Origin of the sequence: Luteibacter sp. OK325 (genome assembly GCF_003050935.1) — a bacterium.
Taxonomy (GTDB): domain Bacteria; phylum Pseudomonadota; class Gammaproteobacteria; order Xanthomonadales; family Rhodanobacteraceae; genus Luteibacter.
In genome coordinates, this window is sequence record NZ_QAOX01000001.1 from 1 (window position 1) to 56959 (window position 56959).

Annotated in this window: 54 protein-coding genes and 1 tRNA gene; 22 read left to right on the forward strand and 33 right to left on the reverse strand. The window is 64.6% G+C overall.

All coding sequences use genetic code 11. The features are described from left to right. Positions 1–355: 355 nt before the first annotated feature. Positions 356–1111, reverse strand: a complete 756-nt coding sequence (locus C8J98_RS00005) for a SapC family protein (protein WP_107909729.1) — start codon at positions 1109–1111, stop codon at positions 356–358. Between the two features lie 262 nt (positions 1112–1373). Here C8J98_RS00005 and C8J98_RS00010 point away from each other — a divergent pair, with 262 nt between their 5' ends. Together C8J98_RS00010 and dxs are read left to right on the forward strand one after the other, a co-directional pair. After that, on the forward strand, positions 1374–1982 hold the full coding sequence (locus C8J98_RS00010; RefSeq protein WP_233260055.1) for an HNH endonuclease: 609 nt from the start codon (positions 1374–1376) through the stop codon (positions 1980–1982). 76 nt (positions 1983–2058) lie between these two features. Then, positions 2059–3954 carry a 1-deoxy-D-xylulose-5-phosphate synthase gene (gene dxs, locus C8J98_RS00015; protein ID WP_107909731.1) on the forward strand — a complete coding sequence of 632 codons (1896 nt, stop codon included), beginning with the start codon at positions 2059–2061 and terminating at the stop codon, positions 3952–3954. Positions 3955–3959: 5 nt separating this feature from the next. Here dxs and prmC read toward each other — a convergent pair whose 3' ends face one another. Then, a complete protein-coding gene (prmC, locus tag C8J98_RS00020) occupies positions 3960–4781 on the reverse strand; it encodes a peptide chain release factor N(5)-glutamine methyltransferase (protein ID WP_107909733.1) in 822 nt (273 codons plus the stop codon). A 65-nt stretch (positions 4782–4846) separates the two neighbouring features. Here prmC and C8J98_RS00025 point away from each other — a divergent pair, with 65 nt between their 5' ends. Next, entirely contained in the window at positions 4847–5728 is an 882-nt protein-coding gene (locus tag C8J98_RS00025) for an alpha/beta hydrolase (protein WP_107909735.1), read from the forward strand. An 11-nt stretch (positions 5729–5739) separates the two neighbouring features. Here C8J98_RS00025 and C8J98_RS00030 read toward each other — a convergent pair whose 3' ends face one another. Beyond that, complete coding sequence (locus C8J98_RS00030) at positions 5740–6642, reverse strand: phytanoyl-CoA dioxygenase family protein (RefSeq protein WP_107909737.1); 903 nt, start codon at positions 6640–6642, stop codon at positions 5740–5742. Positions 6643–6787: 145 nt separating this feature from the next. On the opposite strand from C8J98_RS00030, the gene C8J98_RS00035 reads away from it, so the two are divergent. Then, the gene (locus tag C8J98_RS00035; RefSeq protein WP_107909739.1) at positions 6788–7906 is read left to right on the forward strand and encodes a Gfo/Idh/MocA family oxidoreductase; all 1119 of its coding nucleotides are present in this window, start codon (positions 6788–6790) and stop codon (positions 7904–7906) included. A 56-nt stretch (positions 7907–7962) separates the two neighbouring features. Here C8J98_RS00035 and C8J98_RS00040 read toward each other — a convergent pair whose 3' ends face one another. Beyond that, the gene (locus tag C8J98_RS00040; RefSeq protein WP_233260056.1) at positions 7963–8787 is read right to left on the reverse strand and encodes a substrate-binding domain-containing protein; all 825 of its coding nucleotides are present in this window, start codon (positions 8785–8787) and stop codon (positions 7963–7965) included. A 377-nt stretch (positions 8788–9164) separates the two neighbouring features. On the opposite strand from C8J98_RS00040, the gene C8J98_RS00045 reads away from it, so the two are divergent. Then, positions 9165–9503, forward strand: a complete 339-nt coding sequence (locus C8J98_RS00045; RefSeq protein WP_158272547.1) for a hypothetical protein — start codon at positions 9165–9167, stop codon at positions 9501–9503. Positions 9504–9792: 289 nt separating this feature from the next. On the opposite strand, the gene C8J98_RS00050 is transcribed toward C8J98_RS00045, so the two are convergent. Continuing rightward, positions 9793–10209: a hypothetical protein gene (locus C8J98_RS00050; RefSeq protein ID WP_107909745.1), complete on the reverse strand. Its 417-nt coding sequence runs from the start codon at positions 10207–10209 to the stop codon at positions 9793–9795. Between the two features lie 246 nt (positions 10210–10455). Here C8J98_RS00050 and C8J98_RS00055 point away from each other — a divergent pair, with 246 nt between their 5' ends. Then, a complete protein-coding gene (locus C8J98_RS00055) occupies positions 10456–10887 on the forward strand; it encodes a DUF4879 domain-containing protein (protein ID WP_158272548.1) in 432 nt (143 codons plus the stop codon). A 739-nt stretch (positions 10888–11626) separates the two neighbouring features. On the opposite strand, the gene C8J98_RS00060 is transcribed toward C8J98_RS00055, so the two are convergent. The 4 genes from C8J98_RS00060 to C8J98_RS00075 form a co-directional block, all read right to left on the reverse strand. Beyond that, positions 11627–14314 carry a M1 family metallopeptidase gene (locus tag C8J98_RS00060; RefSeq protein WP_107909749.1) on the reverse strand — a complete coding sequence of 896 codons (2688 nt, stop codon included), beginning with the start codon at positions 14312–14314 and terminating at the stop codon, positions 11627–11629. A gap of 117 nt (positions 14315–14431) precedes the next feature. Next, positions 14432–14791, reverse strand: a complete 360-nt coding sequence (locus C8J98_RS00065; protein ID WP_107909750.1) for a DUF1428 domain-containing protein — start codon at positions 14789–14791, stop codon at positions 14432–14434. 198 nt (positions 14792–14989) lie between these two features. Then, positions 14990–15532, reverse strand: a complete 543-nt coding sequence (locus tag C8J98_RS00070; RefSeq protein WP_107909752.1) for a carboxymuconolactone decarboxylase family protein — start codon at positions 15530–15532, stop codon at positions 14990–14992. Between the two features lie 208 nt (positions 15533–15740). After that, positions 15741–16289, reverse strand: coding sequence for a peroxiredoxin (locus tag C8J98_RS00075; RefSeq protein WP_107909754.1), 549 nt, complete (start codon positions 16287–16289; stop codon positions 15741–15743). A gap of 155 nt (positions 16290–16444) precedes the next feature. Between C8J98_RS00075 and oxyR the strand changes: the two genes are divergently transcribed. Both oxyR and C8J98_RS00085 read left to right on the forward strand, forming a co-directional pair. After that, entirely contained in the window at positions 16445–17404 is a 960-nt protein-coding gene (gene oxyR / locus C8J98_RS00080) for a DNA-binding transcriptional regulator OxyR (RefSeq protein ID WP_107909756.1), read from the forward strand. A gap of 14 nt (positions 17405–17418) precedes the next feature. Further along, a complete protein-coding gene (locus C8J98_RS00085) occupies positions 17419–18015 on the forward strand; it encodes a hypothetical protein (protein WP_107909758.1) in 597 nt (198 codons plus the stop codon). A gap of 17 nt (positions 18016–18032) precedes the next feature. Here C8J98_RS00085 and C8J98_RS00090 read toward each other — a convergent pair whose 3' ends face one another. Beyond that, complete coding sequence (locus tag C8J98_RS00090; RefSeq protein WP_199229762.1) at positions 18033–18566, reverse strand: adenine phosphoribosyltransferase; 534 nt, start codon at positions 18564–18566, stop codon at positions 18033–18035. A 29-nt stretch (positions 18567–18595) separates the two neighbouring features. Beyond that, positions 18596–18868, reverse strand: coding sequence for a DUF2007 domain-containing protein (locus C8J98_RS00095; protein WP_107909760.1), 273 nt, complete (start codon positions 18866–18868; stop codon positions 18596–18598). Between the two features lie 96 nt (positions 18869–18964). On the opposite strand from C8J98_RS00095, the gene C8J98_RS00100 reads away from it, so the two are divergent. The 10 genes from C8J98_RS00100 (at position 18965) to C8J98_RS00145 (ending at position 29166) form a co-directional block, all read left to right on the forward strand. Next, positions 18965–20692 carry a glutamine--tRNA ligase/YqeY domain fusion protein gene (locus C8J98_RS00100; protein WP_107909762.1) on the forward strand — a complete coding sequence of 576 codons (1728 nt, stop codon included), beginning with the start codon at positions 18965–18967 and terminating at the stop codon, positions 20690–20692. Beyond that, positions 20692–21249 (forward strand): nucleoside deaminase, encoded by a 558-nt coding sequence (locus C8J98_RS00105; RefSeq protein WP_107909764.1) that lies wholly within the window; start codon positions 20692–20694, stop codon positions 21247–21249. Before C8J98_RS00100 ends, C8J98_RS00105 begins: the two co-directional genes overlap by 1 nt. A gap of 16 nt (positions 21250–21265) precedes the next feature. Then, positions 21266–21970 (forward strand): VTT domain-containing protein, encoded by a 705-nt coding sequence (locus C8J98_RS00110; protein WP_107909766.1) that lies wholly within the window; start codon positions 21266–21268, stop codon positions 21968–21970. A gap of 71 nt (positions 21971–22041) precedes the next feature. After that, on the forward strand, positions 22042–23949 hold the full coding sequence (locus tag C8J98_RS00115; RefSeq protein WP_107909768.1) for a hybrid sensor histidine kinase/response regulator: 1908 nt from the start codon (positions 22042–22044) through the stop codon (positions 23947–23949). Positions 23950–24036: 87 nt separating this feature from the next. Beyond that, positions 24037–24798: a response regulator transcription factor gene (locus C8J98_RS00120; RefSeq protein ID WP_107909770.1), complete on the forward strand. Its 762-nt coding sequence runs from the start codon at positions 24037–24039 to the stop codon at positions 24796–24798. A 30-nt stretch (positions 24799–24828) separates the two neighbouring features. Beyond that, positions 24829–25866, forward strand: coding sequence for a phosphate/phosphite/phosphonate ABC transporter substrate-binding protein (gene phnD / locus C8J98_RS00125; protein ID WP_107909772.1), 1038 nt, complete (start codon positions 24829–24831; stop codon positions 25864–25866). Between the two features lie 130 nt (positions 25867–25996). Continuing rightward, entirely contained in the window at positions 25997–27385 is a 1389-nt protein-coding gene (locus C8J98_RS00130; protein WP_107909774.1) for a HAMP domain-containing sensor histidine kinase, read from the forward strand. 78 nt (positions 27386–27463) lie between these two features. Beyond that, positions 27464–28408 carry a VTT domain-containing protein gene (locus C8J98_RS00135; protein ID WP_107909776.1) on the forward strand — a complete coding sequence of 315 codons (945 nt, stop codon included), beginning with the start codon at positions 27464–27466 and terminating at the stop codon, positions 28406–28408. Positions 28409–28474: 66 nt separating this feature from the next. Next, positions 28475–28550: transfer RNA gene (locus C8J98_RS00140), tRNA-Lys, on the forward strand. A gap of 286 nt (positions 28551–28836) precedes the next feature. Further along, positions 28837–29166, forward strand: a complete 330-nt coding sequence (locus C8J98_RS00145; RefSeq protein WP_107909778.1) for a hypothetical protein — start codon at positions 28837–28839, stop codon at positions 29164–29166. Positions 29167–29202: 36 nt separating this feature from the next. Here C8J98_RS00145 and queC read toward each other — a convergent pair whose 3' ends face one another. From queC to C8J98_RS00240, 19 genes are all read right to left on the reverse strand, one after another. Then, on the reverse strand, positions 29203–29886 hold the full coding sequence (queC, locus tag C8J98_RS00150; RefSeq protein ID WP_107909781.1) for a 7-cyano-7-deazaguanine synthase QueC: 684 nt from the start codon (positions 29884–29886) through the stop codon (positions 29203–29205). Positions 29887–29903: 17 nt separating this feature from the next. Further along, positions 29904–30596, reverse strand: coding sequence for a 7-carboxy-7-deazaguanine synthase QueE (queE, locus tag C8J98_RS00155; protein WP_107909783.1), 693 nt, complete (start codon positions 30594–30596; stop codon positions 29904–29906). Positions 30597–30600: 4 nt separating this feature from the next. Continuing rightward, positions 30601–31440, reverse strand: a complete 840-nt coding sequence (gene ybgF / locus C8J98_RS00160; protein WP_199229763.1) for a tol-pal system protein YbgF — start codon at positions 31438–31440, stop codon at positions 30601–30603. 3 nt (positions 31441–31443) lie between these two features. Continuing rightward, positions 31444–31953 carry a peptidoglycan-associated lipoprotein Pal gene (gene pal, locus C8J98_RS00165; protein ID WP_107909785.1) on the reverse strand — a complete coding sequence of 170 codons (510 nt, stop codon included), beginning with the start codon at positions 31951–31953 and terminating at the stop codon, positions 31444–31446. Between the two features lie 247 nt (positions 31954–32200). Beyond that, positions 32201–33517 (reverse strand): Tol-Pal system beta propeller repeat protein TolB, encoded by a 1317-nt coding sequence (gene tolB / locus C8J98_RS00170; RefSeq protein WP_107909787.1) that lies wholly within the window; start codon positions 33515–33517, stop codon positions 32201–32203. Positions 33518–33645: 128 nt separating this feature from the next. Further along, entirely contained in the window at positions 33646–34578 is a 933-nt protein-coding gene (locus C8J98_RS00175; RefSeq protein ID WP_107909789.1) for a cell envelope integrity protein TolA, read from the reverse strand. Further along, entirely contained in the window at positions 34565–35011 is a 447-nt protein-coding gene (gene tolR, locus C8J98_RS00180; protein WP_107909791.1) for a protein TolR, read from the reverse strand. Before tolR ends, C8J98_RS00175 begins: the two co-directional genes overlap by 14 nt. Before the next feature lie 9 nt (positions 35012–35020). Further along, on the reverse strand, positions 35021–35704 hold the full coding sequence (gene tolQ, locus C8J98_RS00185) for a protein TolQ (RefSeq protein WP_063571209.1): 684 nt from the start codon (positions 35702–35704) through the stop codon (positions 35021–35023). Positions 35705–35735: 31 nt separating this feature from the next. Next, positions 35736–36140, reverse strand: a complete 405-nt coding sequence (gene ybgC / locus C8J98_RS00190) for a tol-pal system-associated acyl-CoA thioesterase (RefSeq protein WP_107909793.1) — start codon at positions 36138–36140, stop codon at positions 35736–35738. Beyond that, on the reverse strand, positions 36137–37177 hold the full coding sequence (gene ruvB, locus C8J98_RS00195; RefSeq protein WP_107909795.1) for a Holliday junction branch migration DNA helicase RuvB: 1041 nt from the start codon (positions 37175–37177) through the stop codon (positions 36137–36139). Before ruvB ends, ybgC begins: the two co-directional genes overlap by 4 nt. Before the next feature lie 81 nt (positions 37178–37258). Beyond that, positions 37259–37600 carry a hypothetical protein gene (locus tag C8J98_RS21870; protein ID WP_146171481.1) on the reverse strand — a complete coding sequence of 114 codons (342 nt, stop codon included), beginning with the start codon at positions 37598–37600 and terminating at the stop codon, positions 37259–37261. Positions 37601–38336: 736 nt separating this feature from the next. Then, complete coding sequence (locus C8J98_RS00205) at positions 38337–40238, reverse strand: potassium transporter Kup (RefSeq protein ID WP_107909798.1); 1902 nt, start codon at positions 40236–40238, stop codon at positions 38337–38339. Positions 40239–40241: 3 nt separating this feature from the next. Beyond that, the gene (ruvA, locus tag C8J98_RS00210; RefSeq protein WP_107909800.1) at positions 40242–40838 is read right to left on the reverse strand and encodes a Holliday junction branch migration protein RuvA; all 597 of its coding nucleotides are present in this window, start codon (positions 40836–40838) and stop codon (positions 40242–40244) included. Then, positions 40835–41353, reverse strand: a complete 519-nt coding sequence (gene ruvC, locus C8J98_RS00215; protein ID WP_107909802.1) for a crossover junction endodeoxyribonuclease RuvC — start codon at positions 41351–41353, stop codon at positions 40835–40837. The genes ruvA and ruvC overlap by 4 nt, the downstream gene beginning before the upstream one ends. 21 nt (positions 41354–41374) lie before the next feature. Further along, positions 41375–42124 carry a YebC/PmpR family DNA-binding transcriptional regulator gene (locus C8J98_RS00220; protein WP_107909804.1) on the reverse strand — a complete coding sequence of 250 codons (750 nt, stop codon included), beginning with the start codon at positions 42122–42124 and terminating at the stop codon, positions 41375–41377. A gap of 55 nt (positions 42125–42179) precedes the next feature. Next, positions 42180–42818 (reverse strand): alpha/beta hydrolase, encoded by a 639-nt coding sequence (locus tag C8J98_RS00225; RefSeq protein ID WP_107909806.1) that lies wholly within the window; start codon positions 42816–42818, stop codon positions 42180–42182. A gap of 16 nt (positions 42819–42834) precedes the next feature. Next, positions 42835–44601, reverse strand: coding sequence for an aspartate--tRNA ligase (gene aspS, locus C8J98_RS00230; protein WP_107909808.1), 1767 nt, complete (start codon positions 44599–44601; stop codon positions 42835–42837). 70 nt (positions 44602–44671) lie between these two features. Next, positions 44672–45244, reverse strand: a complete 573-nt coding sequence (locus tag C8J98_RS00235; protein WP_107909810.1) for a DUF3011 domain-containing protein — start codon at positions 45242–45244, stop codon at positions 44672–44674. Positions 45245–45352: 108 nt separating this feature from the next. Beyond that, entirely contained in the window at positions 45353–45691 is a 339-nt protein-coding gene (locus tag C8J98_RS00240) for a zinc ribbon domain-containing protein (protein ID WP_107909812.1), read from the reverse strand. Positions 45692–46033: 342 nt separating this feature from the next. Here C8J98_RS00240 and C8J98_RS00245 point away from each other — a divergent pair, with 342 nt between their 5' ends. Further along, the gene (locus tag C8J98_RS00245) at positions 46034–48460 is read left to right on the forward strand and encodes a TonB-dependent receptor (RefSeq protein WP_107911058.1); all 2427 of its coding nucleotides are present in this window, start codon (positions 46034–46036) and stop codon (positions 48458–48460) included. A 213-nt stretch (positions 48461–48673) separates the two neighbouring features. On the opposite strand, the gene clpB is transcribed toward C8J98_RS00245, so the two are convergent. Continuing rightward, a complete protein-coding gene (gene clpB, locus C8J98_RS00250) occupies positions 48674–51256 on the reverse strand; it encodes an ATP-dependent chaperone ClpB (protein WP_107909814.1) in 2583 nt (860 codons plus the stop codon). Between the two features lie 179 nt (positions 51257–51435). Between clpB and otsB the strand changes: the two genes are divergently transcribed. After that, a complete protein-coding gene (gene otsB / locus C8J98_RS00255) occupies positions 51436–52221 on the forward strand; it encodes a trehalose-phosphatase (protein ID WP_233260057.1) in 786 nt (261 codons plus the stop codon). After that, positions 52218–53633, forward strand: a complete 1416-nt coding sequence (otsA, locus tag C8J98_RS00260) for an alpha,alpha-trehalose-phosphate synthase (UDP-forming) (protein WP_107909816.1) — start codon at positions 52218–52220, stop codon at positions 53631–53633. Before otsB ends, otsA begins: the two co-directional genes overlap by 4 nt. On the opposite strand, the gene pgeF is transcribed toward otsA, so the two are convergent. Both pgeF and rluD read right to left on the reverse strand, forming a co-directional pair. Then, on the reverse strand, positions 53630–54367 hold the full coding sequence (gene pgeF / locus C8J98_RS00265; RefSeq protein ID WP_107909818.1) for a peptidoglycan editing factor PgeF: 738 nt from the start codon (positions 54365–54367) through the stop codon (positions 53630–53632). The two genes, otsA and pgeF, sit on opposite strands and share 4 nt — an antisense overlap. A 2-nt stretch (positions 54368–54369) precedes the next feature. Continuing rightward, complete coding sequence (gene rluD, locus C8J98_RS00270; RefSeq protein WP_107909820.1) at positions 54370–55344, reverse strand: 23S rRNA pseudouridine(1911/1915/1917) synthase RluD; 975 nt, start codon at positions 55342–55344, stop codon at positions 54370–54372. A gap of 69 nt (positions 55345–55413) precedes the next feature. Between rluD and C8J98_RS00275 the strand changes: the two genes are divergently transcribed. Next, positions 55414–56241 (forward strand): outer membrane protein assembly factor BamD, encoded by an 828-nt coding sequence (locus C8J98_RS00275; RefSeq protein WP_107909822.1) that lies wholly within the window; start codon positions 55414–55416, stop codon positions 56239–56241. Positions 56242–56959 lie beyond the last annotated feature (718 nt).

Here is a 56959-nt window from a genome sequence, read left to right on the forward strand (position 1 = left end):
TCCACCGTATCGTCGTGAGAGACCTTGGTGTCCACCCTCGAGGCGAGTTCCGCACAAGTGGAGCGGCCGTAGGCCAGATAGATACATGGGCCGCGTGAGCGGCCTTCCGATCCGAACGCGGAGGACTGTCTGAGCAGCGAGGGTGGGCACCAAGGTCTCCCCCGCGAGACGCCCAAGTGTAGAGAGCGATGGCAAAGCCGAGCCGCCCCCGAGGCCGTAGGCGAGCCATGGGCGAGGTGCGAGGTGCGAAAGATTGCCCGGCTTGAAAGCCGAGCGCCCGGGCCGCGGCAATCCGCGAAGAACCAAAAAAAGGCCACCGCGAGGGTGGCCTTTTCATTCGGAACAACCAGGACGATCAGACCTTGGCCGGTTCGTCCTTGGCTTCGCGCGAATCCAGACGCATGGCCATGCGGTCGATGTTGGCCAGCGAGACCAGGTGCGAGTAGATCCAGCCGAACGCGCCTTCCCGGAGGAACTCGTGGGCAACCTTCTCGTCGAGCGTGCGCAGCTTCTCTTCGTTGATCACGAACAGGCCGTTGAGGTTGATGCCCTTGCCTTCCTTCTGCAGGGTGATGGTGCGCTCCTCAAGCAGGTTGTGCTCGCGCAGCTTGCCCATGAACCACTGCGTGCGGGCGACGTGGTCCTGGAACTCGCCGAGGAACTTCACGGCATTGGTCAGGGCCGGCGCGTCGGTGCCGTCTTCATTGAAGAGGCGCTCGCCTTCGCTGTCGTTGAAGCCTTCGTAGGCCTCGTCGAGGAACACGGTGAAGTCGTCACCCTCGGTGCCGACCGGCTTTTCGGCCAGCACGAACGGGTAGCGGCGGATGAAGGCCGGAATGTACAGGCCCGTTTCCCAGAAGCCGTTCTCGCCAACCAGCAGGTTCTCGCCCTGGCGCAGACCGAGGAGGGCCATCGGGCCTGCTTCCTCGATGGTGTTGCCGGCGAACAGGATCGGGTAGTCACGCGCGGCGGGCGCGAATTCGACGCCCGTCAGCGGCACGGAGTGCGCGCCGGCGGCGAAACGGATGTTGTTGACCGCCTTGATGCGGAGGTCGCGGTGCGCGGTGCGGTTCAGCGGAACCGGACGCTCGTAGAAAAGCACTTCTGCCACAGTGGAACCCTCTATACCCGTCGGACCTGGGAAGCCACCCCGGCCCCCCTTCCAAACCCGCCGGGACTCTATCGAACGCCCACTATATCAGCGCTTCGCGGCCCGAACAGCCCCGCAAGAAGCGGGCCGAGGCGGTGCTTTTCTGTAGCAATAATGGGCTATGCTCGGGTCAACGCCCCTTGTGGGGTCGGATCAAACCATCGATCCGCACGGAGTTCGACTGGCTGGAACGCTCTTTCGCTTACGTGAAGGACGAGACACGATGACGATGGAAGTGCTTCAGGATGACCTGCCCAGGGTGACCGCGCTGAACGCCACGCGCGTGCTCTCCCTTGACGCGGCAGGCCGCATCCTGGACTGGATCAGCTGGCAGGACGCCGTCTGCCTGTACGTTCGTGGCGTGGTCGCCTGGACGCTCGGCGACCCCTGTCTGACCGTCCACGGCGGCCTCAGCCGCGCCAGTGGACTTCAGAGCAGTCTCCAGCTCCACCCGATCGTCGCAAGCACCGGCCACTGCCGTGAACACGCCATCGATCCGGCCCCGGCCCTCACCAACACCGCCCTGTTCGCCCGCGACCGGCACATCTGCCTGTACTGCGGTCACCATTACACACGCCATGAGCTCACCCGCGACCATGTCCTGCCGCTGTCCAAGAAGGGCGCAGACGAGTGGGAAAACGTGGTCAGCGCTTGCCTGGCCTGCAACCTGCGCAAGAGCAACCGCACACCGCAGCAGGCCAATATGCCGCTCCTGGCCGTGCCATACCGACCCAGCTGGGTCGAACACCTGATCCTTTCCAACCGCAATATCCTGGCCGACCAGATGGAATTCCTGGTCGGTCACCTGCCGCGCGACCGCCGCCCGGCCTGAATCCCGCCCTCACCTGCCCGCAAAGATTCACGCCTCGTCCCTTGCCCCGGCCCGTCCGTAGGCGAACAATAGGCGAATGAACGACCTCTCCCGCTACCCTTATCTGGCGCAGATCGAATCGCCGGAGGACCTCCGACGCTTTCCGGATGACGAACTGCCGGCGATCGCCGACGAACTGCGCCGCTATCTGATCGAGGCCGTGGCCTCGTCGGGCGGGCATTTCGGCGCGGGCCTGGGCGTGGTCGAACTGACCGTCGCCCTGCACCATGTCTTCGACACCCCGCGCGACAGGCTCGTCTGGGACGTCGGCCACCAGTGCTATCCGCACAAGATCCTTACGGGTCGTCGTGACCGGATCACCACGATCAAGAAGAAGGATGGCCTGGCCCCGTTTCCTCGTCGCGAAGAGAGCGAGTACGACACCTTCGGTGTCGGCCATTCATCGACCTCGATCTCGGCCGCGCTCGGCATGGCCATCGCCCTGCAGCGTCGGGGTGACAACCGCAAGGTCGTCGCCGTCATCGGCGATGGCGCGATCACCGCCGGCATGGCCTTCGAGGCACTGAACCACGGTGGCGATGTCGAGCCGAACATGCTCGTGATCCTCAACGACAACGGCATGTCGATCAGCGAAAACGTCGGCGCGATGACCAAGATGATGGCTCGCGCCATGTCCAGCCGCACCCTTAACGCCTGGCGCGAGCGGGCAAAGAAGGCCATGCCGCGCGAGTCCTTCTTCGGCCGCTTCTTCAAGCGCTGGGAGGAACACGCCAAGGGCATGTTCGTGCCGTCCACCCTGTTCGAAGAACTCGGCTTCCATTACACCGGCCCGATCGACGGCCACAACATGGCCCAGCTGGTCACCGCCCTGGAAACGGTCAAGGCCCTCCCCGGGCCGCAGCTGATCCACGTGATGACAACCAAGGGCAAGGGCTACGAGCCGGCCGAAAAAGGTCCGATCGAATACCACGCCGTCGGTCCGTTCGACCCGGTTGCCGGCGTCGTGAAGAAGGGTGCGCCGGCCAAGCCGACGTATACCGACATCTTCAGCGACTGGCTTTGCGACATGGCGGCAACCGACGAGCGCCTGCTCGGCATCACGCCGGCGATGCGCGAAGGCTCAGGTCTGGTCCGCTTCTCCAGGGAATATCCGCAGCGTTACTTCGACGTGGCGATCGCCGAACAGCACGCGGTCACGCTGGCTGCCGGCATGGCGGTGGAAGGCGCCAAGCCGGTGGTGGCGATCTACTCCACCTTCCTCCAGCGCGCATACGACCAGGCCATCCACGACGTGGCCCTGCAGAACCTCGACGTCACCTTCGCCATCGACCGTGCCGGTGTGGTCGGCCCCGACGGGGCGACCCATTCGGGCAGTTTCGATCTGTCGTTCATGCGTTGCCTGCCGAACGTGGTGATCATGGCGCCGGCCGACGAGCACGAATGCCGGACCATGCTCAGCACGGGCTTCCACTACAAGGGGCCCGCGGCCATCCGGTACCCGCGTGGCACCGGTCCGGGTGCGAAGATGGCCGAGTCTCTGGAAACCTTTCCGATCGGCAAAGCCGAAGTGCGTCGCCGCGGCCATCACGGCCTGGCCATCCTCTCCTTCGGCACCATGCTCGCGCCCGCCGCGGTGATCGCCGCCGAGGTGGACGCCACGCTGGTCAACATGCGCTTCGTCAAACCGCTGGACGAGGAACTGATCCTCGAGATGGCACGCACGCACAAGGCGTTCGTCACCATCGAGGACAACGCCATCGCCGGCGGTGCCGGTGCGGGCGTTGCGGAGCTGCTAGCGGCGAACGGTGTCACCCTGCCGATCTTCCACCTCGGCCTTCCGGACGCCTATCTGGAACACGGCAGTCGTGAGGAAGTGCTGACGATGGCCGGCCTCGACCTGCCGCAGATCCGCCGTGCGATCGTGACGCGATTCCCGCAATTCGTGGCGACGGAAGTGGCCAGCGCGGGCTGATCCGATCAGGGACTGTGACGCGCTCCGGAAACCCGGTCGCGTCCTTCCAGGTCCTGCGCCGTGAACGGCTCGGCGAGTCCCGCGCGCTCTAGCACCTCGCGAACCGAGGGGCCCTGGTTCCAGCCATGCTCCAGCAGCAGCCAGCCACCAGGCGTCAGGTGCCGGGGCGCCGCCCGGGCAATACGCCGGATATCGTCGAGGCCGTCGCTACCCGAGGCCAACGCACTGATGGGCTCGAATCGCAGATCGCCCTGGCCGAGATGTTCGTCGCCTTCCTCGATATACGGAGGATTACTGACGACGATGTCGAACCCCCCGTCCGCCAGCGCCGCGAACCAGTCACCTTCCGCGAAACGGACGCGCTGAAGTCCGAGCCTTTCCGCGTTACGTCGGGCCACCTCGAGCGCGGCCCCGCTGGCGTCGACCGCACTGACCGATGCATCGGGACGCTCCTTCGCGATCGCCAGGGCGATCGCACCGCTGCCGGTGCCGAGGTCGACGACGCGGCCACGCCGCGGCAGGCGCTCGAGAGCCAGCTCCACTAGCAGTTCCGTTTCCGGACGGGGAATCAGCGTGGCGGCGGTCACCTCGAGGGTCATCGACCAGAAGTCCCGCGTCCCGGTGATGTAGGCCACAGGTTCGCCACGCGCCCTGCGGTGCACCAGCGCATCGAAACGCACACCGGCCGCCGCGTCGAGCGCATCGTCCGAATGGGCGAAGAACCAGGCGCGATTCACCCCGAGCACGTGCGCGAGGAGCAACTCCGCTTCGAGGCGATCACCAAGGGCGTCGGCGGACTGGCGCAGGATCGTACGGACATCGGTCATGCGCGAAGTCTAGCGGGTGGACGGCGGCAAGGCTCAGGCAAGGCGCCGGCCGCTACAATCACGCCATGCCCCTCCGCGTCCTTCTCCTGTCGATTGCCCTGCTCCTGGGGGGCTGCCAATCCGCCTTTTTCGGCGCCATGAATGCGAGGCAATCCAGCGAGGGTGTCGTCGCCCATGGCAACCTCGTCTACGACGAAACCAACCAAATCGCGCTGGATGTCTATGCGCCCGTCCATGCCGATCACGCACCGGTGGTCGTGTACTTCTACGGCGGCAGCTGGATGAGCGGCAAGCGGCAGTGGTTCCGCTGGATGGGTGAAGCGCTGGCCGCGCAAGGCGTGGTGACCATCGTGGCCGACGTTCGCCTGTGGCCGCGGACGCGACTGGACGGCTTCCTTCACGACGGTGCCGAGGCCGTACGCTGGGCTCGCGACCATGGGGGCGAGTTCGGGGGCGATCCCAGCCACCTCTTCGTCATGGGCCATTCCTCCGGCGGGCAGATCGCCGCCATGTTGGCCATGGACAAGCAGTGGCTCGCCGCCGTCGGCATGAAACCGCGGGACCTGGCCGGCTTCATCGGCGTCGCCGGCACCTACGACTTCATTCCCTTTGATGAGCCCGAGTTCTACGACATGTTCGGTCACACACCCGATGAACAGGCTCGCTCACAACCGATCAACTTCGTCGACGGTGACGAGCCACCCGCGCTACTGCTGCAGGGCGAGAAGGACACCATCGTCTATCCCTCCGAGGCGGTTGCGCTGGAGGGTCGCTACCTGCAGCAGGGTGAGCCCGTGGACCTGAAGCTTTACCCAGGAGTGGGGCACGAAAGGCTCCTCCTCGCGTTCGGTCCGCTGAAGAACAAGGCATCTGTGCTCGCCGACACCATGGCCTTCATCCATCGCTACTCGCGCGGCCCTTTGTGGGAGCCGATTCATCGGCGATAACCAGATCGCGGCTACCTCGCTTTCATCGCATCGCGCCCTTCGGCATTCCCACCGCGTGCCGCGTCGAGCACTTCCGGGTACGGATAGTTGAGCCCCAGTAACTGACGGATATCCGCGCTCGCGTTCTTCACGAACTCGGCCGGGAGCGCCGCGGGCATATCTTCCATCGGCTTGACGAACTTCGGCAGGTACTGGGTGATGATCGCGGAGCGGTCGATCGTGCTGCGATTGGGCATGGCGCAATGCCATACGGCGCCGAAGAAAATCACAGTGTCACCCGGCTCACCGAGCATGCGCTCACAGCGCTCGAAGAACCGGTCGCTCTCGTCGGGGTAGTGCAACTCACGCTGCGTGCCCGGCACGAAGGCCGTCGCACCCGTTTCTTCGGTAAACGGATCGAGCATGATCGTCGCCTGCGCGTTCAGCGGAAATGTCGCATTGATACGCGCAGGATGTGTTTCCGGCGAATGGAAATCCCAGTACGGATAGTCGATGTGCGGCTCCTGCCCCGGGCCGCCGGGAAGGATACGGTTCGCCGCGATCGACCCCATGATGAATTCGCTGCCGATGAAGGCGCGCATCACTTTCATGATCGCCGGATGCGCGGCCATTCGCGAAAAGATCTCACCCTTGGCCAGCAGGTTCCACACGCGGCGTTGCAGGTTGATGCGTCCGGCCTTCACCGCATCGCCCTGGAAATGGGTGACTTTGCGACCGCGCTCGTCCGCGTCGGATTCGCGCATGACGATTTCACGGGCTTCGGCAATTTCCGCCGGAGTGAACAGCCCCCGAAGCGTCACCGCACCGATACCGTCGAGCAACTCGCTCACGATGGCATCGGTGTCGAGCCTGTCTTCGGTAAAGACCCGAATGCGGAAGGGCGAGCGGGGAACGGAATGCGCGGAGGCATGCATGGCTGGCTCCTGCCGCGACAGCGGCTCGGTTAGGGCGGGCGAAGCGCCGGTTCAGGAACTACGCTATGCCGTTTTGCAAGCGCTTGCAAACCGCACTGCAACATCCCTAGAGTCGGTTGTACCAAATGCCAGGAAGAGCCAAGCGATGAGCGAACTACGGATCGGCCTGATCGGCGCCGGCTACATGGGCAAGGCGCATACGGTGGGCTTCCAGGCCGTCGGGGCGGTGTTCGAGACGGCCCTCCGCCCCGTCTGCGAGATGATCGCGACATCGACCGCGGAAGGTGCCGCGGAGCACGCCCGCCGTTGGGGCTGGCAGCGGTCGACAGGCGACTGGCGCGAACTGGTCGCCGATCCCCGAGTCGACGCCGTGGTGATCGCCACGCCGCCTCGCACCCATCTGGACATGGTGATGGCCTGCATCGCGGCCGGGAAACCGGTGTTCTGCGAGAAACCCCTGGGTGCCAGCGCGGATGAATCCCGGCGCATGACCGAAGCAGTCGAGCGCGCTGGCCTGGCCAACATGATCGGCTTCAACTACATCCGCACCCCGGCAAGCCAACTGGCGCGGCAGATCATCGCCTCGGGCGAGATCGGCGATGTGATCCAGGTCACCGCCGAGCATGTGGAAGACTACCTGCACGATCCCGCCCTACCCGCCTCGTGGCGCACACGCATCGCCACCGGCACGGAAGCCGGCGCCCTTGGGGATGTCGCACCGCACATCGTGAACGCCTGCCTGCGCCTGGTCGGCCCGATTGCGAGCCTTGTTGCCGACACGAACATCGTTCACGCGCGCCGCGACGGCCCGAACGGATGGGAGGCGGTCGAGAACGACGATCAGGGCCAGATGCTCCTGCGATTTGCCAACGGGGCCACGGGCAGCATCAGCTTCAGCCGCATGGCCGCGGGACGGAAGATGGGCTACACCTACCGCATCACAGGCACGCGCGGCGCCGTCGCGTTCGATCAGGAAGACCAGAACGCCCTGTGGCTTTACGACGCTGCTCGTGATCCGGCGCGGAGAGGTTTCCAGAAGCTGTTGATGGGCCCGGCTCACCCGGACTACCTCGCCTTCAACCAGGGCGTCGGCCACGGCACCGGTTACAACGACCAGATCGTCATCGAAGCCCGTGATTTCCTGCAGGCCGTGGCAACCGGCGAAGCAGTGTGGCCCACGTTCCGCGACGGCTACGAAGTCGACCGCGTGATCGAAGCCGCCCTCCTTTCAAACCGCGAACGCCGCTGGGTCAACGTGGAGTAGCGCCCCCACCCTCCTGTAGGAGCCGATTCATCGGCGATCCGATAGGCCTCACCGACTCACCCCCGCCGCAGACTCCCCCGAACCACCAATTCACAAGCAAACAACTTACTTCGGGGCACCGAATCAGGCTCCTCCATCCAGGCAACGATTCGCTCGATCGCATGCAACACCATCTCGCGAATGGGCTGCTTCACCGTCGTAAGCGAATAGGACGCCCATGCCGCCAGGGGCATATCGTCGAAGCCAACGATGCTGACCTCACCCGGTACATCGACGCCACGCTCACGGCAGGCGTCCATCGCACCGAGCGCCAGCACGTCATCGCCACAGAAGACGCCATCCAGTCGGTCGTTGCGGTCCAGTAGCGTATGCATCGCCAAACGGCCGTGTTCGTGCGTGTAGTTACCCGCATGCAGGGTCTGTCGCAGTGAGGGCCCGGCCACTTCGGCGAACCCCTTGCACCGATCGATCGTCGAAGCATCGTGTGCCGAGCCGCCGAGGAAGGCGAGACGACGCAGGCCTCGTGAGCGCATGGCCTCGGCCACCAGACGGCCACCCTCGACGTTGTCGACCGTCGCCACAGGCACGGGCGAGGACCGCCCCGCGCGACCGAACACGTGCAACACCGGGAGGCCCGCCGCACGACATGACGCGGCGAAGCCCACCGGCGGCGCAGAGGTAGCGATCAGCACCGCATCGACGTTGTACTGCTGCAGCATGTCGAGCGCGGCTTTGCCGTCTTCGTCTTCGCCCAGGTTCGCGAGCAAGGGCCGCAACCCACGTGCCTGCAGCTCGCGGGTAAAGAGGTCGAAGACCTCCATGAAGGTTGGATTGGCGAAATGATTGGAGACGAGCCCGATGAGTTCCGTCCGCCCTGTCATGAGGCTGCGCGCGAGCCGGTTCGGCTTATACCCAAGCCGCTCCGCCGTCTCAATGACGAGCTCACGCGTCTTCGCAGAAACGCTGGCTCCCGGTGTGAACGTCCGTGAAACGGCTGAAATGGAAACGCCCGTCGCCTCCGCCACATCGCGTGCGGTAGCGGGAGAGGCGCGAGCAGGCGAGCGGGTACGTGACGGCATACATCAAGGTTAGCGCATCAGGCGACCGGCCAAACAATCGATCCGCTGAAATGGCACCGTAGGCTCAAGCTACGGGTTTGTCTCGAAAAACACCGAGGTGTATTGCAGCTGACCCATGTTCTCCTCTCACCCCCAACGAGCTATCGTTTGCTTGTCGTTGTCCAACACAGGAGCGTGAAATGAGAATGACGAAGATCCGCGGTTACTCGCTCGCCATGATGGCGATGCTGGCCCTATGTGGGGAAGCCACCGCTGCAGGCATCACATGTCCCGCCGCCAGTGCCATCAAGCAGTCAGGCACGTCGAATGCCGGGACGCAGCAGGAAGAAACGGACTACACGGCGACGGAAGGCGGAAAGACGTGGAAGGGGTCGGTTTCCGCATACGACGAACACACCGTCGACCTGAAGACCCTTAGCGCTGGGAAAGCAGCGACAGCCAACGCCAAAGGCCTCGTTGCATGCGATTACTTCAACGGCGAAACGGCCGCGCTTCGCCTGACGACGGACACCAAGTAGCCGAAGCATGAAAAGCTGGGCGATCACTCGCCCGGCCTTCGGTACTACCAGGTTGCATCAGGCGACGACCGAGATGGGGAGGCGCAGTGCCTCCATCAGTCTCATGCGGTCGGCGAGGCCGACGTAGAAAACCGTCAGGGCTTCAACCCATGGACGCGAGCGGACGCCACGTCGAATGCTTTCGAAAACGGTGGCCCTGCCACGTGGACTGACGGACGTGCGGTGATCGGCGTTCGCAAGGTTGTCCTTGTTACGGCATAGGCACCCGGCCCCAGTACCGGCCCGAGAATCACGCGATCACCGAAATGCGGGCGGGCTGAGTCTCCATCATCTTCATCCAGTCCATTAGTCCGTCGTACAAACTCACCAGCTTCGAGAATCCATTGTCACGAGCAAAGCCGGCCATGCTGCTGATGGTTGCGGTAAAGTCCATGGGCACGTCTGGACGCTCGGCGTACCACTCTCCGGGAATTGCGCCGAAGAGTGTCGTGCAATACAGCCCGTCGGGACCGTCGATCTGTCCGCTCATGAGGCGATCGTCGAGGTAGGCCTGTAGTTGTCGTGGCGTGATATTCGAAAAGTCGACAGCCCTCGGGGTGCTGTAACCAAGTATTTTTGTCTCGGATGGTGGCTCAATGGGCTTCTGCATGGTCGTCGCTGGTAATGCGAACATGCCCACCGTTATGGTCGAACTCGTGACTTCCATGAAGCTGCTTCCTGATCGGGATGAGCCAAGAGACCAGAGAACAGCTCGCCTCGATAGACGTCCTACTGACACCGCGACGACGGCTGTCACCATGTATAGCCTCTCGCCTACACCCTACGACCGCCGGAAATCGATCACGCATGATTGAGGCGTAAGCCGCCATGGTTTTCATCCGCGCGCCATCGAATTACCAGGAAAGGTACTCGGATGATGCCTCGGCCTATTCAGGCTGAGGAGAATGAATTCATGAAGCGATTCGTCGTTACCGCGTGCGTGTTAAGTCTGATGCTTGGCATCGGCGCGGCCCACGCCAGCAATAGTCTTACGCGGGTGTACGTGCACCACGTGAACTCGTCGAAAGGAGGCACTGAGGTCATCCCGCAGGGTGGCTCGTGGACCGCCCGAGACCACGGCGGCGCCACGTTCCAGATCGTTACCGACGAAATCGGCTACGGGCACGGCGCGCAGGCACGACTGCTCGGAACGCCTCTTCGCGAGGTCAAGTACGAATCCCTCTGCAACGTTGGCGGTCGCCTGGGATCCTGCCCACGCGGCGCAACGATCATCGGCCATCGCAGCACATGGGACGCCAGCGGTCGCGACGGTGGAAACTTCGAGGTCGTCGTGTTTCCAAACGGCTTCGGCAGTTCGAAGCGAGCCACCTTGCAAATCCGCTGATAGAAAAAAAGGTTCTTCACGGGTTACCGGGGTCCAGGCGCTCGCCTTCGGCCTCGTGGGCTCGGCTTCGCCGTTGCTCTCTACACTTGAGCGTCTCGCGGAGGAGACCTGGGTGCCCACCCTCGCTGCTCAGACAGTCCTCCGCGTTTCGTACCGGAAGGCCGCTAACGCGGCCCGTGTATCTATCTGGCCTACGGCCACTCCACTTGTGCGGAACTCGCCTCGAGGGCGGGCACCCAGGTCTCTCACGACGATACGGTTAGCTGTAAGGCGAGCCGTTGGCGTGCGTGTGACCGCCGAAGCGGACCGTTACGGTGGCCGTGCCGGCACGTCATTTCCGGTCCGGTGAGCGCCGTCGTAGCTGCTGCGATGCCTCGTGAGGACGATCGCGACCGGCGCGACGCGGTTGACCGTTTGGCGATGGCGACGAGCCAGCAGTCGAAGCGGCTTTGCTTTATCGGCTCGACCCGCACGAACCTCAGGGATGGGAAGAGCCTTCGGTGCCCACCCTCGAGGCGAGTTCCGCACAAGTGGAGCGGCCGTAGGCCAAATGAGTACACGGCCGCGTTAGCGGCCTTTCCGGTACGGAACGCGGAGGACTGTCTGAGCAGCGAGGGTGGGCACCGAAGGCTCTGCGCCGCCACGTCCGTCGCTTGCAGCGTCCCCGGAATTCCGCGATGAACCAAAAAAAGGCCGGGCGATCGCTCGCCCGGCCTTCGGTGTTACACGTCGAAAACGATCAGCGCGTGATCGCCTTCGGGTCCTGCTTCGCCTTCAGCGCCGCACACAGCAGAGTCGACTCGCTGGTCTGGGCCAGGTCGCGCTCCGCACCGCTCACCTGCGCGAGCTTCGGCTTGAAGTACTCGCTCATGCGGTCGGCTTCGGCCTTCGAGCAGCTGCCGCCTGCGGCCATCGTGACGAGCCTGCCGCCGGCGAAGCTGCCGGTACGCGCCACGATCTTGTCGTAGTTGGTCGTGTACCACTTCCACAGCTCATTGCGCGAGGCTTCGGAATCACGGTTGCCACGCATCAGCGATGCCATCTCGCCCACCTTCACGTCCTTGCCCAGCGAGAAGTCGCGCACCTTGTTCGACTGCGTCACGTCCTTGGTGCTCGCAAGGGCCGAGAGCATCGCATTGCGCTTGGCCGGGTCGGAGGTCTTCGGGATCTCGGCGATCAGCGCATCGATGGCCGGTGCGCCGCGTTCCTGCACTGCCACGCCAAGCGCGTCGCCGAGCAGGTCGGGATCGGCGGCATCGAGGTCCAGATGCCCATCCTTGACCTTCAGTGCGGCGTCGCCCTGCTTCAGCAGCTCGGCACGGACTTCCGGCGCGGCGATGTCATCGTCACCCAGGAAGCCGGCGAGTGTCGTGCGGGTAATCGTGTCGTTGTCGGCTTCGCCGGCCTTCTTGCGGTAGCCCAGTTCCTTGAGCTTCGGCAGGTAGGCGTCCACAGCCCACTTGCGCAGGTGATCGCGCTGGGCGTCGGTGGTGGCTTCGTTGTGGAGGATCCAGTTGAACGTGACGATCGGTGCGGTGAAGACTTCGCGGGTCTTCGAGGCCGTGATGGGCTTGAGCGCGGCGAGCACGTTACCGGCGTCGAGGTCGCCATGCAGGAACGCTGCACGTACGGCGTCCACGTAGGCCAGCTGCTCGGCATCGCTCAGCGTGCCGACTACCTTGCTTAACGCGGCGAGGTCGGTCTTGTTCTGCGCGAAGCGGTAGTAACCACGACCGTTCGCGTTCGGCAGCACCCACGTGCCCTTGGCCGCATCGTCGAGCACCATGGTGCCGGTGGCCTGGTCGAACAGCTCGCACTTGACCTTGTTCGCACCGCCGGCCGTGCCGTAGCGCACGCACATCGGCACGCCCCACACGCGGCTGGCATCGCCCGTGCTGCCCAGTGGCAGGTAACGGCTCTGGGTCAGGTGGAGGACGGTCTTGCCACCTTCGACCTTCACCTCAGTGGTGACGTAAGGCACGCCCGACTGGTTGAGGAAGCTGCGGAAGGCGCTCTTGAACGCATCGCCCTGGCCAGCGGCCTCGGCGATCGAGTCGATCAGGTCATCGGCCGTCGCGTTGGCGAACTTGTGCTTCTGGATGTAGGCGCGCATGCCCTTCTGGAACACCGGGTCGGTGACATAGCCCTCGAACATGCCGAGAACGGCAGCACCCTTCTGGTAGGTGATGCCATCGAACGCGGTTTCGATATCACCGTTGCCGGTGATCGGCTGGCGGATCTTGCGCGCGCTGACCAGGCTGTCGTTGTTCATTGCGCCTTGCGCGCCGCGAACACGGTCGAGATCGGCGCGGTATTCCGGGTGCACCTTGGTGGTGACCTTCTGCTGCATCCAGGTGGCGAAGGCTTCATTGAGCCAGAGGTCGTCCCACCAGGCCATGGTCACGGTGTCGCCGGTCCACTGGTGTGCCAGTTCGTGCGCGTTGACGTTGAACGAGCCGCGGACGTACTGCGCCGCCGAATCCGGATCGATCAGCAGGAGCCAGTCACGGAAGGTGACCAGGCCCGCATTCTCCATGGCGCCGGCGCTGAAGTCAGGCGCGGCGAGCAGGTCGAGCTTGTCGTACGGGTAACCGAAACCGTAGTAGTCCTCGAGCGTGTGGATGATCGAGTTGGTCTCGCCCAGCACGTGCTGCATGCGATGGCCCTCGCCCTTGGCGGCGATGCCGCGCAGCGGCGTGGCGGTCGTGCGGAATTCGGTCGGCGAAATGTCCGGCCCCTTCACGACGTCCCAGGGACCCACGGCAAACGCGACCAGGTAGGTCGGCAGCGGCTTGGTCGTGGAGAAAGTGAGCGTCTTCCAGCCCGCACCGGCCTTTTCTTCTTTCACCTGGGCGGTATTGGCCACGCCCTGGTCGTCGGCCGGAATGGTCAGGCTGAGATCGAACGGGACCTTGAACGACGGCTCGTCGAAGCCCGGGAATGCATAACGCGCGGAGACCGGCTCCATCTGCGTCATCGCGTACGGCACGCCTTCGTGCGAGACCTTGTACAGGCCCTGCAGCTGCTTGTTCAGCGGCGCGGTGAATTCGATCGCCAGGGTAATTTCCTGCGGCTCAAGCTTCGCGCCGAGATCGATGCGCGCGACGCCTTCCTTCTCGGCAGCCACGGTGTACTTGCCGACGTGCTTCTTGCCAGCGGCATCAGTCACGGTGACCTTGGAGACCTTGAGGTCCTTACCGTGCAGCCAGATGAAATCCGACGCCTGGCTCAGCTTGATCTTGATCGTGGTCGAGCCGGAATAGTTTTCCTGCTTGGGGTCGACCTTGAAGGCCAGCTTGTAGTTTTCCGGCTGGGCCCAGGTAGGCAGGTGGCCGAGGGGCGCGGCGGCGTCCGTGCCGGCGGCGAAGGCGGCGCCACAGCAGGTGGCGAGCGCGGTGAGAACGAGAGGACGGACGAAACGACGCATGGCGGGTGGGACTCCCCTGTGGGTAATCGCCCATCCTGCGAACAGGGATGACCTTCGACACAGTGCCAGAAGGCACCCCCGTCCTCGCTGCGCCGCGTCATTCCAGACGCTGCGGCATCAAAGTTCGACGATGGGCTTGAACCCGCCAAAGAACATCCGCTTGCCGTCGAAGGGTAACTTCTTGGGGTCCATGAATTCGGCAAGTCGCGGATCTTCCATCACTTTCTTCATGACGCGGTCGCGTGCGCGCTTGTTCTCGTAGACCACCCAGGAGAACACCACGGTCTCGCCGGGCTTCAGCTTCACGGACTGCGGAAACGAGGTGGATTTGCCGGGTTTGACGTCATCGGCGATGCATTCGTTGTAGGCCAGGGCGCCGTGCTCCATCCAGATCTTGCCCGCCTTGCGGGCCATTTTCTTGTAGTCGTCCATGCGATCCAGCGGTACGGGTAGAACGAAACCGTCGACGTAGCTCATGGTGCAGCCCTCCCGGGGTGAATGTCCGCAGAGCGTCTCTCAGAACGAGGAAAGGCCGCGTTAAACGCGGCCTTTGGGGCAGCTCCTTGTGGGAGCCGGCTATGCCGGCGATGGGGTTGAGGCAACCTGACCATCGCCGCTGAAGCGGCTCCCACAATAGGGCCTCCACAGAGGCCCAATGCAGTCCCTGCTTGCCGATCAGCCGGCAGCGTCAGCCTGCTCGAGAACCACGGCAACACCGTGGATCACCGAGGCGATGCGGACGGCGCTCTGGATCGCCTGGACCGAAATGCCACCGTCGCGGAGCACCTTGTCGTGGGAGTCGATGCACATGCCGCAACCGTTGACGGCCGAGACCGCCAGCGAGACGAGTTCGAAGTCGTTCTTGGCGTCGCCCTTGTAGGCACCGATCACGTTCATGCGCAGCTTGGCCGGAATGCTCGCGTACTCCGGGTGGCTGACCAGGTGCTGGAAGCGGTAGTAGATGTTGTTCATGCCCATGATCGCTGCCGAACCCTTGGCGGCGGTCAGCTGTTCGGCCGTAGCGTGCTCGGCGGCGAACGCGGCGATGGCTTCGGTCAGCGGCTTGTAACGGGCCGAGAAGGCGGCGCCGAGCGCGACCATCGAAATCTGGGCGAGGTTGAGGCCAGGAGCTCCCGCTTCGCTCAACACGGAGTCGAGGTTGAGCTTGAGGTCCTTGGCGTATTCGGGAAGCTTGCTGCGGAGATCGGCGACGCTCATGGGATGCACCTTGTCTTTGGCTAGGGAATGGGTCGCGGAATGGCTCGGCGCGCACGGCACCGGTTCACGCGGGACACGCAAGGCGTGTCGGTGAGGTGGTAACGGTCTTAGAAAAGAGGCGGTGAAGCGAACTTCACCGCCTCTGACGGTTGCCCGCGCCACGCGGGGGAGGGAGCGTTGTGGCGCGGGACTTACGACCAGTGGTGCCTTAGGCGACCTTCAGGGTCTCGTCGCCGGACTTCCAGTTGCAGGCGCACAGCTCGTCGGTCTGCAGCGCGTCGAGAACGCGCAGCACTTCGTCCGGGTTACGGCCAACCGAACCGGCGGTCACGTAGGCGAACTGGATCTCGCCGTTCGGATCGACCAGGAAGGTAGCGCGCTGGGCGACGCCTTCGTCGGTCAGGATACCGAGGGCCGAGGTCAGGTCCTTCTTGATATCAGCAACCATCGGGAACAGCAGGTCCTTCAGGTCGGCGTGGTCCATGCGCCAGGCGCGGTGGACGAACTCGGAGTCGGTCGACACGGCCAGCACCTGGCAGTCGCGGTCGGCGAACTTCTCGTTCAGATCGCTGAAACCCTTGATCTCGGTCGGGCAGACGAAGGTGAAGTCCTTCGGGTAGAAGAACACGAGCTTCCACTTGCCCTCGTACGACTTGTCGGAGACGTCCATGAACGCGTCTTCGATCTTGTTCGCGAGCGGGCCGCCGTTGACGGCCTTGAGGTTGAACTGGGGGAACTTATCGCCAATGCTCAGCACGTTTGACTCTCCGTTGAGGGTGGTTTGAACTCTGCGCGCGCTTAGATTGCCGCGACTGAATGCCAAGGTTAACGGGCCGGGACATATATCTCAAATCGATTGTAGACATCAATGTGATAGGCTGGACCTATTGAAACCGAGTCGAGCCCGTCGCCATGAACCTGCGTGACTTGTCCTACCTCGTTGCCCTGGCCGAGCACCGCCATTTCGGTCGAGCCGCTGAAGCCAGCTTTGTCAGCCAGCCCACCCTTTCCACCCAGATCCGCAAGCTCGAAGACGAACTGGGTGTCGCTCTGGTGGAGCGCACCCCGAGAAAGGTGCTGCTCACCGAGACCGGACGCGAAATCGCGCGGCGTGCACGGGGCGTGCTCTCTCAAGTGGACGAGATCAAGTCGATCGCCCAGCGCACCCGCGATCCGGAGTCAGGCACGATCCGCCTGGGCATCTTCCCCACGCTCGGCCCTTACCTCCTGCCGCACGTCATTCCTCACCTGCGCCAGCGTTTTCCACGGCTGGAGCTACTGCTGCGCGAAGAGAAAACCGAGCAGATCCTCGGCATGCTGCGCGAGGGCACGCTGGACGCCGGCATCCTGGCCTTGCCGATGCATGACGATTCGCTGCACGTCGAGTTCCTTTTCGAAGAACCTTTCGTCCTCGCCGTGCCCGACAACCATCCGCTGGCCGGGCGGCAATGCCTGACCATGGACGATCTCTCCGAGCAGAACCTGCTTCTCCTCGAGGACGGCCACTGCCTGCGCGACCAGGCGCTCGAGGTCTGCCATATGGCCGGCGCGGGTGAAAAGACGGGTTTCCGCGCGACCAGCCTGGAAACGCTTCGCCAGATGGTCTCGGCCAACGTCGGCATCACGCTGATGCCGATCCTGGCCGTGAAGCCTCCCGTGGCCCAGTCGGGCAATGTCCGCCTGATCGAGTTCGAAAGTCCCGCGCCGAGCCGTCGCATCGCCATGGTCTGGCGGAAGAGCTCGGCGATGACGCCTTTTTTCAGCGCCCTCGCCGAGGTGATCCGCGACGTCCCGGCCGAGTTGTTCAACGCCCGCGAATGCGTCACACGTCAACCGGAAAGCGCGCCAGCCGTTGCCCTTCCATCTTCCTGACGGTTTCCTGATACATGCGCGTCTGGCTAGTCGTCCTGCTCCTGCTTTGCGGCCTGGGCGCATACACGTGGTGGCACAAGCGGCCGATGCACGCGGCGCCGGGCGTGCTCGCGGGCGACGTACCCACGCAGCAGGATCTCGGCACGGGGCCACAGCTGTCGCGCGGCCACTTTTCGCTGGAGCCGCGCGCGAAATTCGCCATGACCGGCCGCGTACTGTCCCGCGAGGACTACCAGCTCGACGACCTGGCGCCGATCGCGCCGACCGACCTGGCGATGGGCTGGGGGCGGATGTCCGACAGCACGGTGCTGGACAGGATCCGGATCTCCCAGTCCAACCGGTTTTACTTCTGGTACACCGATAGCTTCCCGATCCCGCGACACGAGATCGAGGATTCCAGCGCCAACATGCACATGATCCCGGCCAACGACAACGTGGCCCGCGAGCTTCGCGATGTGCGCCCGGGCGAAGTGATCCACTTCGATGGCTACCTGGTCGACATCAAGCGCGACGACGGCTGGCACTGGAACACATCGCTCACCCGCGAAGACACCGGCGCGGGTGGCTGCGAGATCGTGCTCGTCGAAGATATCCACGAAGCGAGCCATTAAGGCCCGCGCCGAACCCCTCAGCAGCCGATCAGGGCGTGCAAGGGAGCCGGACCGGACCACCTGGCCCGGCCGTGAAGGCCGGTCAGCTCGATGACGACACTGGCACCGACGACTTCGGCGCCCAGGCGCTCGACCAGCCGGCGGCCCGCCTCGAGGGTTCCGCCCGTGGCCAGCACGTCGTCGACCACGATGACCCGCTCACCCGGCGACAAGGCCTCGGTACCGATTTCCAGGCGGTCGTGACCGTATTCCAGGCCGTAATCGACGCCGACGATCGGCGGCGGCAGCTTGCCGGCCTTGCGCAGCGGGACGAAACCGGCTTTGAGCGCACGCGCCATGGCCGCGCCGAAAATGAAGCCGCGCGACTCGATACCGCAGACGGCGCCGATCCCCAGCCCGTGCCACGGCGCGCACAGCGCGTCGATGCAGGCGCCGAACGCGGCGGCGTCGGCGAGCATGGGGGTGATGTCCTTGAACATGATGCCCGGACGCGGAAAATCCGGGACGTCGCGGACAAGATCGAAGATAGCCTTCAAGGCAGGGGCCTGCATGGAATGATCCTGGGGAAGAGTCGCGACGCTCAGGCCGGAAGGGTGGCCGCGCCAAAATCGTCGTCGGAAGCCGCGGAGGCACGCGCCTCGGCTAGCTGCCCCTCGATGACGCGAACGATCGCCCCGGCCGCTTCGGCTGCCGCTTCGGGGACCATCACGGTGAGGAAATCCCGCGCGGGAAGCTGGCCGACCGCACCGGTAAGAAATTCGCCGGCGATGAAGGCAGGAATCTCCGCCTGCTCGAGCGCATTCTTGACCAGATGGGCGTCGATCAGGGATTCGGCGTGGTAGACGATATGCATGATGGGAAGCTACCCGCGCGGCCGCTCTGCGGCAAGCGCTACGCGCCTAAGGTAAACTCGGGGGTTTGCCGTGCCCCATCCTCCGAGTCCTTTGCGATGTCGACCGAAACGCCCGTCCTGCAGCAGCACTTCATCGGCCAGATCGTCCGCGAGGACCTGGCCTCCGGTAAGCACAAGGCGATCCACACCCGCTTCCCGCCGGAGCCCAATGGCTACCTGCACCTGGGTCACGCCAAGTCCATCTGCCTCAACTATGGCCTCGCTGCCGAGTTCGCCGGTACCTGCAACCTGCGCTTCGACGACACCAACCCGTCGAAGGAAGACGTCGAGTACGTCGACGCCATCATGCGGGACGTGAAGTGGCTCGGTTTCGAATGGGCCGAGCTGCGCCATGCCTCGGATTACTTCGAGGTGTTCTACCGCTCGGCGCTAAAGCTGATCCGCCTGGGCGTGGCCTATGTCGATGACCTCTCGGCCGAGGAAGTGCGCGAGTTTCGCGGCACGCTGACCGAGCCGGGTCGCAATTCGCCGTACCGCGGCCGCTCCGTCGAAGAGAACCTCGACCTGTTCCAGCGCATGCGCGCGGGCGAGTTCGCCGACGGCAGCAAGACCCTTCGCGCGAAGATCGACATGACCGCAGGCAACATCAACCTGCGCGATCCGGCGCTCTATCGCGTTCGCAAGGTACACCACCAGAACACCGGTGACGCGTGGCCCATCTATCCGATGTACGACTTCGCGCATTCACTCTCCGACGCGCTCGAGGGCATCACGCACTCGCTATGCACGCTGGAATTCGAAGACCACCGCCCGCTGTACGACTGGTGCGTGGACAAGGTCGACCTGGCGCATGACCCCGCACTCTGGCAGCCGCTGGTCGACGCGGGTCTGCCGACGGCGCCAAGCAAGCCCCGCCAGATCGAGTTCTCGCGCGGCAATCTCAATTACACGGTGATGAGCAAGCGCAAACTGATCACCCTGGTGTCCGAAAACCTGGTCGACGGCTGGGACGATCCGCGCATGCCGACGATCGCCGGCGTGCGTCGCCGCGGCTTCACTGCTGCGGGCATCCGCCTGTTCTGGGAACGCGTCGGCATCAGCAAGCAGAACAGCACGATCGACATGAGCGTGCTCGAGGGTGCCGTGCGCGAAGACCTCGACGGCGTCGCGCCGCGGCGCCTGGCCGTGATCGACCCGGTGAAGCTGGTCATCACCAACCTCGACGCCGCGCACCACGAGTCGCTCACCTTCCCGAACCACCCGAAGGACGAGAGCTTCGGCACACGCCGTGTTCCGTTTTCGCGCGAGCTGTGGATCGAACGCGAAGACTTCGCCGAAGTACCGCCGAAGGGCTTCCATCGCCTGAAGCCCGAGGGCGAGGTGCGCCTGCGCGGCGTCGGCATCGTCAAGTGCGATGAGGTGATCAAGGACGCGAACGGTGATATCACCGAACTGCGATGCACGCTGGACCTGGAAAGCCGCACGGGCATGCCTGGTGCCGACCGCAAGGTCAAGGGCACCATCCACTGGGTGAGCGCGCGCGATGCCGTGCCGGCCGTGGTGCGTCTGTACGACCGTCTGTTCGATGTCACCGATCCGGACGACGACAGCGATGGCAAGACCTACAAGGACCACATCAACCCGCATTCGCGTCGCGTCGTCCACGGATACGTGGAGCCGGTGGCCGCGGGTGCCGCACGCGAGGACCGCATGCAGTTCGAGCGTCTCGGCTACTTCGTCGCCGACATGCACGACCACACGCCCGGCACGCCCGTGTTCAACCGCGTGGTGACGTTGCGCGACTCCTGGGCAAAGCAAGCCTGATGCTCTACGCACAGGTACATCTCACCCTGCCCGCATGGGTCCATGAAGCCGTGGACACCTCGCTCACGTACGCGGGTGACGAGGCCAAGGTCGGGCTGGCCATCGAGTTGTCCGGGCAGAATATCGACCTCGCCACCGGTGGCCCCTTCGGCGCGGTGGTGTTCGATGGCAACGATCGCATCGTTGCCGTCGGGGTCAACCGCGTGGTGCCGCATGCATGCTCGGTGGCGCACGCGGAGATGATGGCGTACATGACCGCGCAGCAGCGCCTGCAGCGCTTCCGCCTCAATGAAGACGGCAGCCGGTTCGTTCTTGCCACCAGTTCGCAACCCTGCTGCCAGTGTTACGGCGCCACGGTGTGGGCTGGCGTGGACGAACTGCTTATCGGCGCACGCGCGGAGGACGTCGAAGAACTCACGCCATTCGACGAAGGCCCCCTTCCGGCCGACTGGATCGGTGAACTCGAGCGTCGCGGCATCGCCGTGCGCCGCGACATCTGCCGTGACCAGGCGCGCGATGTACTTCGCCGCTATGGCGAATCGGGCGCCAGCTATTGAACCGGGCCATGCCCGGATGAGTCGCTGGCGCGCCGCTTTGCCGCTGTTGCTGTTGCTTATCGCCGGCGCGGTCATGCTCGGTAGCGGCGCGCTCGACCGCTTTCACCCCGCCCGGCTGCTTGCCGAGGAAGGCGCTCTCCGTAGTGCCATAGCCGACCACCCCATGATGTCGCGCCTCGCCTACGCGGGCGTGCTCACGTTGGCCATCTCCACCGGCGTGCCCGGGACGATTGTCATCGTCATGGCCGGCGGCCTCCTGTTCGGCATCGTCGAAGGCACGGCGCTGTCGTCCGTGGCGCTGGTGCTCGGTTCGCTCCTGCTGTTCCTGGCCAGTCGCTACGCGTTCGGTCCGGGCGGCCGCCAACCGCCGGAACTGGCGACACGCCTGCGCACCGGGTTCGCCGCCCACCCGGTCAGCTACACGCTCGCCCTGCGCTTCATTCCCATCGTGCCCCTGGGCGCCATGACGGTGGCGCTGGCCTGGCTGCGCTGCCCGCTCTGGCTGTTCCTCGGTGCCACATGGCTAGGCGGCACGGTGTCCCTCGTGGTCGAGACGGCAGTCGGCGCCGGCCTCGGCGACACGTTCGGCGGCAGCACGCCATTCACGGCGGCGAGCCTTCTCGACGGCAGGATCCTGCTGCCCCTGGCAGCCTTCGCCGCGCTCAGCGTCCTTCCCCTCATGATCAAGAGCGTCCGTGACCGTCGCCGCCGCCGCGACTGACGCCGGGTCCGTGGAACTGCGCTAGGCTGTAGCCTCGCTTCGCCCGGCAGGGGGCGCGCAAGGGGAGACAGATGCGCGACGTATCGGTTACGTGGCTGGAACGGGTCTGGCGCCGCACTTCGCTGGTGCAGCGCCTGACGTGTGTCGCCCTCGTACCCACGGCGATCAGCGCGATCCTGCTGGTTACCCTGCTCACCCGCCACCAGATGGACACCTTGCACGAGATGGGCCGCTCCACGGCGGACGCCATCGCCCAGCAGGCGGCCAGCGTGTCCGGCGAGGCGCTTCGCAACGGCGAACGGCGAGAGATCTCGCACATCTCGCAATCGATCGTGCAACTTCCGCAGGTGGCGCGGGTGCGCATCAGCGACCGCGATGGCGAGATCATCGCCGATCGCGTGAACGGGTCGATCGACGACGAGGATAACCTCACCGTATCGCGTGAGGTGCTGGACCCGGTCAGCCATCGCGTCGTCGGCTCGGTTACGGTGGATGTGAGCGTGGAGGACGCCATCGCCGCACAGCGAACCAGCGTGCAGAACGCCCTGCTCTGGCTTGCCCTGAGCCTGTTTATCGCGGTGATGATCGGTTGGTCCACGGCACGCTGGCTTAGCGCTCCGCTGCGCAACCTGGCCATCGCGGTTCGCCAGCTCGGCCTGGGCGATCGCACGGTGGTCGTTCCGGTGACCGACGACACGGAGATCGGCGACCTGCAGCGCGGCTTCAACGGTGCCGCGTCACAACTGTTGCACGCGCAGATCGGGATGGAGCGAGAGATCGCCATGGCAACGGAGGAACTGGCCCGGAAGAACGCGGCACTGGAGGCGGCAAGCGTGGCAAAGGCGCGCTTCCTCGCCGCCGCCTCGCATGACCTGCGCCAGCCGCTCTATGCACTCACCCTGTTCTCGTCGGGCCTTGCCGTGGACGAGTACGACCCGGTGCGGCTCAATCGCATCGCTCACATCCAGGAGTGCGTCGAGGCGCTCGACCACCTGTTCAGCGAACTGCTCGACCTCTCGCGTCTCGAGACCGGTGCCATGCCGGCGGTGCTCCGCGATGTTCCACTGGACGCCGTGTTTGAAGAGGTCAGCGTGAATTTCCGCATGGTGGCCGAGCAGCACGAATTGCGCCTCGTGGTGCGGACCACGGGCCTGTGGGTGCGCTGCGACCGCACGATGGTCGCGCGCATCCTCAACAACCTGGTCAGCAATGCCTTGCGGTATACGCGCTGCGGTGGCGTGCTCGTGGGTGCTCGCCGACGCCGCGACGGCACGGTTCGCGTGGATGTGTGGGATACGGGCCTGGGCATCGCGCCGGAACACCTGCAACACATCTTCGACGAGTTTTACCGTGTCGAGAGCGGCCCGGAAGCCGGCCGCCCCGAAAGCACGCGGCGCGGGCTGGGCCTGGGCCTGTCCACGGTGCAGCGCCTGGCGGGACTGCTCGGTACGCGCGCCCAGGTTCGCTCGCAACCGGGCAGGGGCACCGTGTTCTCCATCACCCTGCCTGAGGTCCAGGCTGGCACGATCGAGGTGCCCGCGCCGGCTGTCTCGACCGGGGTCACGCCGCGGGACGTGGTCGGCATGCGCGTCCTGGTGATCGACGACGAGCCCAGCATCCTCGCCGGCATCAGCTTCCTGCTGGGCAGCTGGGGCTGCGAGGTCATGACTGCCGAGGATGCCCAGCAGGCCATGGAGGCGGTGCACCAATGGATGCAACCGCCGGACATCGTGATTTCCGACCTGCGCCTGCGTGAAGGCACCGGACTGGACGTGATCGACCTGCTCGATCGTTACTACCGCCGACGCCCCGGCGACCCGCCGCCGTTCGCGCGCGTGCTGATTACCGGCGAGACCCGGGGCGACTTCCTGCGTAACGTGGACCAGGCCACCACGCAGGTTCTCTACAAGCCGGTTTCGCCTGAACGCCTGCACGATGTAATGGTTTCTGCCTGGACAGTCCATCATGCTCCCGTCTGAGCCGGATGGCTGGCTTGCCGCGAGGCGCCCGGGGGGCTATGTTTCGAAGAACGGGGATGCTCGCGACCGTGCGGGCGGAGGAGTGGCATGCGTGTTCTGATCGCGGACGATCATCAGCTCGTCATCAATGGTGTCAAGGACACCCTGCGCGAGTTGGGTGAGAACGTCGAGTTCGTCGAGGCCCGAACGGTTGCCGAGCTTCGTGCGCAGCTTGAACGGCAGCCTCTTCCGGATCTCGCCCTGATCGACATGGCCATGCCGGGCGCGAACGGTGGCGTCGACCATATCCGGGATGCCGTCGAGAAGCTGGCCGATGCCAACGATGCGGTCACCCCCCAGGACGGCGACGACCTGACCGATGACGAGCGACGGCATGCAGCCGACCTGATCGGCACCCGCACGACGCACAAGCGCGCTGTCATCGTGCTTTCGGGCACCGAGGACTCCGCAGCCATTCGCCACGTGCTCGACCTGGGCGTGCAGGGTTACATCGTGAAGTCATCATCGGCCGAATTGACCCTGAGCGCCGTGCGCCTGGTGGTCGGCGGCGGGATCTACGTACCGCCGGAAGCGATGAAGGCGGCTGCTTCGAGCACCTCCGCACCATTCTTCTCCACGACCAACGGAAACGATGGGCTGACCACCAAGGAGCGCCTGGCCACGGTCCTCACCGATCGCCAGATCGACGTACTCAAGCTGCTGGCCAAGGGCCGGCCGAACAAACTGATCGCCCGCGAGCTGGGCATCAGCGAAGGCACTGTCAAGATTCACCTCGCCGCCATCTTCCGTGCGCTACATGTGCGCAATCGACTGGAGGCACTGGTCGCCGCACAGCACCTGGGCGACTAGCCAAAACATAACCCACGCGAGGCAGGCGCGATGCGGGCAGGCGTGAAGAGCGCGGCGGGAGTGCGACTGCGCGTGTGGTTGAGCGCGTGGATCCTCTGCGCCTTTTGCTCGGGACCCGCCCTTGCGGCAGGCCTCGCCCAGGGCGATGTCGACCCGAACGCGCCGCTCACCTTTGGCATCCTTCCCATCGGGGGACCCGCCGAGTCGCTGGAAGCGTGGCGGCCCATGCTCGATGACCTGAGCAAGGCGCTCACCCGTCCGGTTCGCGCCGTCTCGGTCACGACCTACGAAGGCATCGCGCAGGCGATCAGCGAGCAGCGGGTCGATATCGCCTTCCTGTCCGGGAGGCTGGCCCTGGATGCCGTTACCGGCCAGAACATGCAGGTGATTGGCCAGCTGACCCGCGGCGACAGCTCGAAGGGCTATTACGCCGTGGTGCTCGTGGCCGCGGACTCGCGCCTGCGTACGGTGGACCAGCTCTTCGCGCGGCCGGGCAAGTGGCGCTTCGCGCGCGGCGAGGCCCTGTCGGTGTCCGGCTATCTCGTCCCGGAAACCCAGCTGTTCGCAGCGCGCAACGTCGACTCGGATACCTTCTTCGCCAGCGTCCATATCGACAACCACCAGAACAACGCACTGGCCGTTGCCAATGGTGAAGTGGATGTCGCGACCAACAACACCGCGGACCTGGAACGCTTCAAGCAACATTTCCCCGACCAGTACGCGCGTCTACGCGTGCTGTGGAAGTCGTCGCTCATTCCCCATGCGGTCATCGTGATCCGCAACGACCTTCCACTCGCCCTGCGAGAGCGGGTGGCGACCTTCATCACCAGCTATGGAAAGGGGAAGGATGGACCGCGCGAAGAGGCCAACCTGAAGCTGATTCACGATATCAGCGGGTTTGCGCGGGCCAGCAACGCGGTGCTCGTACCCTTCGTCGACATCGAGTATTCGTTGGAGAAGCGCCGGGCCACCAGCGCGCAGTGGGTCAGCGAAGCCGCCCGGGAAGCGCGCTTCCACAAGATCGAGGTGGACCACGACGCCGTCGTGAAGCAACTGCAAGGCAAGTGACCACCCCGGCCGCCTCGCCAATCGGGCATAGACCTTAAGGTATAGACGGGCAGCCTAAGTCCCCTTGTCTATCGCGCGACGAACGCGCGTTTCATAGATTCGTCATGAGAATGTGCGAACAGGCCCCCTCATGAACGCGTCGCCGTATTCGCCTGCAAGGCCAGCGCCGCTGCATCGACAGCTGATCCTCCGGGGATTGCTGCCGATGACCGTGGTTGCGCTCGCCCTGACCGGGTCTCTGGGCGTGTTGCACATGCGGTCCTTGTCCGCCGAAGCGCGCACCGTTGCGCGCATCCAGGCAATCCGTCTTGGCGCCTCCATGGAGGCCGCGACGGGCGACGATGCCGTTCGCTACGCACTCACGCGCGCACTGTCGCGCAGTGCGCCCACGGAGAGCCTCAGGCTTCGACGTGACGATGCGCCGGACCTCGTCATCGAGAGCGGTCGCCAGGTGCCCGCCGGTCGCGCATTGCATGTTCGCCTCAACACGCCATTGGGCGAGCTCGAAACCGTTTCCGACGCCACGTCCCTGCATGAGCGTCGCGCAACTGCGGGCGTCATGACCTTGCTGCTCTGTTGCGGCGTGCTGGCGGTGTTCCTGTTTACCCGCCGCGCGCTGGAACGTGACGTCATCGAACCGATCGAAGGCATGCGCGATCGGATCGACGCGTTCCTGCATCCCCGCCAGGCCAACCCCATCCCGCGTGGCGGCGGCGAGCTTGCCGCCATCGATGCACTGCTGGACGAGCTGGTCGATCTGCGGCGGCGCCACGACACCGCGATGGCCGACGCGCTGCGTCAGCGCCTGCAGGACATCGCGCGGCACACGCGCTTCATCGAGCAGATCGGCGATCACTTCCGCCAGCCGCTGCAGGCACTGGCCCTGTTCGTTGCCGGTATGCAACCGGGTGAAGACCTTCGCCAGCGAGCCGTACTTGGCCAGATGCGCACGAACCTCACGCGGCTCAACGAGCTCCTCGACGGCTTGCTGGCCATGGCGCGTTTCGATGCGGGCGCCGTCGAGCCCAGGGCCGTCGGCCTCATCGCCGCGGACCTCTTCGTGCGCGAACGGGCCGCCATCGATGAGGATGCCAGCCGGCTCGGCGTGGACGTCCATTGGCGCGGTGGGCGGCTGCCGCTCCATGGCGATCCCGCACTGCTGGGTGAGCTGCTTCATCGCCTTGTCTCGAACGCGGTCGTCAGTACGCCGCACGGACGCGTCCTGGTCGCCGCAAGGCGGCGCGGGAATGCCGTGCGACTCGAGGTCCGCGACAACGGCATGGGCCTCGAACCCTCACAGCAGGAGCGTGTCTTCGAAGAGTTCACACGCCTGCCCGGCCATGCCGGTTATGGCATCGCGCTGGCGGTGGCGCGGCGCATCGTCGACACGCTCGGCGGCACGATCGGCGTGCGCTCCAGACCGGGCCGCGGCACGTTGTTCTGGGTCCAGCTGGAAGGCGCCGCCGTCGGGCCGCCGCTCCGCGCGACCTCGCTACTGAGCCGCCACCCGGCCCACTGATCCCCGCCCATCTGTCGGCAACGGCCCGACCGGCGTATCTTTGCGGAGGTACACGGACCTTTCCGAGGATTCACTGTCGTGGCGAGCGTCAATTGGTCTGATACGGCGCCGGTCGTGGCGTTCATCGGCGTGTTCGCTGGGGCCATCGGCCTTCCCGTGCCGGCGATGCCAACGCTTATCGTGGTGGGTAGCACCCTGGTCGCCGCACGCGATCCCGTCCTGATCCTGGCGACCTTTCTCGGTGCCCTGGCGGGCGCCTTCGCCGGCGACGCGGCGTGGTTTCTTACGGGGCGACGCTTCGGCTACCGCGTACTCGACAGCCTCTGCCGCATTTCGCTTTCGCCCGACACCTGCGTGCGTCGCGCCAGCGGCTTCTTTGAAAAGCGTGGCGTCAAACTGCTGCTGGTGTCGCGATTCATTCCGGGTCTCTCGCTCGTCGCCATCCCGATCGCTGGCGCCGGCGACACGCGCTTTTCGCGCTTCACGCTTTACGACTTGCTCGGTGCAGCCCTGTGGATTTCCGTGGGCCTGTCCATCGGCATGCTGTTCTATCGGCAAATCGATGCCGTGCTGGCCACGTTGAAGCAGTTCGGCGTCGGCATGGCCGCGATCGCCCTGATCGGGTTGCTGCTCTGGATCGGCTTTCGTTACACCCGTCGCGCCCTGCTCATTACCCAGTTGCGCAAGAGCCGCATATCCGTGGACGAACTCTCGGTCCTGCTCGCCAACGAGCCCGGCGCGTTGATCGTCGACGTGCGCTCGACCCTCAGCCGGCGTGACGATCCCTTTGTGATTCCGGGTTCCCGCCTGTTCGACCTGGCCACGGCAGACGCTGCCCTGGCCACCCTGCCAAAGCACACCTCGGTGGTGATCTATTGCTCCTGCCCCAACGAGGTCTCGGCCGCAAAGGTCGCGGAGCGGCTGAGCAAACTGGGCTTCTCCAACGTCCGTCCGCTTACCGGAGGCATCGGCGCCTGGCGCCAGGCCGGCCGCGACGTCGAGGCGATCATCGTCACGACCTGAACCGCGGGCCCGCTCGGGTTGTGCCAGCCCCCTTGCGACCACTAAACTAGTCGGCTTCGCGTGCATGGGTCGTTAGCTCAGTTGGTAGAGCAGCGGACTTTTAATCCGTAGGTCGCCGGTTCGAATCCGGCACGACCCACCATTCGCGCCTTTCGTCCGACGCGCAACGCGTCCTTACCTGACGAGAAACTGGTCAGGATTCTCATGTTTTCGCCGCCGTCGGGGCGATACCGTGTCCGTAAGCTCATGACATGGGAAACGGCATGCGTCGGTACACCACAAAGCACAACGAAGATCTCCGCCTCGGGGACGGGCATAGCGTTGCTACGGAGAGTTGCTCGTGCAGTGCCACCCTGCGTGAATGGCTGGCCGTTCTTAATGAGCGACTCCAGCATGTGACAACTGCAGTCCGCGAGTTGGCAGGCCGCATGAACGTCTACGATGGACAGACGGCCGACGTCGGCGGTCGCCTCGGAGGCGTCGAGAACAGGCTTGGAACCCTTAAGCACCGGTTCGGAGCCGTCGAGATCCGACTTGGGGCCGTCGAAGATCGACTCGCTGGTGTCGAGGGCCGGCTCGGCGTTGTCGAGGGCCGGCTCGCCGTTGTCGAGGAACGCCTCGGCCACACCGCCACCAAGGCGTGGGTGCTCGGGTGCGCAGCGGCGCTGTTGATCGGCATGCTGACCGGCACCCTGGGCGGCTTCTGGTGGATCGTGCAGCAGTACATCGGGCCGTTACTGCGCGCCTCGGCAACCTGAGGCATTCGCGGCAACCCGTTCCGAAATGCTGATAGCTCAGGCGTAGCGCGTGGGGTCGGGCACGCCGGCCTTGGCGAAGCCCTCCGCTCGAAGCCGGCAGGCATCGCAATGACCGCAGGCGCGGCCCTGGGAGTCAGCTTGGTAGCAGCTCACAGTGGCGGCGAAGTCCACGCCCAGGCGCATGCCTTCGCGCACGATATCGCCCTTGCCCATATCCATCAGCGGTGCATGGATCCGGATTCCGGCGCCTTCGACGCCAGCCTTCGTGGCAACGTTGGCAAGTGACTGGAAGGATTCGATGAAGGCCGGGCGGCAATCCGGGTAGCCGGAGTAGTCGACGGCGTTGACCCCGCAGAAGATATCGCTCGAACCCAGTACCTCGGCCCAGCCCAATGCAATGGACAGCATGATGGTGTTACGTGCAGGCACATAGGTCACGGGGATACCCGCGCCGCCATCTTCCGGCACGTCGATATCCGCAGTGAGGGCCGAGCCACCGATGCTGCGCAGGTCCACGTTCACGGTCTTGTGGGTGACGGCACCGAGCATCTTGGCCACCCGTTCAGAAGCCTCGAGCTCTGAACTGTGACGCTGGCCATAAGCCACGCTCAACGCATACACCTCGAAACCCTGTTCGCGCGCCATGGCGATCGTGACCGCGGAATCCATGCCGCCGGACACGAGGATCACGGCCTTGCGGGAGGGGGTCGAAGCATTCATGGCATTACCTTGGTTTGTCAGTGGCCGGCCGCGTCGTCCCAGAGCAGCTTGTGCAACTGCATCTGGAATCGTACCGGCAGGCGTTCGGCGAGGATCCACTCGGCCAGCTCGCGGGGCTGGACCTTCGACCACACGGGGGAAAAGAGAGGCATCACGCGCTGATCCAGCGCATGCTCACGGACGACGTCCCGCGACCATTCGAAGTCGCCACGGCTGGCGATGACAAACTTCACCTGGTCATGTGGCAGGAGGTGGTCGAGGTTGGACCACAGGTTGCGCGCACTCTCACCGGAGTCAGGTGCCTTGAGGTCCATCACCTTGCGGACGCGCGGATCGACATCGGAGACATCGAGCGCGCCGGACGTTTCCAGCGACACCTCGTGGCCGGCGTCGCATAACTTGCGAAGCAGGATCAGGCAGCGCTTCTGTGCGAGAGGCTCGCCCCCGGTGACGCAGACATGCTTCGCGCCGAAGCTGGCCACATGCGCGACGATAGCGTCGATGTCGTGCCACTGCCCACCGTGGAAGGAGTACTCCGTATCGCACCAGACGCAGCGAAGCGGGCAGCCGGTAAGGCGCACGAATACGGTGGGCCAGCCGATGGCATCGGCCTCGCCCTGGACGGAATGGAAGATCTCGGTGATCCGCAGGCGTTCCGCGACGGGCGCGCCCGGCGGAACGTCCGCCAGAGTTGCGGTGTTACCGTTCATAGGATCAGTTGGCCGTCTGGCGCTGCAGACGACGCAGGCGTTCCTGTGCGAGGCCAGCGGCCTTGGTGCCCGGATACTTGGCCGACACCTGCTTGAGCGTCGCGATGGCCGCGTCCTGCTGTTTCAGCTCGATCTGGCAATAGCCGACCTTGAGCAGGCCGTCGGAGACCTTGTCACTCTGCGGATACTGTTTGACCAGGCGCTGAAAAGCCTCGATCGCGACCGGATAATTCATGGTGACGTAGTAGGACTCGCCCAACCAGTAATAGGCGTTCGGCGCGAGCGCGCTGTCCGGGTACTTGGTAAGGAAGTCACGAAAGCCACGCGATGCCGTGACGTAATCACCGGCGCGCAGCGACTTGAACGCGGCGTCGTACGCAGCCTGCTCGGTGGCGTTGGCCGCCGTCGGTGCGGCGGCAGGCGCTGCCTGCTGAGCCGAGGCGGGCGCAACCGCAGTGGGCGCGGGGGCCGGGCCTTGAGGTGCATTGGCGGGCGCGGCGGGCGACTGGGCCTGCGCTGCTCCACCCTTTTCGAGACGACTCACGCGCGAATCGACATCCGCGTACTGCGCCTTCTGGGAATCCTGGAGTTGCTGGTTCTGGTGCTGCAGCTCTTCGATCTGACCCTGCAACTGGGAAAGCTGCTGCTGGAGATCGTTGACCTGGTTGACCAGCGTGGTCGTGCCGGCGTCCTTCTGCGACTGTTGCTCGAGGCGCGACACACGGTCGGCCAGACTCAAGCGGGAGTCCTGCGCATGGCCGGGCAGACCAAAAAGCGTGGCGGACGCAATTGCGCCCGCCACGCCAAGCCTGGCCGTAAAACGAGTAGCCAGAAGCTTCTTCATTACTTACTTCGCGGTGTAGACGATCTCAACGCGACGGTTCTTCGACCAGCAATCATCGTTGTGCTCACGGCAGGTCGGCTTTTCCTTACCGTAGCTCGTGACGTTGACCTGGCCAGCCGAACCACCAGCCGCCTGGAGAGCGCTGGAAACGGCATTGCCGCGGCGCTCGCCGAGGCCGAGGTTGTACTCACGCGTACCGCGCTCGTCGGTGTTGCCCTCGAGGGTCATGGCCGACTGCGGACGGTCCTGCAGGTACTTGGCGTGGCAAGCGATGATCTGCTGGAATTCCGGCTTCACATCGTTCTTGTCGAAATCGAAGTACACAACGCGCTGACGGAGGCAGGCATCGGTATCGAGATCCGACGGCTGGTACTTGCCGTCGTTGGTGGGGGCCTGAGTCTGGGCGACCGGCTCCGGCGCGGGGGCCGGTGCAGGCTTCACAGTCTTCTTGTTGCAGGCGACCGCGCCCACGCAAAGCAGGGCGGCCAGGGTGACGCTAACGGTCTTATTCATGGGACGTTCCTTCAACAGTTGAGTTCCGACAGTCGATATACGGTTTCGGGACAGGCACCGCCGGTTGTCCGGCTGTTTTTCTACTTACATCTACGCCGACGGGGCGCTGTCCCGCACCCTACGTCTTCGTTCCGGCGACTGCCCTTAAAGCAACTGCCGGTTAACCTTGCGTCCGCAGAAAAGGCGCGGAACACCCGCGCCCCTTCCCTGGACTTTGCCGACGTCGCGGCCCGAAACGGGCGCGCCATCAACGCTGTCTATAGGGTCCCCAGGACGGCTCGCGCACGTCACCGTCCGAGAGGACGAGACGCTGGCGCACCAGGCCGTCTGCCGAAACCGCATACAGGACACCTCGCGTACCCTGCGATGCCGCATAAAGCAGCATGCTGGCATTGGGCGCGAAGCTGGGCGAATCGTCCACGTTACCCGGGGAAACGAAGCGTACCTGCCCACCCAGACTGCGGTCCATGATAGCGATACGATACACGTTCCCGTTGCCCTGCACCATCGCAATCTGCTTGCCGTCGAAGCTCACCGAGGCGCTGGCGTTGAAGCCGCCCTGGAAGGTGACTCGCGTCGCCGCACCACCGGATGCGGACATCTGGTAGATCTGCGGCTTACCCGAGCGATCCGAGGTGAACAGGATGCTCTGGCCGTCCGGCGTGTAGGTCGGTTCGGTGTCGATCGAGAAGTTGTTGGTGAGGCGGGTCTCGGTGTGGCTGGCCACGTCGATCACGAAGATCTCCGGGTTACCCACGTACGACAGGCTCACGGCGAGCTTGCTGCCGTCCGGCGACCAGGCCGGCGCGCTGTTGATGCCGCGCGGGTGGGCGGCGATCAGGCTGCGCGAACCGGTGGAGATGTTCTGCACATAGACGGCCGAGTTGCCGCTTTCGAACGACACGTAGGCAATCTTGTTGCCGTCCGGCGACCAGGAGGGCGACAGGAGCGACTCGCGCGAACGGGCCACGGTCTGCGGGTTGAAGCCGTCCGAGTCCGCAACGATGAGCGAATAGGTAGCATTGTTACCCGTACCCACCGCCGTGACGTAAGCAACGCGGGTCCAGAAGGCTCCGCGGACGCCAGTGACCTTTTCGTAGATCTGGTCTGCGATCTGGTGAGCGACACCGCGCAGGTCGCCCGCCGGGGCGGTGAACGACTGGGCGAGCAAGCTCTGCTGACGGTTTACGTCCCACAGTTCGTACTCGACCTTCAGCATACCGCCACCGGCATCGCTGATGCGGCCGATGGTCAGATAGTCCTGCTTGAGCAGGCGCCAGGTCGCGAACTTGATGTCCGAGCCCTGCGACGGCGTCTCGACGATGTCGGCCTTGTCGAGCGATCGGAATTTGCCCGAGCGGTTGAAATCGTTCCGGATGACGTCCGCGACGTCAGTCGGGAGCGGCGCACCGCCGGTCTGCGCGAAGGGCACCACGGCGATGGGCGTCGCCGTCGTCACGCCCTTGGCGATCTCCACGTTGAGCGACTGGGCGGCGGCGGGGCCGGCCACGAGGGCGGCGAGCGCAACCAGGGCGGCGGCGAAGCGGAGGATCGTTCTACGCATGGGCTGTTTCATTGCGACCTGAAAGGATATGGAGGCTTCCGCATGTTAAGCGGCTTCACCTGAACCTGAATGACCCGATGATGAATCACCTCCGCTCCCGGACCAGGTCGCAGGCGCGGAGGTCATCATTACGGCCTGAACGTGAAGGTGAGGTTGCGCTCGAAAACGTCCTCGAAACCCTGATACGGCAGGGGCTGGGCCCGCAGAACGGCATTTTCCAGCGAAGCCCGGCCAGGACCATCGAACGGACAGCTGGAATCGACCTTGGCACTTAACACCTGGCCGCCAGGAATCTGCACGACGTGGACGATGCAAGCACCGTTGCCGATGTTGTCCGGGCGCAGCCAGTTCTGGGTCACGGCATTCTGGATGGCCGCGATGTAAGCGGCCTCCTTGCTGTCCTTGCCGTTATTGCCGGTCTGGGGTTCCTTGGCGAATGGCAGGTTTTCGCGACCATTGTCCTTGGCGTTCTCGAGATCCTTCAGCTGCTGGTCGGCCTGCTTCTTCTTGCTGTCGGCCTGCTTTGTCTGGCTCTTGGCGAGGTCGAGCTGCTTGAAGATGTCGTCGATTTCCTTCTGCTTTTGCTTCTTCTTCTCTTCCTGCGCGTCGAGCTCGGCCTGACGCTGGCGCTGCGTTTCTTCCTGCAGGCGCTTGGCATCCTCAGCTTTCTGCACGGCGTCATCGACTACCTTTTCCTGGTCTTTCAGGGCAAGGTTTTTCGGCGGCGGCGGCAAGGTCTCGACCTTGGGCTTTTCGGGAACCGGCGGGGTAGGCGTCGGTTGCGCGGGCGGCGGTGGCACGGTGTTCGGCACGGGCTTGACCGCGTGCTTGGGCGGCGGAGCGCCCGTCGGGCCGACCAGCGTGGCCTCGATGATTTCACCCGGCAGCTCGAGCGGCAACGGGCACTTCAGCGGATTCCACTCAGCGGGCAACCCGATTGCCGCGGCCCACTTGTCGTAGTCCGAGCACGGGATGATCGCGAGGCCGAGGAAGGCCACGATACCGATGTGCAGGAGCGCGGCGAGAACGACCGCGCGCGGGGTGCCGTTACGGTTTTCCATTCGACGCGGACTGAGGCTGGCTCATGAGGCCAATCTTGGAGATGCCCGCTTCCTGGAGGATCGGGAGGATCTGGTACACCTTGCCATAGCCCACGCGGTCATCGCCCGCGAGCAGGACCTGCAGCTCGGGGTTGGCGTCGTGGAAGGCCGTGATCTTGGTCTTGAAGTCGTCGATGCTGACCGGCTCGCGCTTGGTGCCGTTGGCGGTCAGGTAGATCTGGCCTGCCTCGTCGACGGAGACAACGATGGGATCTTTCTTGTCCTGCAGGGACTTGGCGTTGGTCTGCGGCAGATGGATGTCCACGCCGAGGTTCATCATGGGCGTGGTGACCATGAAGATGATCAGCAGCACGAGCATCACGTCGATATACGGCACGACGTTAATCTCGGACTTCAGCTTCCGCTTCTGGCGGCGGTAGACGTTACGGGCCATGGTGCGGGCTCAGGCCACGTCGTCGGCGTGGATCTGGCGCTGCAGCACCGAGGAGAATTCTTCCTGGAATACCTCGTAGCGCGACGCGATCCGCTCGACCTTGGTGGCGAAGCGGTTGTACGCCCAGACGGCCGGAATGGCGGCGAAGAGGCCCATGGCCGTGGCGATAAGGGCTTCGGAGATGTGGGGAGCGACCACGGAGATGGTCACGTCCTTCATCTCGCCCAGGCCCTGGAAGGCGCCCATGATGCCCCAGACCGTACCGAACAGGCCGATGTACGGGCTGATCGAACCGACGTTGGCCAGGAACTCGAGGTTCTGCTCGAGCTTGCCGATCTCACGGGTACCGGCCACGCGCATGGCGCGCTCGGAGCCTTCCATGATGCGGTCGGCGTCGCTCACACGACGCTGGCGCTGACGGGCGAATTCGCGGAAGCCGGCCTCGAACACGTTCTCGATACCGTGCTGGCCCTCGCGATTGCCTACCTCACGAAACAGGGCGGCGAGGTCCGCACCCGACCAGAAGCGGTCTTCGAAGGTCTCGGCGTTGTCGTGGGCGGTCTTCAGCTGACTGTACTTGCGGATGATGATCACCCACGACAGGAACGAGAACGCCAGCAACAGCAGCATGACCAGTTGTACGGGCAGGCTCGCTTCCGCGACCAGCTTGAAAATGTTCAGTCCACCGTTCATCGCTTGAAGGCTCTCCGCCGGTATCTATGGCTTAGGTAATGAGGAATTCGTTGGGAAACAGGTCCGCCGGAATCTGGGCCGGGCGCATCGTGTCGAGGTTCACGCAAGCCGCGCGCACCGTCGCGCGCACCAGCGTCGTGCCCCCGCTCACAATCTCCTGACCGAACAGCATACTTGCTGAACGACGTTCTTTGACGGCTACGCTGACCAGGAGTTCATCATTCAGACGGGCCGGGCGGAGGAAATCGAGCTGCATGTCCCGGACCACGAAACCCAGGCTCGAGGTCTCGCGCAGGGCCACCTGGTCGATTCCCTGGGCGCGCAGCCACTCCGTGCGGGCCCGCTCCATGAAACGGAGATAGTTGGCGTGGTAGACGACGCCACCAGCGTCGGTGTCTTCCCAGTAGATCCGTACGGGCCAGCTGAAGGCGCTCATGCGTCGTCCGAAAAGAGGTCCGGGGCCACGGTCTGGCGCGGCGGAGGGGTCAGGCCGAGATGGCGCCAGGCCTTGGCGGAAGCCATGCGGCCACGCGCGCTGCGAATCAGGTAGCCCTGCTGGATGAGGTAGGGCTCGACCACGTCCTCCAGGGTCCCACGGTCTTCGCTCAGGGCGGCGGCGAGCGATTCCACGCCCACGGGGCCTCCATCGAAGTTCTCGATGATCGTTTTCAGCAGGCGGCGGTCGAGGTCATCGAAGCCCAGAGCGTCGACCCGGAGCATATCCGTGGCGGCTTTTGCCAGGTCGTGGGTGATCTTGCCGTCGCCGCGAACCTCGGCGAAGTCGCGCACGCGGCGCAGCAGCCGGTTGGCGATACGGGGGGTCCCCCGCGAGCGCCTTGCGATCTCGACGGCACCTTCCATGTCGCATTCGATGTTGAAAATGCGGGCGGCGCGACGGACGATCGCCGTCAGCTCGTCCACGCTGTAGAACTCCAGCCGCTGGATGATGCCGAAACGGTCGCGCAAGGGGCCGGTCAGCAAACCCGCGCGGGTCGTCGCGCCAATCAGGGTGAACGGTGGCAGATCGAGCTTGATCGAGCGGGCCGCGGGGCCCTCGCCGATCATGATGTCGATCTGGAAGTCCTCCATGGCCGGGTAGAGAACTTCTTCGACCACCGGCGACAGGCGATGGATCTCGTCGACGAAGAGGACGTCATTCGCCTCCAGGTTGGTCAGCAGCGCGGCGAGATCCCCCGCGCGCTCCAGCACTGGACCCGAGGTGGAGCGGACGTTCACACCGAGCTCGTTGGCGATCACGTGGGACAACGTGGTCTTACCCAGGCCGGGCGGCCCGAAGATCAACACGTGATCCAGCGCGCCCTGCCGGCGCCGCGCCGCCTCAATATAGATGGCCATCTGCTCGCGCACCGTCTCCTGACCGAGGTACTCGGAAAGCCGTTTCGGACGAATGCTGGCTTCCAGCGCATCGTCGTCCATGGCGGCGGTGGCGGAAATGATGCGGTGCTCGGACATGGGCGCATTATGGCAGGTCTGCGACGGGGACAGCCTGCGAGCAGGCCGTCCCACGCGTTGGGGCCACGACAAAGTTAGCCGTTACCCTCCCAGACTCCTGGCCAGTTTCAGCAACGTTTGCTGATTTGCCTCAACCGCATCGACGTGGACGGGCTGGAGGTCCAGGCGAAAGTCGGTGCTCTCGGTGACCCAGCTGATCGAAACCAACGTCGCCCCGTCGTCCGAGCGCATGGTCTTCAGCGTCGCCGGATGGCCGTTGACTTCACTGTTAAGCCACTCCTTGACCAGGGTGATGGAGCCGCCCGTTTCGCGATACTCGGACTCGTCAAGCCGGACGAAGCCCAGGCCAGCCACATCCCAGGAACGCGTGACGCCACTCCATCGTCCGTCGCTCACGCCACCGGCCGTCGTTGCCTCCACCATGGGATGGCTCTCGAGCAGAGTCCCACTCAATGAGATCGGGGTGTAACGGAGGTGAGGACGAATGTCTGCGAGCGAGTGGTACCGCTTGCCAAACAACGACGTCGACGCCAGTGCAGGCTGAGCGGTACGCGTTGCCTGCCGCAAATCCGGGACCTCTCCGCTATCAGAGATATACGAACCGACGCTGGCCTGCTCAGCAATCTCCTGTCGCATCCGCTGGGCGATTGGGCCGACGAAAGGCGAGTCGCCTAGAGCGACGATGTGGAGACCAGGCGACGAAGGCAGGCGGGCGAGATCTAAGCCTCGCGCTCGCCCGTACGATCCCAGGCCCACATGATCGCTTTCGGTATACATATAGTGAGTACTGAGTTCCGGTCGATCGTAGGTCACAGACTCATTGACGACGCCCGCAACACAATTCGCCCGACTGAGCCATGCGACCCCGGCAGATGCGTCGGCGCAGGCCGTGGCAGTTGCGAGTGCAAAAACGTACTTCGCTGCCCGCATGAGATCACCTCATTCCATGTCCGCGATTCGGACAATCTGAGGCTACGATTCGGCGGAACTTCCGCGAATCGGCACGAACCGATACGCCAAGTCCGTGCACGCGCTCTCGAGGTCGAGGGCGTCGCCGGAGCACGCTGGGGGCTCGCCCTGCGTTCCCGACGGGCGAGGCCTTAGGCAACGGTTCGCCGCTGAAACGGCTCCTACAAAGAGCTCGTCATCGCGCGCCAGGTCAGATCTCGACCTGTGCACCCAGCTCGATCAGGCGATTGCCCGGGATCTGGAAGAACGCTGTCGCCGGCATGGCGTTGCGCGCCAGGAAAGCGAACAGCTTGTCGCGCCAGAGGGCCATGCCGGGACGACGCGCGTCGGCGACGATGTTTTCGCGCGACAGGAAGAACGTGGTGTCCATCATGTCGAAGTCGAGACCCTTGGCCCCGGCCCTGCCGAGAGACGCCGGGATGTTCGGGTCCTCGGCGAAGCCGTAGCGCAGCTGCAGGCCGTAGAAGCCGCCGCCGTATTCGATGACTTCCATCCGCTCGTCGTAGTCGGCGACCGGCGTCTCCAGCATCTCCACGGTAAGCAGCACGTTGCGCTCGTGCAGCACCTTGTTGTGCTTGAGGTTGTGCAGCATCGCGTGCGGCACGGAATTCTGGTTGGCGGTGAGGAACACGGCCGTGCCCGGCACGCGCAACGGCGGGTGGTCAGAAATATTGGCGACGAACGGTTCAAGCGCGAGACCGGACTGCTTGATTTCGCGGACCACGAGGTCCCTGCCCCGGCGCCAGGTCGTCATGACGGTGAAGATGACCACGCCGAGCACCAGCGGGAACCAACCGCCATGGGCGATCTTGAGCGCGTTGGCGCCGAAGAATGCGAGGTCGGTGATGAGGAAGATGACGCCCACCGTGATGACCGCGGACCAGTGCCAATGCCAGCGGTAACGCGCGACGACCAGCGCCAGCAGCGTGGTCATCGTCATGGTGCCGGTCACCGCGATACCGTACGCGGCGCCGAGGTTGTTCGACGAGCGGAAGCCGATCACCGCCAGGACCACGAGAACCAGCAACAGGCGATTCACCCACGGCACGAAGATCTGCCCGGACATTTCGTGCGAGGTGTGCACCACGGCCATGCGTGGCGAGTAACCCAGCGACATCGCCTCGCGCGTCATCGAGAATGCACCGGAGATCACGGCCTGCGAGGCGATGACCGCCGAGGCCGTGGCCAGCGCGATCATCGGGTACAGCAGGCTCTCCGGCACCATCTTGTAGAACGGATTCTCGATCGCGCTCGGATCGTGCAGAAGCAACGCACCCTGGCCGAAATAGTTGATCAGCAACGCTGGCAGGACGAAGAAGAACCAGGCGAGGCGGATCGGCTTCTTGCCGAAGTGGCCCATATCCGCGTACAGCGCTTCGCCACCCGTGAGGGCCAGCACGACACCGCCGAGGGCGATGAAGGCCTGCTTGCCGTGTTCCATGAAGAAGCGCACCGCGTACACGGGATTCAAGGCGTACAACACCTGCGGATGGTCGACGAGCTGGCGCAGGCCGAGCCACGCCAGAACGAGGAACCAGACGATCATCACCGGCGCGAACGCCTTGCCGACGATCTCGGTACCGTGACGCTGGATAGCGAACAGCGCGACCAGGATGACCAGGCAGATCGGCAGCACATAGGTTTCGAGCGATGGCGCGGCGACCTCCAGACCTTCGACCGCCGAAAGTACCGACATGGCGGGCGTGATCACGCCGTCGCCGTAGAACAGCGACGCACCGAAGATGCCGATGGCCGCAAGCACCCATCGGGCACGCGGGGAGCCGGCCACGCTGCGCTGCGCCAGGGCCATCAGCGCCATGATGCCGCCCTCGCCCTTGTTGTCCGCGCGCATGACGAAGGTGACGTACTTGAGCGAAATCACCATCAGCAACGACCAGAAGATCAGCGACAACACGCCGAGCACGGCCATCGGCTGCGGCGTCATGCCGTGCGTACCGAGCGTTTCTTTCATCGTGTACAGGGGACTCGTACCGATGTCACCGAAGACGATGCCGATCGCACCGAGCGCAAGCGCGGCAAGTTTTTTGCCGTGCGCGTTGCGCAACTCTTCAGCGTGGCTATGCTGGCCCATGGTTCAACTTCCCAGCGCGGCGCGTAGCGCCTTGCGAATAATGGCTTCGGCGGTATCGCCATCGGCGGCGACTTTCTGCACGAGGCGCGAAGCTTCCACAGGCTTGTAACCGAGTTGCTGGAGGGCGACGGTGGCCTCGGCCACCGGATCGGCCGGCATGACTTCGCCGGGCACGGTCGAGGGCAGACGCACGCCTACCGCATCGACACGATCGCGCAGCTCGACCACCATGCGCTCGGCAGTCTTCTTGCCGATGCCGGGAATCTTGGTGAGCGCCACCACGTCGCCCGCGTGGACAAGCCGCGACAGATCGTCGGTCGACACCCCCGAGAGCACGGCCAGGGCGATCTTCGCGCCAATGCCACTCACTTTGAGCAGGTGGCGGAACATGGCGCGATCGGGCTCGCGGAGGAATCCGTAAAGCGAGACCCCATCCTCTCTTACCGCGTAATGGATAAGCAGGATGACTTCCTTGCCGGTCGCCGGAAGGTCGTAAATCGTGGACATCGGGGCGTCGACGTCGTAACCGACGCCGCCCACCTCGATGAGCAGTGAGGGAGGCTGCTTGCTGATGAGGGTTCCGCGCAGTCGACCGATCATCGGCGTCTCCATGCCGTGCGCGGGATGCCCACGCGTTCAAGACTGGTCCGGGTGTGCGCATGGGCGATTGCGATCGCCAGCGCATCGGCGGCATCCGCCTGAAGCGGACCCTTGATGCCGAGAATCATCCCGATCATGTGCTGGACCTGGGTCTTGTCGGCGCGGCCGGTTCCGACCACCGCCTGCTTGACCTCGGTCGCTGCGTATTCGTGCACGACGATTCCCTGGCTGACCATGGCGACAATGGCCGCGCCACGTGCCTGACCCAGCTTGAGGGCCGAATCGGGGTTGCGCGCCATGAACACACGCTCGATCGCAGCCTCCGCCGGACCGTGCATGGCGATGATCGCGCAGAGTTCGTCAAAGATGCGTTTGAGGCGAAGGGGAAACGTCGCTTCACCGCCGATGACGAGCGCGCCGTGCCAGACGTGAGTCAACGTGCCGTTGTCGGCCACGTCGATCACGCCCACACCCGTGCGCTGGCTGCCCGGATCGATACCGAGAATGCGGGTCATGACAGCGATGGGTTCACGAGCTCACGCGTCTTCCGCATCCTGGCCGGGCAGGATGGCGTTGTGGTAGACCTCGTCCACGTCGTCGAGGTCGTTCAGGCGCGTCAGCAGCTTCTCGAAGTGCTCGAGGGCCTCGCCCGCGGGCGTGACCAGCGGTCCGTTCGGGCGCATGACGACATCGGACCCGTCGATATCGAAGCCGGCGGCGGCAAGGGCCTTGCGCATGGCTTCGACGGCGATCGGGTCGGGGGCCAGCAACACCGTGCCGACGCCGTTTTCAATCGCGATGTCGTCGGCGTTGTTCTCGATGGCCGCTTCTTCCAGCTTCGCCTCGACATCGGCGTCGCCGCCGGTGTGGACGACGACCTGGCCGACGTGGGTGAACTGGAAGGCCACCGAATTGGTCGTGCCCAGGTTGCCGCCGAGCTTGGTCAGCGCGGCGCGGACGTCGGCGACCGTGCGGGTCTGGTTGTCGGTGACACAGTCGATGATCAGCGCGGTACCCGCCGGGCCATAGCCCTCGTAGCGGATCTCGTGCATGTCGGCGCCACCCTCGGCACCCGAGCCGCGCTTGATCGCGCGATCGATGGTGTCGCGGGTCATGTTCGCGGCCAGGGCCTTGTCCACGGCCGCGCGCAGGCGCGGATTGCCGTTGGGATCGGGCACGCCGCCACGGGTGGCGATGGTGATTTCGCGGATCAGCTTGGTGAACACCTTGGCGCGCTTGGCGTCTTCGGCGTTCTTGCGACCTTCGATGGACGGGCCTCTACCCATGTGCGTTTCCTGGCTTTACCGGACGGACGAGGGCGCGATTCTAGCCGCAATCACGTTAAGGGGCTAAGGGGGAGTCGAACCGACCGTCGCGAAGGAAAACAGCGACCTGCCTGGCGACGTCCGCCGAGACCAGCATGCCGGTATGACTGGTCTCCAGCACGCAATGGCCGGCCAGACCCGGCAGACGGGTCTCTTCCACGCCGACGGAGCCGTCGTGCTCGTCGCCCAGGACCCCGACGAAGGCACCCAGGCCAACGGGCATGCGTCCGGCGATCATGCCGACCTCGCGGGCGCCATCCCATCTATCCAGGCCGTGCTCGAGCAGTTCGCGCGAGCGGCCGAGCAGCATGTCGCCGCCCCAGCGATGGGTGAGGCCCCTCGCCGCGCCGCTGCCGTTGAGCGGCGAACCAAGGCAGACGATCCGCCCCTGCGGCAAATCGTCATCCCTGCAGGCGAGCAAGGCCAGGATGCCGCCGAGGCTGTGACCGACCACATGGACCGAGCCCGGACCGAGGCTGCGGATCCGCTTGCGCAGGCGGTTGATCGCCTGCTCGGGCGGCGCGGCCACGCTCATGTATTCGAACTGGTGAACGCTGAAACCTTCCTCGCGCAGGCGCCGATGGAGCATCGCCATGGCGAAGCCCCGCATCCACAGACCGTGGAGCAGCAGGACTTCGGGCAGGTTGTCGGTCATCGGTGGGCGGCGCCGGTCAGGCCTTCGGCTCCACGGCGACGCGAACGTGGAGTTCCTTCAGCTGCGGCTCGGAAACCGACGACGGGGCGTCGGTCATGAGGTCCTGCGCGCTGGTGGTCTTCGGGAAGGCGATGACGTCGCGGATGGACTCGGTGCCGGCCATGAGGGCGGCAATGCGGTCGATGCCGAACGCCAGGCCGCCGTGGGGCGGCGCGCCCATGCGCAAGGCCTTGAGCAGGAAACCGAACTTGGCCTCGGCCTCATCCGCACCGATGCCGAGCAGCTCGAATACGGCGCTCTGCATGTCGGGTCGATGGATGCGGATGGAACCGCCGCCGATTTCAGCGCCGTTGAGGACCATGTCGTAACCGCGGCTCACCGAAATGGCGGCATTGGCACGAAGATCGGCAATGTCGTCCACCTTCGGCGCGGTAAATGGATGATGCAGGGCGACGTAGCGCTGCTCTTCCGCGTCGTATTCGAACATCGGGAAGTCAGTGACCCACAGCGGCTTCCAGGCATTCTGGACCATGCCGCGGTCGCGACCGAGCTTGATGCGGAGCGCGCCCATGAAGTCGGTGACGGTTTTCCAGCTTCCCGCGCCGAAGAACACGATGTCGCCCGTGGCGGCACCGGTCAGTGCCAGCACCTGCGCGAGTGCAGAGTCGTCGAGGAACTTGGCCACCGGCGAGTTGATGCCCTCGCGGCCCTTGGCGAGATCGTCGACTTTCAGCCAGGCCAGGCCCTTCGCGCCGTACTTGCCGGCGTATTCGGTCAGGCCGTCGATGTCCTTGCGGGAAAGCTCGGCGGCACCCGGCACGCGCAGGGCAGCCACGCGGCCGGCCGGATCGTTGGCCGGGCCGGAGAACACCTTGAACTCGACGTGCTTCACCGCCTCGGCGATGTCAGTCAGTTCGAGGGGGATGCGCAGGTCGGGCTTGTCCGAACCGAAGCGGCGCATGGCCTCTTCGTACGTCATGCGCGGGAAGCTGGCGTCGAGTTCGACGTTGCGCACTTCGCGGAACACATGGCGGATCAGGTTCTCGACGAAATCCTGGACGTCACGCTCTTCGACGAAGGCGAACTCCAGGTCGAGCTGGGTGAATTCCGGCTGGCGGTCGGCACGCAGATCTTCGTCGCGGAAGCAGCGGGCGATCTGATAGTAGCGATCGAAGCCGGCCATCATGAGGATCTGCTTGAACAGCTGCGGCGATTGCGGCAGCGCGTAGAACTGCCCCGGGTGCACGCGGCTGGGCACCAGGTAGTCGCGCGCGCCTTCCGGCGTGGCCTTGGTCAGGATAGGGGTTTCGATGTCCTGGAATCCGGCGGTGTCCAGGTAGCGGCGCAGTTCGCGGACCAGCTTGGTCCGGGTGCGCATCATCTGCTGCATCTCCGGGCGGCGCAGGTCGAGGTAGCGGTAGGTCATCCGCATGTCTTCGTTCGGCGTCTCGTGCAGCGCGAACGGCAGATCACGGGCGGCGTTGAGGATTTCGACCTTGTCGGCGATGAGCTCGACGGTGCCGGTTTTCAGTTTGTCGTTGGCCGCGAGGCGCTTGCGAACCTGGCCGGTGACCCTGATGCAGTATTCGTAGCCGAGTTCGCCGGCAACGGCGAAGGCGTCGGTGTTCTCGCGTTCGATCACGACCTGGGCAATACCCTCGTGATCGCGCAGGTCGACAAAGGCCACGTGGCTCTGCAGGCGAAGGGTATTCACCCAACCACAAAGGGTGACGTTCTGGTCGATCAGCGACTCGTCGATGAGTCCGCAAAAATGGCTGCGCATGCGCTTGAAGCTTCGTTGGGTAGACCCCGGATCGTACCACGACCCGGGGCCCCGCCCGGCGTTCCGGCGCTTAGCGACCGCCCCCGGAGAAGATGCCGCGGCAGCCCTTGTCGACCCATATACCGTCGCGGTCGACACCCCAGCTGTAGCCTTCCTGGCAGCGTGCATCGGAGTTCTGGCGAATCAGCCGCGGACGCCCGTAACGCGTATCGACATCGCAATGGCCGTAGCCACCATTGTGGCTGCCACAGTCGATCGTGCGCTGCGGACCGCCGCCACCCCAGCCCGGGCCTGGACCCGGCCGGCTATCGTCCCAACCCGGTCGACCGTTGTCCCAACCGGGGCGATCATCGCCACCCGGGCGACCACCGCCCCAGCCACCGGCCTCGGCGAAGATGCCGCGGCAGCCACGATTGACCCAGATCGTGCCGTGGTCGAAGCCCCAGGTCTGGTCGCGGACACAGCCGGCTTTCGATTCCTGTCGGACCAGCTGCGCGTCGCGCCACGAAACCGGGCAACGTCCCGGCTTGTTATCCCGGCTCCCGCAATCGATGCTGCCACGCTGCGCCTGAGCGACCGGCGACACCGCACTCATCGTCACTGCCATCGCCATCAGGGCAAGACCACCCAGCACACCACGCATACACACTCCTTTGTCATTCGATCGGGAGGCGTACGCTAGCGCAAGAAATTGCAACGGGCTTTGAACGAAATGACGAAGTTGATGCCTGGGGACACGGGTCCTGCCCGATCAGGGCGAGGACGGCCCGGAACCGCCCTTACTGCTCGGTGCGGGAGCCGCAGCGGGCGCGGGCGCCGGGGCTGCCGCTGCCGGGGCGGAGCTGGGTGCGGGCGCGGGTGCAGGCGCGCCGGATGAGCCCTCTGCGAGATTCTTCTTTTTGTCCCCGTCCTTCTTGAAGTCGGTTTCATACCAGCCGCCGCCGGCCAGGCGGAACTGCGGCGCACTGAGCATGCGACCCACCTGAGATTCGCCGCAGGTCGGGCAGACCGTGGGATCGGCGTCGGACATCTTCTGCAAGCGCTCGAAACGGTGTCCGCAGGCTTTGCACTGGAACTCATAGATGGGCATGGGCGGTTCTCTGAACGTTAGCCGGCGATTATCTGCCCGGAAGCTCCGGGCCGGAATACTTTTGCGTTGCACCAATGGAGTGAAATAAGCCAGCTCCGTGCCAACACCTTAAAAACAGGGATATCCATGCCATTGTTTCACCATTATGGCGCGCGCGTGACGAATCTGTTGACGCACCGCAGCGAGAATGCCTAGCGTCGATCCCAGCGCGGCATTTCGACCGCGTCCGCGGGGCACTCCCGCCCTGCGAGCGTAGCTCGCCTTGGGGACCCATCGATGACGACAGGCAAGACCTCTCGACGCAAGCCGGCGGCCAGCTTCTGGCTCCCCGCCCTCGGACTCATGATCGTGACGCCCGGTTACGCCCAGGACGCGACGCCACCCCCGGACGCCAGGCAAGCACGCCAGCTGGATCAGGTGGTGGTGACCGGTACGCGCAGTACCAACCGCACCGAAGCGGAATCATTGTCACCGATCGACGTGCTCACGCCCAAGGACCTCACCTCCAGCGGCGCGACCGACCTCGCTACCGCACTGGGGAGACTGTTGCCCTCGCTGGACTTTCCGCGCCCGGCCATCAACGACGGTAACGATGCCATCCGTCCGGCGAGCCTGCGTGGTCTGTCACCCGACGCCACGCTCGTGCTGGTCGACGGCAAGCGCTACCACACGTCCGCGCTGGTCAATTACAACAACTCCGTCGGCCGCGGTGCCGCACCCGCCGACCTCAACTCCATTCCGATCTCCGCGATCGACCACATTGAAGTTCTCCGTGACGGCGCGGCCGCGCAGTACGGCTCCGATGCCATCGCTGGCGTGATCAACATCGTGCTCAAGCACGGTGCCGGCGAGGGCAAGAACAGCATCAACATCAATGGCGGCACCATGAGCAAGCACGATGGTGACACCAACGGAACCGATGGCTCCATGGGCATCGACCTGGGCGGCAAGGGCGCGGATGCGAAGGGCTGGCTGCGCGTGGCCTGGAACTACCAGGATTCAATGAATACCAACCGGCGCTCGCCGCTCTCGCTGTACACACCCGAAGAAGCCGCCGATGGCAACGTGGCCCACCAGCGCTACGGCGACCCCGCGGTGAAGACCTACCAGGCGCTGACCAACTTCCAGTACGAAGTGGCGCACAACGTCGATGTCTACGGCTTCCTCACCATGAGTCGCCGCGACGTCACCTCGAACGGTTACTACCGTGCCGCCGCCAACGCGCGCAACGTGCCGGAGATCTATCCCAACGGATTTCTTCCGCAGATCGTCAACCATACCAACGACACCAGCGCCGTACTCGGGGTGAAGGGGATCACCGATAGCGGATGGCGCTGGGACGCCTCCGGCAACTACGGCATCAACAACCTCGGCTTTGACATCCAGAACAGTGTCAACACCAACCTGTTCTACACCACGGGTTCGTCGCCGACGTATTTCAACGCCGGCACGTTCAAGAACTCGCAGGCCCTGGCCAACATCGACATCGGCAAGGATCTCAATGTCAGCTGGCTGAAGAACCCGCTGACGCTCGCCTTTGGTGCGGAGTATCGCAAGGAGAAGTACCAGATCGATGCGGGAGATCCCACGTCGTACTTCTTCGACCAGGACACCCTCATCCCGGGTACGACAACACCTTACGCGGGCGGATCGCAGGTATTCCCCGGACTGTCTCCCGAGGCCGCCGGTAGCTTCACCCGACATAGCGAAGCGCTCTACGCCGATCTCGAAAACGACATCACCGACAAGTTCTCCGCGGGCATCGCGGGGCGTTACGAGCACTACAGCGACGCGGGCTCCACTCGCTCGGGCAAGATCTCCGGGCGTTACCAGTTCACCCCGACCTTCGCCCTGCGTGGCACGGTGTCGAACGGCTTCCGCGCACCGTCTCTGGCCCAGCAGAACTACCAGTCGGTGGTGACGATCATCGACCCGAGCACCGGCCAGCTGGCGCAGACGGGCACCTACCGTACGTCGGATCCGGCAGCGATTGCGCTGGGAGCCAAGGCGCTCAAGCCCGAGAAGTCGGTGAACTACGGCATCGGCGCGGTGTGGGAACCGATCGCCGATTTCAGCGCGACGCTCGATGTCTACCAGATCCGCATCTGGCACCAGATCCTCTATTCCGACACGATCAGCCTCACCGACCCGCTACTTGCCACGTACTTCAACAGCATCGTGCCGGGCCAGCAGGTCACCGCGATCCAGTACTTCGCCAACGCGGCGGCAACACGTACGCGTGGTGCGGACCTGGTGCTCAACTATCGCATCCCGACGACGTCGTGGGGCCAGGTGAACCTGCTCGTGAGCGGCAACTACAACCAGGTGAAGGTGCTCTCGGTAAGCGCGACGCCGGAAGTGCTGCAAGCCAATTCGACCGATCCCATCGAGCTGTTCGGTCGGTCGAGCCAGGGCATCCTGACCAAGGCCACGCCACGCACGAAGTTCCTGGTCGGCGCGGACTGGGCCATCGCGGGATTCAACGTGCATGGCGACCTCACCCGCTACGGCTCGGTTACCCGCGTAAATACCGACCCGACGACGGACCAGGTGTTCTCGGCGCGATGGTTGTTGAATACCTCGGTCGGATACGCCATTGATGCGTGGAACTTCACCGTTGGCGTGGACAACCTGACCAACCAGTACCCGACCCGCGTGAGCAGGACCGACACCGGTGAGGACTTTGCCAGTGGGTTGCAGTACTCGGCGTTGTCGCCGTTCGGTTTCAACGGACGGTATATGTACGCGAAGGTGGGCTTCAGGTTCTGAGCGTGGCCTGCTCTTTGTAGGAGGCGATTCATCGGCGAAGGGTGCTGGCGACACGGCCGAAAGCATCGCCGATGAATCGGCTCCCACCGAGCAAGAGCATCGCCGATGAATCGGCTCCTACCGAGCAGAAGCATCGCCGATGAATCGGCTCCTACCGAGCGAAAGCATCGCCGATGAATCGGCTCCCACACAGAGCTGCCCTGCCAGCGGTGGTCAGACCGCCTCGAAGTTGAGGTGGTTGCCGTCCGAATCCACGCGCACGGTCTGCCCGGGCGTGAACAGGCCCTGGAGAATCCGCTGTGCCAGCGGGTTCTCCAACTGCTGCTGGATCGCACGCTTCAGCGGACGCGCGCCATAGACCGGATCGAAGCCTGCCGAACCGAGCAGGTCCAGTGCCCGATCGGTGACGTCGAGCCCGAGCTGGCGCTCGGCCAGTCGCTTGCCGAGGTAGGCAAGCTGGATGCGCGCGATCGAGCGGATCTGCTTCTTGTCGAGCGGACGGAACACCACCAGATCGTCGAGGCGGTTGATGAACTCGGGACGGAAGTGCGCCTGCACCACACCGAGCACCGATGCCTTCATCTGCATGTAGTCGGCTTCGCTGTCGCCGGCCTGCTCCTGGATCAGGTTCGATCCCAGGTTCGAGGTCATCACGATGACCGTATTGCGGAAGTCCACCGTGCGACCCTGGCCATCCGTAAGGCGGCCATCGTCGAGTACCTGCAGCAGGATGTTGAAGACATCCGGATGCGCTTTTTCCACTTCGTCGAGCAGGATGACGCTATACGGACGGCGACGAACGGCTTCGGTGAGGTAGCCGCCCTCTTCATAACCGACGTAACCCGGAGGCGCGCCGACCAGGCGACTCACCGAATGCTTCTCCATGAACTCGCTCATGTCGATGCGGATCATCGCGTCCTGCGTATCGAAGAGGAAATCGGCCAACGCCTTGCACAGCTCCGTCTTGCCGACGCCGGTCGGGCCGAGGAAAAGGAACGAGCCATAGGGGCGGCTCGGGTCGGACAGTCCCGCACGGGCACGACGAATGGCGTCCGAGACCGCCTTCACCGCTTCTTCCTGGCCGACCACGCGCGAATGCAGCGCGCTTTCCATCTGCAAGAGCTTTTCACGCTCGCCTTCGAGCATCTTCGCCACGGGAATACCTGTCCAGCGGGCGACCACTTCGGCGATCTCCTCGGCCGTAACGCGGTCCTGCAGCAGTGTGAACTCCTGCTTCTCCGCCTGTTGCGCCGCGGCGAGCTGCGCCTCCAGCGCCGGCAGGCGGCCGTACTGGATCTCGCTCATCGCCGCATAATCCTGGCGACGCTGCGCGGCTTCGAGTTCGAGGCGCGCGGCCTCGATCTGTTCCTTGACCTTGGTCGTGCCCTGGAGCATGGCCTTTTCCGACTTCCACACCTCGTTGAGGTCGGAGAACTCGCGGTCGAGCTTCTCGATGTCGGACTCGAGGGTGGCCAGGCGCTGTTTCGATTCGTCGTCCTGCTCTTTCTTGAGCATTTCGCGCTGGATCTTGAGCTGGATGAGGCGGCGCTCGAGGCGATCGAGTTCTTCCGGTTTGGAGTCGATTTCCATGCGGATGCGCGACGCGGCCTCGTCCATCAGGTCGATGGCTTTATCCGGCAGCTGGCGGTCGGGAATGTAGCGCGCGGAGAGCGTGGCCGCGGCGACGATCGCCGGATCGGTGATCTCGACACCATGGTGAACGGCGTAGCGCTCCTTCAGGCCACGCAGGATCGCGATGGTGTCCTCGACACTGGGCTCGCCCACGTAGACTTTCTGAAAGCGGCGTTCGAGCGCGGCGTCCTTCTCGACGTACTTGCGGTATTCGTCGAGCGTCGTCGCACCGATGCAGTGCAGCTCGCCGCGCGCCAGCGCCGGCTTGAGCATGTTGCCCGCGTCCATCGCGCCATCGGCCTTGCCCGCCCCGACCATCGTGTGCAGTTCGTCGATGAAGAGGATGACCCTGCCTTCCTGTTTGGAGAGGTCGTTGAGCACGTTTTTCAGGCGCTCTTCGAACTCGCCGCGGAATTTCGCGCCGGCGATGAGCGCGCCCATGTCGAGCGAGAGCACGCGCTTGTCGCGCAAGCCTTCGGGCACTTCACCGTTGACGATGCGCTGCGCGAGGCCTTCGACAATGGCTGTCTTGCCCACACCGGGTTCACCGATGAGTACGGGATTATTCTTGGTGCGGCGCTGCAGGACCTGGATGGTGCGACGGATTTCCTCGTCGCGACCGATCACCGGATCGATCTTGCCGACCTCGGCCCGCTCGGTCAGGTCGATCGTGTACTTCTCCAGCGCCTGGCGCTGCTCTTCGGCGTTCTCCGACTGCACTTTTTCACCACCGCGCAGCTTGTCGATCGCCGCTTCCAGTCGCTCCTTCGTGGCACCGGCGGCCTTCAGTGCGCCGCCGACCTCGCCGCGATCCTCCAGCAGGGCGAGCACGAACAGCTCGCTGGCGATGAACTGGTCGCCGCGCTGCTGGGCAAGCTTGTCGGTGAGGTTGAGCAGGCGATTGAGATCGTTGCCGAGATTGATGTTGCCTTCCTCGCCGCTGACGCGAGGCAGTCGGTCGAGGATTTCGCCCACCCGCTGGCGCAGGGCGGGCACGTTAACCCCAGCCTGTGTCAGCAGCGGCCCGGTCGAGCCGCCTTGCTGGTCGAGCAGCGCGGCCAGCACATGTGCCGGCTCGAGCATGTTGTTGTCGCGGCCGACAGCCAGCGACTGGGCGTCGGCCAGCGCTTGCTGGAATCGCGACGTGAGTTTGTCCATACGCATCGATGGTTCTCCCAAAGGTTCTGGCGCGCCCCGGGCCCTCCCCGCGACCGCCTCTGGCCAAACAGATGCGGGTTAAAGCGTGCTCCTTCAACAGTGAAAGGCAAGCGCAACAGGTCGTCCTCCGCTTTTTTCACACTACACGCGGCATCCTCGGGGGATCGCCGCCCCATGGAGCCACCGTGACAGCCAGCCGCGACACCCTGCCCCGCCCCGCTCCGGGCCTGATCGACTCCGGAACGGCCCTGTTCCTGGACGCGGACGGCACCCTGCTCGCCTTCGCTGATGATCCGGAGGGGGTCGCCCTTGCCGACGGCCTGCTCGATACCCTGGATGCGATCCATACGGCGCTGGGTGGTGCGATGGCACTGGTCAGCGGACGGGCGATCAACGGGCTGGACCGGATATTCGGCCGTCCACACTGGGCCGCCGCCGGCCAACACGGCTTGGAACGACGCGACGCGACGGGGCGGGTGATCACGGTTCCTGTGGATCCGGCGGAACTGGCCCGCCTACGCGAGGCGGTCCACGCGGTCGCTGCCGAACTGCCTGGCGTACGGGTCGAGGACAAGAGCTGGTCGGTCGCGCTGCATTGTCGCGAACGCCCGGAGTACGAGCCGGAACTGGCTCGCCGCGCGCCGGTGATTGCCCAGCGATTCCCTGGCTTCGAGTTGCAACCGGGCAGCTATGTATTCGAGTTCAAGCCACGCGGCATGGACAAGGGCGTAGCGATTGCCGCCTTCCTCGACGAGGCGCCGTTCCGGGATCGACGCCCCGTCTATCTCGGTGATGATCTCACCGACGAGCACGGCTTCGCGGTGGTCAACGCCCACGGCGGCGCTTCTGTTCGCATAGGCGCAAGAACACCGTCACACGCGACGTTCACATTGTCTACCCCGGCCGACGTTCATGCTTGGCTGGATTCCGTGAAAGCCAGGCTGTCGCAAGGAGCCGCAAGCGCAACATGAGCCGACTAGTCGTCATTTCCAATCGCGTCGCGCTACCGAAGCAGACGCAGACCGGCGGACTGGCGTCCGCAATGAACGCGGCGCTGCAGGAAATGGGCGGCCTGTGGTTCGGCTGGAGCGGTAACATCGCCGCCGAGACCGGCAAGGAATTGCATGAGGTGGCCGACGGCCACATCAGCTACGCCACCATCGACATGTCCAAGGCGGACCACGACGACTATTACAGTGGCTTCGCCAATCGTGCCCTCTGGCCGCTCTTTCACTATCGCGCCGACCTCGTCGACTACCGTCGCGACCATCTCGAAGGCTATCTCCGGGTCAACCGGATGTTCGCCAAGCGCGTGGCCAGGCTGCTCAAGAAAGACGACATCATCTGGGTACACGACTATCACCTGATCCCGCTGGCGGCGATGCTGCGCGAGCTCGGTGTCGAGAACCGGATCGGCTTCTTCCTGCATACGCCCTTACCGGCGGCAGGCTTGCTGATCACCCTGCCCCGGCATCGCGAGCTGCTCGAACCACTGGCCTCGTACGATCTCGTCGGCCTGCACACGCAGCGCGATCTTCGCGCCCTCGAGGATTATTTCCTGCACGAACTGGGCGCGGCCATGCGCACGGGTGGCCGCATCCGCGCGGCCAACGGGCGTATCTTCCGCGCTGGCGTATTCCCCATCAGCATCGATACCGCCGAGGCAGTGGAACTGGCCCATCGCGCGGAAGACAGCGGTGCCGTGGCCAAGCTCAGGGCGAGCGTGGATGATCGCTCACTGATCATCGGCGTGGATCGCCTGGATTATTCGAAGGGCCTGCCCGAGCGATTCGAGGGTTTTGCACGCCTGCTGCGCGACTACAAGGAAATGCGCGGACGCGTATCACTGCTGCAGATCGCCCCGCCGTCGCGCTCGGATGTGCCCGAGTATCGCTCGCTGCGTCGCGAGCTGGAACGCAGCGCCGGTCATATCAACGGCCAGTACGCCGAGCCGGACTGGGTACCGATTCGCTACGTGAACAAATCATTCGCCCATAAGGTGCTCGCGGGCTACTTTCGCGTGGCCAAGGTCGGCCTGGTCACGCCTCTGCGCGACGGCATGAACCTGGTCGCCAAGGAATACGTCGCCTGCCAGGATCCACAGGACCCTGGCGTGCTGGTGTTGTCGCGCTTTGCCGGGGCTGCCCAGGAGCTTGATGCGGCCTTGCTGGTCAACCCGTCGGATCTGGACGAGGTCTCCGAGGCACTGAAGCGAGCCCTCGAGATGCCGTTGAAGGAGCGCCGCATGCGCTGGCAGTCGATGATGGACGTGCTCGAACGCAACGACATCACCACCTGGCGCAACGCTTTCCTGCAGGCACTTACCGAGCCGCCCAAGGTGAAGCCGGAGATCTACGTGCAGACGCCGATGACGGCGCCTTAGGCGTCGGTCCAGATCAGCGACGCGAAACGACCGCTGTTCGCGCCATCGCGGCGGTACGAGTAGAGCCGCTCGTCGGTGAGGGTGTCGAAACCGCCACCCGATACCTGCGACACGCCGGCCGTCGCCAGCCTGCGCCGCGCAAGAAGGTAAAGGTCGCAATGCCAATGACCGGGTCGGGTGGAGACGAAGGCCAGCGCCGCGCAGGCATCACCGTCAACGAAGGCCGCACGCACTTCCTCGCCTACCTCGTACGACGATGCACCGATAGCCGGGCCGAGCCAGGCCTGCACCCCATCAGCCGCCATCGTCGCGACCGTGTTTTCCAGTACGCCCGCCGCCAGCCCTCGCCAGCCGGCATGGGCTGCACCGATCGTCTGGCCGTCGGCCGAGACGAACAGCACGGGCAGGCAGTCCGCGGTGAGTATGGCCAACGCCTGGCCCGGACCCCGTGCCACCGAGGCGTCCGCCACCGGCTCGTCGTCCCCGGCGGCGGTGGATTCGATCACCGCGATGCCATGCACCTGGCGCAGCCACAGGGGCGGTGCCGATAGCTCCAGCGCTTCGGCCAGGGCCCGCCGGTTGACTTCGACCGCGGCCAGATCGTCGCCGGAGCGCAGTCCCAGGTTCAGCCGGCCATAGGGGCCCTCCGAGACGCCGGGACCCCATCGTGTGGAAACGGCCGCGCCGACGCCGGCCGGCGCCTTCCAGTCCGGAACGATCCAGTCGCCTTCCACCCTTAGTCCTCGATCGGATGGAGGATGGTATCGGCGCGCAGTGCCTCGATCAGCGCGTCCTGATCGGTTGGACGCGGTGAGTCGAACTCCAGGTATTCACCCGTGATCGGATGGTCGAAACCCAGTTTCTCCGCATGCAGCGCCTGTCGACGGAAGCCGCGCAAGGCATCGATCAGCTCCTGGCTGGCGCCGCGCGGGAGGCGCAGGCCGTTGCCGTACAGCTGGTCACCGACCAGCGGGTGGCCGATATGGGCCATATGCACGCGAATCTGGTGGGTACGCCCCGTCTCCAGGTTGCACTGGATCAGGCTGTGGGCGCGGAAGCGCTCGCGGACGCGGTAATGGGTCACCGACTCCTTGCCACCGTCGATCACGTCGCGAACGCCCTGCTTGAGCCGGTCGTGCTGGTGACGCCCGATCGGCTCATCCACCGTGCCACCAGCCACCATCGTGCCAAGCACGACGGCCTCGTACTGCCGGCGCACCTCGTGCAGCGAGAGCATTTCGACCAGGCGCGTATGCGCTGCAAGGGTCTTGGCGACCACCATCAACCCCGCCGTGTCCTTGTCCAGGCGGTGCACGATGCCGCCGCGTGGCAGCTCCGCCAGCGCCGGATTGTGGTGCAGGAGGGCGTTGAGCATGGTCCCCGTGGGATTGCCGGCTCCGGGGTGGACCACCAGGCCCATGGGCTTGTCGACCACCATCAGATCGTCGTCCTCGAAGCGGATGTCGAGGGCGATGTCCTCCGGCTGGGCGTGGACCTCGTTCTCCAGCTCCGCCTCCAGTTCGACCTTCTCGCCGCCCCGGACAAGCTGCCGCGGCGCCGCGCGGGCCCCGTCCAGCAACACTTTCCCGTCCTTGATCCACCCCGTGAGGCGGGATCGGGAATAATCGGGGAACATCTCGGCCACGGTCTGGTCGAAACGCCGTCCAGCCGCCGTCACCGGCACAAGGGCTTCATGTCGTAACGTCGTCATACCGCCCCGCCCGGCCCATGGCCGGTTTCGGCTATCATGCCTTTTCGCTCAAGCATCCGAACTCTCTCAATGCGTGTAACTAAGATCACCATTCTGCTCGTCCTCGCCCTGTCGATGAGCGCCTGCTCGATGTTCCGCAGCAAAAAGGAGACGATCGACACGATGCCGGAAGACCGGCTCTATGCGACGGCTCACAATTCGCTGGAGTATTCGGACTATTCAGCCGCCGAGAAGGGCTACCAGCGCCTGATTGCGCGCTTCCCGTCCGGTGACGTCAATGAGCAGGCCCAGATCGAACTGGCCTACGCGCAGTACAAAGACAACAAGCCGGACGACGCGTACTCCACGATTAATCGCTTCATCAAGACGTTTCCGACCCACAAGCATGCAGATTATGCCTATTACCTGCGCGGCATGATCAATTTCGACCGGACCGGTGGCCTGATCGAGCGCTACCTGCAGCGTGGAAACACGGCTTCGACCCGTCGGGACCAGGGTTTCAACCTGACCTCGTTCGACGATTTCAGCCAGCTTGCCCGCCGGTATCCGAACAGCGCCTACGCCACGGACGCCCGCCAGCGCATGATTTTCCTGCGCAACCAGCTGGCCCAGTTCGAGATCAACGTGGCCGAGTACTACCTGCGCACGAAGTCGTATATCGCTTCAGCGGACCGCTCGCAGTACGTGGTCGAGCATTACCAGCAGTCGCCGGAGACCGCCGACGCCCTGGCTATCCTCACGCGCAGCTACGAAGCCCTCGACCGTAAGCCGCTGGCCGAGCAGACCCGCAAGGTGCTGGCCCTGAACTACCCGAACCACCCCTACCTGACCGACCCATCGTGGCCGCACAGCCCGTCGATCTGGCGCAAGGCGATTCCGTTCTCGGGTCACCATTGACCGATTGAGTCATCGCTCAAAAAGAAAAAGCCGGCGAAAGCCGGCTTTTTTGTTCTTCGCGCTTTTTGGGAGGGCTCGCCTTCGGCATCGCGTTTTGCGCGCGCGGTGCGGCGCAAGAGCCGGCGGGTGTCACCCTCGGGGCCACGTCTGCGGCGACCCGCTTTGGAAGGGCCGCCCAAAAGCGGCCGTTTATCGATTGCCCTGCGGGCCGGGTCGGGCTTCGACTGGGGGTTTCCGAATCGGCATCCTGCCTTAGCGGAAACGGCCGACCATCCGGGTCGGCCCCCTTCGGGCCTTGTCCAGTCGAAGCCCTCGCCTACGCTACCGGCCCCGAGGGTGACACCCGCCGGCTCTTCCGGATCCTGAGGTTCGTGGGGTCGAGCGCACCGCTCGCACTCCGAGGGGCGACTGTTCCTTAGCAGGCGACACGCGCTACGCCTCGCCGCGGCAAGTACCGTGTGATGCATGACTCCCGCCCGCCCGGGCTCCACTGACGCTGTGCCTCGCTGGTCCGACAACCGCACCTGACGGCAACAACCCGAAGGTAAGCGGCCAAGGAAAGGCGGCGACAGGCAACAACCAAAAGCGCAAAGCGATCGGCAAGCAGCGGCAAGCGCATAGCGACACCGTACGATGTGTTGCCGATCCGCATGGCGGCACCGCACGACCCCTTGCCCATCACGATCGCCAGCGGTGCACTTTCCACATGACGCCTCGC

Bases quoted from the DNA above. Each gene is read 5' to 3' on its own strand.
- prmC (WP_107909733.1), bottom strand. From the start codon at position 4,781: ATGACCGATGTCCGTACGATCCTGCGCCAGTCCGCCGACGCCCTTGGT.
- C8J98_RS00055 (WP_158272548.1), top strand. From the start codon at position 10,456: ATGAAGCGATTCGTCGTTACCGCGTGCGTGTTAAGTCTGATGCTTGGC.
- C8J98_RS00275 (WP_107909822.1), top strand. From the start codon at position 55,414: ATGCGTGTAACTAAGATCACCATTCTGCTCGTCCTCGCCCTGTCGATG.
- C8J98_RS00040 (WP_233260056.1), bottom strand. From the start codon at position 8,787: ATGACAGGGCGGACGGAACTCATCGGGCTCGTCTCCAATCATTTCGCC.
- tolB (WP_107909787.1), bottom strand. From the start codon at position 33,517: ATGCGTAGAACGATCCTCCGCTTCGCCGCCGCCCTGGTTGCGCTCGCC.
- C8J98_RS00100 (WP_107909762.1), top strand. From the start codon at position 18,965: ATGTCGACCGAAACGCCCGTCCTGCAGCAGCACTTCATCGGCCAGATC.
- tolR (WP_107909791.1), bottom strand. From the start codon at position 35,011: ATGGCCCGTAACGTCTACCGCCGCCAGAAGCGGAAGCTGAAGTCCGAG.
- C8J98_RS00060 (WP_107909749.1), bottom strand. From the start codon at position 14,314: ATGCGTCGTTTCGTCCGTCCTCTCGTTCTCACCGCGCTCGCCACCTGC.
- C8J98_RS00245 (WP_107911058.1), top strand. From the start codon at position 46,034: ATGATCGTGACGCCCGGTTACGCCCAGGACGCGACGCCACCCCCGGAC.
- ruvA (WP_107909800.1), bottom strand. From the start codon at position 40,838: ATGATCGGTCGACTGCGCGGAACCCTCATCAGCAAGCAGCCTCCCTCA.
- tolQ (WP_063571209.1), bottom strand. From the start codon at position 35,704: ATGAACGGTGGACTGAACATTTTCAAGCTGGTCGCGGAAGCGAGCCTG.
- C8J98_RS00105 (WP_107909764.1), top strand. From the start codon at position 20,692: ATGCTCTACGCACAGGTACATCTCACCCTGCCCGCATGGGTCCATGAA.
- C8J98_RS00025 (WP_107909735.1), top strand. From the start codon at position 4,847: ATGCCCCTCCGCGTCCTTCTCCTGTCGATTGCCCTGCTCCTGGGGGGC.
- pal (WP_107909785.1), bottom strand. From the start codon at position 31,953: ATGAATAAGACCGTTAGCGTCACCCTGGCCGCCCTGCTTTGCGTGGGC.
- C8J98_RS00130 (WP_107909774.1), top strand. From the start codon at position 25,997: ATGAACGCGTCGCCGTATTCGCCTGCAAGGCCAGCGCCGCTGCATCGA.
- C8J98_RS00035 (WP_107909739.1), top strand. From the start codon at position 6,788: ATGAGCGAACTACGGATCGGCCTGATCGGCGCCGGCTACATGGGCAAG.
- C8J98_RS00120 (WP_107909770.1), top strand. From the start codon at position 24,037: ATGCGTGTTCTGATCGCGGACGATCATCAGCTCGTCATCAATGGTGTC.
- C8J98_RS00115 (WP_107909768.1), top strand. From the start codon at position 22,042: ATGCGCGACGTATCGGTTACGTGGCTGGAACGGGTCTGGCGCCGCACT.
- C8J98_RS00050 (WP_107909745.1), bottom strand. From the start codon at position 10,209: ATGGAAGTCACGAGTTCGACCATAACGGTGGGCATGTTCGCATTACCA.
- C8J98_RS21870 (WP_146171481.1), bottom strand. From the start codon at position 37,600: ATGGTGGAGGCAACGACGGCCGGTGGCGTGAGCGACGGACGATGGAGT.
- C8J98_RS00110 (WP_107909766.1), top strand. From the start codon at position 21,266: ATGAGTCGCTGGCGCGCCGCTTTGCCGCTGTTGCTGTTGCTTATCGCC.
- ybgF (WP_199229763.1), bottom strand. From the start codon at position 31,440: ATGAAGAAGCTTCTGGCTACTCGTTTTACGGCCAGGCTTGGCGTGGCG.
- C8J98_RS00225 (WP_107909806.1), bottom strand. From the start codon at position 42,818: ATGACCGACAACCTGCCCGAAGTCCTGCTGCTCCACGGTCTGTGGATG.
- C8J98_RS00205 (WP_107909798.1), bottom strand. From the start codon at position 40,238: ATGGGCCAGCATAGCCACGCTGAAGAGTTGCGCAACGCGCACGGCAAA.
- queC (WP_107909781.1), bottom strand. From the start codon at position 29,886: ATGAATGCTTCGACCCCCTCCCGCAAGGCCGTGATCCTCGTGTCCGGC.
- ruvC (WP_107909802.1), bottom strand. From the start codon at position 41,353: ATGACCCGCATTCTCGGTATCGATCCGGGCAGCCAGCGCACGGGTGTG.
- rluD (WP_107909820.1), bottom strand. From the start codon at position 55,344: ATGACGACGTTACGACATGAAGCCCTTGTGCCGGTGACGGCGGCTGGA.
- phnD (WP_107909772.1), top strand. From the start codon at position 24,829: ATGCGGGCAGGCGTGAAGAGCGCGGCGGGAGTGCGACTGCGCGTGTGG.
- ruvB (WP_107909795.1), bottom strand. From the start codon at position 37,177: ATGTCCGAGCACCGCATCATTTCCGCCACCGCCGCCATGGACGACGAT.
- otsA (WP_107909816.1), top strand. From the start codon at position 52,218: ATGAGCCGACTAGTCGTCATTTCCAATCGCGTCGCGCTACCGAAGCAG.
- C8J98_RS00090 (WP_199229762.1), bottom strand. From the start codon at position 18,566: ATGCAGGCCCCTGCCTTGAAGGCTATCTTCGATCTTGTCCGCGACGTC.
- C8J98_RS00085 (WP_107909758.1), top strand. From the start codon at position 17,419: ATGCGCGTCTGGCTAGTCGTCCTGCTCCTGCTTTGCGGCCTGGGCGCA.
- aspS (WP_107909808.1), bottom strand. From the start codon at position 44,601: ATGCGCAGCCATTTTTGCGGACTCATCGACGAGTCGCTGATCGACCAG.
- C8J98_RS00240 (WP_107909812.1), bottom strand. From the start codon at position 45,691: ATGCCCATCTATGAGTTCCAGTGCAAAGCCTGCGGACACCGTTTCGAG.
- C8J98_RS00095 (WP_107909760.1), bottom strand. From the start codon at position 18,868: ATGCATATCGTCTACCACGCCGAATCCCTGATCGACGCCCATCTGGTC.
- C8J98_RS00145 (WP_107909778.1), top strand. From the start codon at position 28,837: ATGAACGTCTACGATGGACAGACGGCCGACGTCGGCGGTCGCCTCGGA.
- C8J98_RS00030 (WP_107909737.1), bottom strand. From the start codon at position 6,642: ATGCATGCCTCCGCGCATTCCGTTCCCCGCTCGCCCTTCCGCATTCGG.
- oxyR (WP_107909756.1), top strand. From the start codon at position 16,445: ATGAACCTGCGTGACTTGTCCTACCTCGTTGCCCTGGCCGAGCACCGC.
- C8J98_RS00220 (WP_107909804.1), bottom strand. From the start codon at position 42,124: ATGGGTAGAGGCCCGTCCATCGAAGGTCGCAAGAACGCCGAAGACGCC.
- C8J98_RS00010 (WP_233260055.1), top strand. From the start codon at position 1,374: ATGACGATGGAAGTGCTTCAGGATGACCTGCCCAGGGTGACCGCGCTG.
- C8J98_RS00065 (WP_107909750.1), bottom strand. From the start codon at position 14,791: ATGAGCTACGTCGACGGTTTCGTTCTACCCGTACCGCTGGATCGCATG.
- dxs (WP_107909731.1), top strand. From the start codon at position 2,059: ATGAACGACCTCTCCCGCTACCCTTATCTGGCGCAGATCGAATCGCCG.
- queE (WP_107909783.1), bottom strand. From the start codon at position 30,596: ATGAACGGTAACACCGCAACTCTGGCGGACGTTCCGCCGGGCGCGCCC.
- C8J98_RS00045 (WP_158272547.1), top strand. From the start codon at position 9,165: ATGAGAATGACGAAGATCCGCGGTTACTCGCTCGCCATGATGGCGATG.
- C8J98_RS00235 (WP_107909810.1), bottom strand. From the start codon at position 45,244: ATGCGTGGTGTGCTGGGTGGTCTTGCCCTGATGGCGATGGCAGTGACG.
- ybgC (WP_107909793.1), bottom strand. From the start codon at position 36,140: ATGAGCGCCTTCAGCTGGCCCGTACGGATCTACTGGGAAGACACCGAC.
- C8J98_RS00175 (WP_107909789.1), bottom strand. From the start codon at position 34,578: ATGGAAAACCGTAACGGCACCCCGCGCGCGGTCGTTCTCGCCGCGCTC.
- clpB (WP_107909814.1), bottom strand. From the start codon at position 51,256: ATGCGTATGGACAAACTCACGTCGCGATTCCAGCAAGCGCTGGCCGAC.
- C8J98_RS00070 (WP_107909752.1), bottom strand. From the start codon at position 15,532: ATGAGCGTCGCCGATCTCCGCAGCAAGCTTCCCGAATACGCCAAGGAC.